The sequence below is a fragment of the Pseudoalteromonas sp. Z9A5 genome (assembly GCF_011378875.1).
Taxonomy (GTDB): domain Bacteria; phylum Pseudomonadota; class Gammaproteobacteria; order Enterobacterales; family Alteromonadaceae; genus Pseudoalteromonas.
In genome coordinates, this window is sequence record NZ_WTLC01000010.1 from 57,672 (window position 1) to 107,793 (window position 50,122).

Consider the following 50,122-nt stretch of genomic DNA (forward strand, 5'->3'; position numbering starts at 1 on the left):
GCATAAAGTAATGCGTTTAAATAACCAGGTCGGGCTTCGTAGTTGTTATCAGTCAGTAATAGCATTGTTTTATTAAGTGCCCATCGGCGATTTATCTCGCCTTCTTCTTTAACGCCTGCAAATTCACCATCAACGTATATTTCAAATACGCCATTTGTTGGTGCGGTATAAAATACAAAAGCAACACGGTGCCAACTATCAGGCTCTGTTGTACCAAAGTAACCACTGCTGCTGGTTGCTTCGCCATAGCCGCCGTCTGGGCTTGCAAAGATATCGGCATCATCTGTAGCGTAATTTTCTGTATCGGCTTGAATTATAGCGCGGTAGATATCTTGTGTACCTAATGGCCAGTTTATATCCATAACTATTGTGTAGTCAGAAACTAAGCCTTCATTTTTAAAATCACCATTTGCTGCGGTATTTAAATTAATTAATAAGCCTTCTGTTGGTGCATGACGAGAAAAAGCCATAACGCCAGAAGGACCATCATTTAAATCTGCAATATTGAGTGCTGTGGTTGTGTCGTATACTGTTTCTTCTGGTCCCCAGTTTTCATTTTCTGGGTCAAAGTAGCTTAATACAGATGGACCAAAGTCAGGAGTGAATGGGTTTTCTGGGTCGTCAAAATTCCAAATAGTGACATTCGCGTCATCTTGGCAGGCATTAAGTTGTGTATCTGTATCGATGTGAAGACACTGAGTTGTTCTAAAGCGTGCGTATTGATCAAGTAGCCACCATGCTTCGGCAATCGGTTTTATATTAGTAAAGGTAACACCGTTAAAAAATAATTCAGGATTAAGCGCCGCGCCTTTAAATAATGCTACATCGTAATTAGTTGTTGCTTGAACATTTTCTGGCTTTAGTAAAAACCAGTCTGGTTGGCTGGCAAACATACTATTTAAGTCTGTGCCACTTACGGTTACTTGATATAAAGAATTAAAACCTGGTGTGTTTGAAGGCTGCCTTTCAACATAAAATGCTTTATGAAAGTCTTCTTGAGTAAGTGTGCCTGGTGTCCAACGTTTTTGTACTAATTCAGGGTTAAGCAGTGCCGCAATAATTGTACTTGAGTGCTTTGCTGCTAGAGCTGTGATTTCAGCGAGCTCTTGAGCATTCGGATAGTTTTCTGAAATAGCTATTTCTGTTTGAGCATCAGGTGCGTAACGCCCCATAATTACATCGATAGCTTGTTTAGTATCTTCGTCAGGTTCAATAGATGTTTCTGTATCTACAGTTTGATAGTCGTAACGATTTAATGATTTATCGGTAGTATTAAAAACTAAGTTTAAATCAGTAACGCCACGAGCATAAAAATCAGGTTGAATAACGAGAGAGCCATTATCGAGTTCAACTAATTCTTCACCGCCATGAGTATGACCACCAAGCACTAAATCAATGCCTGTAACATTGGTTGCTATTTCAACATCGGTGCCTTTACCTAAATGGCTCAGCATTATCATGTAGTCAACATCATCTCTATATTGACTTACAATACTCTGTGCAACTTGTTGCCACTTCCAACTCATTTTAAATTGTTTTATAAAATCAGGGATTGGTTCGTCATCGAATGGCTTGTCGAGCTCATTCCATGGTACAGACGTCATACCAAGTACACCAAAAGTAATACAACCTACTTGTACTTTAGCAAAGTCTACACCGTCAAAATCTTGTGCCTGAGCACCTTCGTAACGAGTATTACTAGCAAGAACAATCGCGTTTTCGTCTTTTGAAAATTCAAGTAATTTTTCAGGTCCCCATGCATAGTCATGATTACCTAATACACGCAAATCAAAAGTCATCGCTTTTATTGCTTCATCAGTAGCGAGCCCTTGTGAGACTTGCTCTGCTACAGTTCCTTTTTCGTAATCATCGCCGCCATCAGTAAATAATGTATACGGCGACTCGCTAAGCGCTTTTTTATGATATGCCTTAATACGACTAAAAAGTTGTTCTTTGTAACCAAAGCGGGCATGCATATCTGCAACGTGAATAAACCTAACAGATTGCTCTGTGGCATTAATATCACATGTAGGACCAATATCAGCAAAGGCTTCCTTGCGCTGTAATTGTATTGCATATGTGCCTAATGTACTTACTTGTGCGCTAACAAAACCCTCAGACACGATTGAGTTATTAACAGTTTCCCAACTATTACCGTTTAAACGGGCAATAAATAGCTGACCACCTAATTCATAGTCTTCGGGTATTTTTATAGTAATCGTTATTGAATCAGAAAATGTAATAGTGCTAGGTGAAAGTAAATACGTACCAGAAACTATATTCTCACTTTGGTTCTCTTCAGCGGAAGATAACTTTTCGAAGGTGAGTTCTGCATTGGTTGTTACAGCATTGGCTGAAATGTTGAGTTCGAAATTTCCATCATCAAGTACAACAGATAAACCAGAGGTGTTAGAGATGCTCAATTGAGATGGTGTAGGCTCAACGGGATCATTTGGATTTAGAGTTACATCATCACCGCCACCGCAGGCAGTTAAACATAATGAGAAAAAGAAAAGTAAACTCTTTTGAGTAAAAGTTAATGATTGCATGGACTATTGCCCTGATATGTATTCAATGATCAATTAACACATAATACCAGTTAACAAAGGAAGCAACAAAGATGAATGAGTAAATTTCCCTTCATATATTTTTATATGAAGGGAGGAGGGCGTTTTTAATTTAAAAAACTATTCGTTTGATAAACCTTGTTTTTCCCATACTTTAGCTTTAAATGTCATTAGTACTAAAACAATACCAACACCAATGCTAAATAATGCAATTTGTAAGTATAAGTTAGGGATTTGTTCAACTTTATTCGGGTCGAAATTACCAGCAAGTAAGCCTGCAATGATATTACCGATAGAGTAAGTTAATACAAACACACCCATCATTTGACCTGTATAGCGTTTAGGCGATAACTTGCTTACGGCACTTAGCGCTACAGGGCTTAAACAAAGTTCACCCACAGTATGTAAAAAGTAAGTGGTAACAAGCCAGTAAGGCGCTACTTTTAGACCTTCAGCTGCATACTGAGCAGCCATAAACATAACTAAAAAGCCCGATGCCATGATAATTAAACCAAGAGCACATTTAACGCTATAACTAGGCGATACTAAGCTTTTAGATAAATTAATCCAAAGAGCTGCAAAAAATGGCGATAAAACAATAATAAACAAAGAATTTAATGATTGAAACCATGTTGTAGGGATTTCAAAAGTACCGATAAGGCGGTCAGTGTAATCGCGAGCAAATAAGTTTAAAGATGAACCGGCTTGTTCAAAGCCAGACCAAAAACATGCTGATGCGATACATACTAAAAATAGTGCCCACATTCTTTGTTTTTCAGCATCTGTTAATTTACCGTTAAAATAAATAAGACCAAAATAAACAAAAAAGATAATAGTGAATACAACAGCAACGTAACCTGCAACAGTTATTGGGTCAATTATGAGTGCACCAGTCATTGCGGCTGTAGTGATTGCAGCTGCAATAATTACGAATGCAGCAATACCAACCCATGCACGCGAAGTACCTTTTGGTCCTAATGGGTTAGCTGGTAGAGCACTATGCTCAGGTAAGTTGTTAAGTGAACGTTTATATTGCACTAAACCAATAGCCATACCAACAGCTGCTGCACCAAACGCCCAGTGCCAACCTACATTTTCCATAAAGTAACCACAAACGTAGTAACCAATTAAAGAGCCTAAGTTGATACCCATATAATAAATAGCGTAACCGCCATCGCGACGTTCATCAGAATCGCTGTATAGCTGACCAACCATGGCGCTTATATTTGGCTTAAGTAAACCAGTACCTGTTGCTACAAATATTAAACCAATGAAGAATGAATAATCATGAGGAATAGCCAAAATAATATGGCCAACCATAATAATTATACCACCGTACCAAACCGCTTTCTGACCACCAAATAAACGGTCAGCTAGCCAACCACCTGGTAAGCCTAAAAAGTATACTGCGCCTGTGTATAAACCATAAATTGCTGCAGCAGATGCTACAGTAAAAGCTAAGCCTTCTTCTTGTAAGCTTGCGGTCATGAATAATACGAGCATAGCTCGCATACCGTAATAACTCATTCGTTCCCACATTTCAGTGAAAAACAAGGTTGAAAGTCCTTTAGGGTGGCCAAACCAACCACTATCTGGAGCTGAACTCATATTTACTTCCTAATTCATATTATTGTTATGATGGGCTTATAATTTTTTGCTTTAGCAAAATTAGCCTAATTTTTTCAAAGGCTAAATTGCTCGACCATCAGTATATTTATTTGTATCTAAGATAATGATTTGCTGTATGGCTGTTATACCATCAGGTAAGAGTCACACCCTTATCCTAGCTACAATTGCGCATTAGTATACATAGACCTTTGTGCGAGGGGAAGTATTGCACGGTGGTTGTCATAAACACCGTGCAATAGTTTAAAAATCAGCGTAAGGAATTATTGGTGTGCCTGGGAACTCTAATGTTCCGTATACCGGATTAAAGTAATAACGTAAATAGAGTTGACCAAAATTCGGTTCATAAAAATCAGAACGATCTATTGCTAAGTAGCCACCAAAAGACCAGTGAGGTGTGGCTCTGTATTCAAAGCTACCTTCAAGATTATATGAAACACCTGAGCTGCTATCGCTTTCGAATGATGGATTTACACCTGTTTCAAGCTGCCTGATAAACGCTTCATTTTGTAAATCAGGATCGTTCGGGAAGAAGTCAATTGCTTGGGTGTCTGTTTGTGAATATGAAATACCGGTTTTTAAACGATACACAAAATCATTACCCCAGCGAGCGTCGTAACTTAACGGAATAGATAACCCTACATAATTTTGCGGGCTGTAATAACCACCGTGTCCGAATGTTTCTTCACTTAAGTTATACTTGTAAGCCCAGTGTAATAAACTCGCGCCGACAGTAAACTCTCGCTCTTCATTACTAATCACGCGATAGTAAGTACCGCCCATAACGCGATACCGTTGGTTGTCTTTAACATTCTGACCTTTGTAAAGCTGAAAGTCTGCACTTGACCAAAAGCCCCAATCGCCACCTAAATCATGTGAAATATTAGCCGTGATACCAGTGGAGCGTACACCGCCCCAAACTTCACCTGTTCTTACATCTTCTAACCCAGAATATGAAAGTACCGAACTGGTAACAGGGCGCTTCTCAAGCTCAAGGCTATATCCAAAGTCACCAAAGCTATCTGCATAATTAATACCCCACACTATGTCTTCAATTAAAAAGCCAAGCGGAGTAGTGCCTAAATCAAAGCGCCAGTTTTCGTTTTGCCAGCCAAATCCGATATCGACACCGGTTGCTTCAGGACTTACCTCATCTAAAGGACAAGTAAATATGCACAAAGCACCTTGACCATAGCGACTACCCGCAAATTGTTCGTCAAAACGCGTAGTTTGAGCACTAATAGTTGTTGGGTCTACCTTTACAAAACCCTGACCTTGCCAAAGTGGAAAATAAGCCTCTATAGGAACTAAGCCTGCGCCAAGTGTTGCATCGCTTTCAGTGCTAGTTTGACCACTAAAATTAACACCAATTGCAATATAGGCTTGGTTTTTATTTTGTTGTGTTATTAGTTCTCTTTTTGCCCCATTAACATACCAAGGGTCATCATCGTTTACGCGAGCAAGCGTGCTATAAAGTTCTTTGTCACTTAAAGTTTGATTAGGTGACAACGTTTGCTTATACCAGTTTTGTGCTTGCTCGTTTTCATTGAATTTATCTGCAACTTGCGCCGCTAAATAACGTAGCTCTTGATCGTTAGGCGACTTATTAACTAATTGCTCAGCTAAATAAAGAGCATCGCCAGAGAAATTAAACTCATTTAGCGATGACATAATTTGGCGTTGTAAATAGCTTTCTTGAGACGTCGTTTGAGTAATGGCTTGTTGCGTTACTTTTTTAGCTTGAAAGTCATCGCCAAGCTCTCTGTAAGCTTTAGCTATTGCCATTAATGCTTGTGGTTCAATAACGTGTTTATTTTGTACTTTTTGTTTGTATATAATAATAGCGGCTTCGCGTTGTTCAAGTGCTAAGTTTGCATTAATCAATGCAGTTGTTGTTGCTGGTGAATTTTTATATTTTTGATCAAGCTGATTAAGCTTAGCAATCAAATCACTTCCATTATAATACTGACCTATATAACTATTTTGTAGCTGTACATATTGTGCGATTTCACTCTCTGAAGCCGCTTCAGGTAATATATATTGGTTAAACCATTGTGTTGTTAAGTTTTCATCACCTTGCTCTAATACCCATTCCCCAAAGAGCATATGCCAATATGCTGAAATAGTTGGCTCAGCCACTAGTGCCTTTTCGAGTAGCTTAAGAGCATGTTTCTGTTCGTCTATTCTATGCCAGCTGCGTGATAACTCAGCTTGCATAATTGGTGTTAGAGGTTGAGCTTCTAGATTGCTCAGATGGTAAATGGCAGTCGCTTTGTTTTTTGTATTTAGATGACGCTCACTTTGTGCAAGTGACTCGCTAAGCTGTAACTGTTGCTCTAAGGCAATTATATCTTCGTTTCTGGCTTTAACAGGAATGAACTTTAAAGTATTAATAGCGCCTTGATAATCATCAATCGAGCGTAAAAATAACGCGTGGCTATAACGTAGTGATGAATCTAGAGGAAACTGCCACAATACATTATTAAACAAAGAACGAGCTTGTTTGGTAAGGCCTTTTTGCTGATAAATAAAAGCTAAGTCGTAGTATAACCATGGTTGTTCTGGCGCTAACTCAATGGCATGTTTTAATGTTTTTTCTGCTTTATCTAACTCACCAGCTTGTGAATATAAAGTCGCTTCTGCACGTAAACTGCTACTGATAGAAACTTGATATGATGGTTGTATTAAGCTTTTTTGTGAAGCAGAGAGACTGTTGTAAAATGATTTTAGAGATTGCTCTTTTTGTTCTAATTCTGCAATTTCTAATAACCCTAATAAAGCGCTTTTATTAAGAGGATCACTTTTTAATACAACTCTATAAATGTTAGCTGCTTGAGAGTATTGACCCTGATAAAACTTTAGTAATCCTTTATTATATAAAACAGTGCTTGGGTCTTGCTCCAAGGCATCAGCTAAATTAAGCTTTAACTGTGCTATTTTAAATTCACTGCTACTTATTGCATCTTTAGCTTGACGGATATAAAGCCAAAACTTTGCCGTTTTAGCTAAATCTTTTAATGTTTCACGCTCACCAAAATCAGCAGTGAATTTTTGTGCGAGTGTAAAGTATTGGTAAGACTTTTGATTATTTCCAGAGCGTAGATAAAGAGTGCCTAAACTGCGCATTATAGCGCCATCTTCAGGGCGACCCTTAAGCGCTTTTAATAATATGGGTTCAGCTGCATTGAGCTTATTTTTTTCAAGTAAAGCATCACCTTTAACCCAAAGCTGATAAGCCGGATCGGCAAGTAATTTTTGGCGATCCTTTAAAACCTTTTTGAAATCTTGATATTGTAATTCACCTTTACTACTAAAAGGGTAAAGTGTGAAATAACGCTGAAACTGCTGCTCGGTATTGCTGCTAATAGACATATTAGACAGGGCGCTTAACCAAATGTTTTCTACATCATTATTAAAATGAGAAGTTGAAGCGTATGTACTTAAAATATCAATGGCTTTCTTATCATTAGGTTTACGTCTTAATAAGTGACGTGCGTAGGCTATTTCAACTTTTCCGATATTAGCGTATTGCTTTAATAGCTCTTCATACCCTTTCTTTGCGCCTAACCACTGAGCACTATCTTGTGCATACCAACTTAAATGCTCAAGCTCGTAGTCAAGAGTTGGGTATATATCTTTAAAAAGAGAATTGTATATTTGGCGTGCTTGTACGTATTGCCCTGCACGAGCAAGTAATTTTGCTTGCTGAACTTGTGCTTTATCTTTACCTTCAACCCGAGATATAACTCTGAGTTTTTTAACACACGGATGCTGTTTAGAAAGTCCATTATCTACTTTACTAAGTAACTGGTTTGCTTTATTAACATCGTCGTTGGTAAAGTAATGGCGTGCTAACGCACATTGAGTTTCAATGCGGGCAGGGGCTATAGCAACTAGCTTTTGTAAGCTATCTTCAATAAGCTTTTTATTTTGCTGTGCTTCACCAATATTTATCTGGCTTAATAGCCATTCAACCGACTTGGTATCAATGTCGTTTACTGTTTTGGCACTTAACATTGGACTCAATGTTAGTGCACAAACTAAGGCAGCCCTTAACGGCATTCAGAGCTCCACTTTGGCTGCAGTGTTCCGTCTGCTGAAATTAAAAAGCGTTTATTTAAGGTACTTGTACCAAATAAATTAAGTACGCTATCGTAATAACGAGATTGACTAAACGAGCTATCAACCATTAACTTTTGCTGTATAGACATAACTAAAGCATTATCGTTTTGACTTGCTAATAAAGGAAGTAAAGCAGCATTAAAGCCAACTGGACCCTTATCCTCTGATTTCCCCGATTGCGAGTATGTATTTAATGGTACATAACCTCGATTTTTAATCGTTTCAACAAAAGGAGTAAATTGCTTAACTAGATCTTTTTTATATGGAGCATCATCAGCCATCATACTCGTCCAAAGATAAACACGTATTGCATTATAGCTGCCAACATCAGTTACTTTTTTATCAAAGTAAAAACCTTTATTTGTTCCATACATAATCCAATCAGGGCTGACGCCTTTTTTGCTTGTCTCTAGTATTAATTTAGCTGAACTATCGTGTAGTTGTTGCCACGGTGAATGAGGATATAGCTTGCTAAACTGTTGGAATATAAATAACGGTGAATAACTTGGGTTTAATTTATACTGTTCATTAGCAAATTCAAATCCAGATGGTGCAGGTAGTAGTGTTAAGCCAAGACCCTGAATATGAGCTGTTTCTTCACGCATAACGCGCTGTGCAAGTACTGAAGCTAAAATGCTGTAACGACGTTCGTCCCATAAAATAGCTGCTTGAGACAGGCTGTATGCAATCCAAAGATCAGAGTCAGATGCTGGATTTGAATCTAAAATAGTACCTACTCTATTATTATCTTCACCCCATTGCCATGCAGGTAAGCGCGTACTTAAATCACCCTCTGATAAGTGTTCTTGAGTCCAATCGAGTACTAAATCAAACATTGCTTTATCATTTGCGACTAAGGCAAAAAAGAGAGCGTAAGATTGACCTTCAGAAGTAGTTATATTTTGCTTACTTCCTAAATCAATTACACGACCATCTTCACTGATAAAGTTACTTTTAAAGGTGCTCCATCCTTGCCAAGGGGCACATTGTTCAACTTGTGCACTTGCGGCAAAGGAAGATAAGTTAAGTGCTAAAAATAATGCATAAATTACAGACTTCATTATTTATCTCCTTCAGCTAAACGTTTGTAAGTAAGAGCTTGCAATAATCGCCACAAAATAAATGAGATTAAAAGCAACACTAAAATTGAAAGTAGCGCCAATATAAATGGGTGATCAGATAGGTGAAACCAAATAAGTGTATGTACAGGTATATGACCAACAAAGTATTGTTTATCTGTTTTGATGGTTTTGATGCCCTGAGTGTTAATTATTGCAGCACTTCCTTTAATTAGCTCTAAGCTTTCAGAACTCATTAAGGCATTATCTAATAAAGTAAAAGCCTTATTTGTGGTTGCTGTTAATGAAACAATTGAACGCTCTGAATCAAATGGAGATTGAAAGCCCGTTATAACGGCCATATCACCACTACTTTTCACATTAATTTGTATTTTTTCTGCGTCATCATCGTCATAAGCACCATTATAAATAGCTTGTTTAATAGCACGCTGATTATTGTGCAGTAAAATATTAGTTTGTGAACCATCGTCCAAGTTATTTGTAGCCGTATTAGGCTTGGTAATAACAAGTACGTCTTTATCATCATAGTCAATATTGTCATTTAAATGCTGCACTGTTAAACGGTGACCAGGGTAGCCTGTAATAGCACCAAAGTGACCGGTTAGGTTAAGTAATACAGAGATTGCTTTAGGTGTTGGATTATTGTCTAAAACAACAAGTGTTTGCTGTAAGTCTGCATATTTAGTGAAAGGAAAACCACTATTAGCAAATACATTTAAGTCAGGTAGTGCAATGTAGTGATCAAAACCACTTGCATCAATACTCGAGTGACCATCAATTACACCGTACTCACCACCAGGAGGAGCAACTGCACATTCTCCTTTTTTTAATACTGCAAAACGAAAATCAAAGTTAAGTTCATTACGCTTAGCTAAATCTATACCATCAAGTGAAAAGTCTTCAGTGTTTTGAGTTGTATCACTATTAGCTATTAGAGGTAATAATGTTTTAGTTGTACTTAGTGCTGAATCATTTCTTTCTAATATGAACCCACTAATAAACTCTTGGTTTATTAGCATATTTAAACGTGAATCAAGCGTTTCGTCTTCAGGTGTATTACGGTATTGCAAAGTAATTGGAATACCTTTTTCACGCCATGTAAATAAATCAGGAGCTAAGCGAATATTTAATTTAATAGGACCGTTATTAAGTCCTTTTGCTTGTAGTTGTGTTGGGTAGTCAGTTAGTTCACTAAAATGTACCGGTCGGTCACCTCTAAGCCAGCGAGGAGCATCGTAAGCTTTGCGCATAGGTATTTGATTAACGCCTTCTATACTAGCACTTCGACCTGTCATTATTTTGTGACCAAATACTAAGCCGTTAACTGCTGTTTTTAAGTCTTTTTCATCACGACCTAAAATAAGTAGCATTTTTTTATAACGATTAATTGGGCTAGAAATGATGTCTATTGTTGGTTTTTCTACATCTGGATAGTCAGCTAAAAAATCTGGTTTAGACGTATTAGTAATAAACACAACACTGTGTTGTTCAGGTGTTTTGTTTATTAATACTGGAAAGTCAGCACCGCGCCAATCAGCTTGAGCACCAAACCAGCTAGAAAGAGTCGCAGCAGCTTCAATTGTTTCTTTGTTAGGTGTCGTTGCAAACACGAAAGGAAGCATTAGTTTGCTGTAATCTTTACTATCAAAAAATGGCTCTGGTAAATATTCTAAACGGCTATCGATAGCAAGCGATGTCTCATCAAGTGTAATGTTACTTGATTTGTTTATTTCGGTCCAAATTGAACGACTAAAATAGTCTTGGCACGTTAAATCGTAGTAACCAACTAATTCAAAACGTATTTGATTATAATCTTGGATATATTTTGAGTTTAGAGCAAGGTTATGATTAACCGTGTTTTTAACAACACTTGAGTGTTTATTGATAGGTAATACTGTTACTAAATTCTCGTTAAAATACACTTTCAAATGCGAAACATTAGCAATAAGTGAAGGTGAGTTTGTATATGAAAAATTAAGCATTAAATTTTTACTTAACTTATCTATACGGTTAGTGAAATCAACACGTGAATTATTGTTTATTCCATCCAACTTATAGTCAGTAAATCCGAGGGCTTCAAAATCAAGACGCAGGCTAGTAACTTGAGCGCTCTCAGGATAGCCATTGATGAACATAGATTTATCGTGCATAGGCTCTATAGCATTAGTTTGCCAAGCCATGCTAATAAGCAAAAATATAACGAGTGTATTAAGCAGCTTTTTGATCATAATTATTTTGCACTATAGGTTTTTTTGGAATAAATGAATTTATGTAAATCACTAAACGAGTAAAAAGTTTAATAATAGGCTGTAACGGTCTTGGAGCATGAAACAATAAATTGCTAAAGCCTCTTAAACTCGTTTTTTGTACTTCTTTAAAGCTGTATGACGGACGGTCATGTCTAAAGTTATTTTGCCAATCAAGCCAAGCATCCGCTCTTGAAAAAGTACATTGTATAAAGGCTCTTTGTTTTTCGAGCGATAAGTCTTTAATAGTAAGACCAATTTGTTTTTTTCGTGTGTTACATACATAAGTTGTAAACGAAAACTGTTTGTTGCCTCGGCTCATTAATAGCTCAACTTTATCGTTAACTCTACATAAATGAGCGTGTTCGGTTTCAATACCTACACCATTATCTGAGTAATCGGTAATTTTAACTTTTAATGTATGACCATTTGCTAATCGAATACCCGCTGGAAAGTTGGCTTTTATTCTATGTGAGTGCCTAACTTGTCGTGCTTCTGCTGCAACAGCAACCGCTGCGCCTAAAATTATAATATTATAAATAGCCCAACACATGCTTATAATTAACACACCAACTTGAGATGGATCGCCAAATATTAAGCGTAAAACACCATATATTATACCAATTAAGTTAACGCTAAGTAATACGAGATACGGTTTTGAGATACCCCAGTCGTAGTGCTCTTTATCATTTAGCCCACCTTTTTCAGTCACATTAAACTTACCCTTGTTAGGATTAAATAACGCGACTGTAGTTGGTTTTAATATATACCAAGCTAAAACAGTTTCATAAACTTCGCCCCAAAAAGAATACCGGTACTTACCCTGTATACGTGAGTTTGTTGCTTTAACTTGTATTAATGTTGGTACTACATAAATAAATATAGCTATAAATGGTGCGTAAATAATGTATGCATTAAAATATATTAATGCTAGAGGAGCGGTTAGGAATACAATACGCGGTACGCCCGATAAAAAGTGCAGCATTGCATTTATATAGCACATACGTTGAGGGATGCTAAGGCCTTTGCCAAGTAAAGGATTATCTAACCTAAATATTTGTGCCATACCTCGCGCCCAGCGAATTCGCTGACCGATATGTGCAGATAAGCTATCCGTAGCAAGGCCAGCGGCTTGTGGAATATTAATATATGCTGTTTTATAACCAGCACGCTGCATTCTAAGTGCTGTGTGGGCATCTTCAGTTACTGTTTCGAATGCAAAACCGCCTATATTATCAAGTGCTTCGCGTTTTAATACTGCACACGAACCACAGAAAAAGGTAGCGTCCCACATGTCATTACCATCTTGAATTAGCCCGTAAAAGAGCATGTTTTCGTTAGGTATTTGGCTGTGATTATTTAAGTTTCTTTCAAATGGGTCGGCTGAGAAAAAGTGATGTGGTGTTTGAACCAAACATACTTTACTGTCTTTCAAAAACTGACCCATGGTCATTTGTAAAAATGAGCGAGCAGGGACGTGGTCACAATCAAAAATAGCAATGTATTCACCATCAGTATAACGCATGGCACTATTCATATTACCGGCTTTAGCGTGATTGTTATCAGGACGAGTTAAATAACCCGCTCCGACTTCTTTGGCAAACTCACCAAACTCAGGTCGTTTACCATCATCTAAAATGTACACATTTAGCTTATCTGCTGGCCAATCAATGCTTAACGCTGCTAATGTTGTTGGTCTTACAACACTTAAAGGCTCATTATAGGTAGGTATGTATACATCAACAGTTGGCCAATCGTCAGTGTTTTTAGGAAGAGGAATTGGCTTACGCTCTAATGGATTAATTGTTTGAAAAAAGCCAAGTATTAGTACTAACCATGCGTAAGTTTCAGCTAATAGTAAGCCTGCACCTAAAGCAAGTGCGAGTGGATCATCCCAATTTAGAGTTTCTGTATATCGCCACCATAAATAGCGCGAAGATGTTGTAACCGATAAGGTGATCATGACTATCGTCGCCATTTGACCTTTTATTCGTTTAAGTGAATAAGCGACCAATAAAATAAAACTGATAAATATAGCTTGGGCTTCTAAGCTAAAAGGAATAGTTACAAAAATAGCCAATAAGAATAATGAAAAAGCAATAATTACATATTTAATTAATTTGTTTTGCCAAATACGTGCGTTGGCAAATGATTGAAATGCACTGTGTTTTGAGCGTTTTTTATTTTTTGAAAGTAAGCTCTTAAGTTTTCTACCTAGCTTTAAATCTATCCACTTTAATTGTCTAAAAATATAGCCAATTGCATCATAAAAATAATCACTTGCTGTTTCGCGAATTGAGCTTTTTTTATCACTATTTTTAAAAAATATTAAAAAAATACTTTGGAAAAAAAACCGTACTGCATTTGAATATAAGTGGTTCCGATATGGTAACTTTAAGTGGGGGTAATTAAAGTAAAACCATTCATAATTGCTTTCCTTGCGAACATTAAGTTTTACAATAATTGAGCTAAAAATGATTAAAAAAGGCATGAGTAATGCTTCAATAGCATTCATTTTATGACTATTAAAGTTACCATGAAATTTAAACATGATTAAGCGAACTAACTTTTCAGTAAAAAAGAGACTAAGCAGTAAGCGAAAGCTACTTTGAAAAGGGTGCTTATAAAAAGTGCTAAGTCGTGCTGTCATAATGCTGCTTTACTAACTAGCCAACCAGCTAGGGTTTCAAAATCATCATTAGCTATGCTGTAAGGAGCGCAGTTAAGCGCAACATTACGATACGCTGTTGATTCTTTTATTACTTCGTCGCTATTAATAAAAAAAGGAGCCATAAGAGGGAGCGTTGATTGCCAAAGTGAAAATAAATCAAACTCTAATACAGATGCCGAATTATACCGATTAACTAAAAAAAAGTGATGCCACGAATTCTCAGTGTTCTTCAATTTTTGTAATTGCTTGTAAATTAAACTGTGACATATTGCATCACAATTAACTAATTCAACTACAATATCATTTTCATCTAATGCGTAATGGCTAATATCTATATGACTAGGGCAGTCAAATAGCATCCACGTATTTTTAGGGGTATCAAGCTTTTTACAGCTATCAATAAGGCCGTTAATTTCTGTTGGTGTTGGTATTTTGTTACCATGAGGTAAGAAAATTACGCCGTCGTTGTCTTGATAAAAACACTTTAAAACATCGTCGAAATTTTCAGCGTTACTCCAGCCTTGTGTATTCTTCCAGGGTAAACCAAAGTGCAAACCCAAATCGCTTTTGGGATCCAAATCTACAGCAATGACATTGATATCTGATTTTTTTAACACGCAGGCTAGGTTAGCAGTGATTGCAGTACAGCCAGTGCCACCTTTGATACCTTTTAAAAAAATTCTTTGCACGTGAGAAAGTTACCTAATTGTTTTAAATGCCAGTAATAGCAGCAAGCTCGTCATCAATTTCTTTTAATAACGCATATTTATTTATAGTTTTATTATTTTTTTGCTTGTTAACTATTTCAATGTAATCGTCACTTTTCCCACCAAAGCGACGAGCCAAGTTTTCAATATCATTTGATGTTAATGTTTGAGAGTGTCTTGAAATCAAGTTTTGCATTACTACCTGTATCTGTATGTTTTATTATTATAATATGTGGACATTATTTGTCTATTATATATAGAATAGTTGTTAAAACTAGTAAAAAAGTATTTTTTTGAAAGGCGTTTTGTGTGCATAAGTTTAACATAACCGGATTAGACCCCGCAGCTAAAGAAATAAAACCGGCTTCCAGCTATGCTATTTTAGCCCCATTGGATAATTTAGCTATAGAATTCGCGTTACATTGCGTTAACCTCGAAGCAAAGAGTAATATTTTTGTTATTTCTTCTCAAATAGAGTCATTTTTTGAGTCGCCTTTCTCTAATGTGCTATTTGATACTTATAAACAATCGCGCGTTCACTCATTTTCTTTTACCAAAGAAATTGCCGATTGGGGAATTAAGCGTATTAGCCACGGTATTATTAAAGAGCTAAATGGTTATGAAGGTATAAGTAATTCATTAATACTGCTCCATTTTAGTACCGAGCAGTTGCAGGACTTTAATGATGCTCAAATTGAGCAACTTATTGTTCAATACAACCAGTTTTTAGCAAATGCAAATGCTAGTTTATTATTTCTAATTTCAGGCCCTGAAGTGGCTAACTTTCGATTTTTAGTCAGACGTCTTAATAAGTTATTTAGCGGGATTGTTTTTGTAGATAATGATTCATCAATGCGAGTACTTGAATACGATTATTGGAGTCATGGGACTGGCGTTTTATCGAATGTTCAATACTCGTTAATGGTTAAAAATAACCGATTTGTCGTTGAAGAAAATGTATTAGAGAAAAACGAACCTAACAATCTAAAACTTAACGATGAGGATGATGTGTGGCTAGTTCAAAACTCAGTGCCTGAGGGAACAAAATTACCTACATACTACCAAACAGTTAAAGAAAATAGCGACTTATTTGATAAAGGACCAAGGCTTACTGCGGCAACCTTAGTATTTTCAGTTACTCGTTACACCGACTTGGCTGATTTAGGTAAGCAATGTTTTGAGCTTAGAAAAAACTGTGGACGCTGGTTAAAATTAGTTATTCAGAATGTAGACGGTATTATCAGACATCAAGATGAATGTTTGTTTTTAACCCTAGGTGTAAACTTAATCTTATATAGTTTTTCAGAGCCTTCTCGTTTGCTCTCGCAGATTCAGTCTATTCAGGGGTTTCAGTTTTCAAGACCCCTACCACCTTCAGTTGAGCATGTACTACAGTATACGGAGAATACTTTTTCGAAAGGTTATTTACCGTTTATTGATTTTACAAGACAAGTTGAAGTGCACAGCGATTCTGCAGTTAATTTAGGAGTTAGTGGGGTGTTAGTTATTTTAGAGTTACTCCCAAGAATTGACCCAATTCATCCTCTGCATTTATTTCATATAAAACGTGAGGGTGATGTATTTAGTGTAGCGGAAAATAAAGTGTACTTATATTTGCACGCATGCAGAGAAAATGATGTTACAAACGCCATAAAGCATTTGTTTAAATTAGAAACGAGTGATTTTTTTGCTCAACAAAATGTGATTTCTGATCATTTTTATATTCAACAAGAATGTAAGCAATTACGTCGATATTATAGAGATAAAAATGTACCAGACCTTACCGAACAACTTAAAGAAAATGATAGTTACAAATATGTACCCGATTTAACACAAAGCCCTAAAGTCGATATTGGTACGCCGGAGTTTTTTACTCAAACTCGTCCAGATGCAAAGCCCTTTATAATGAATAGAAGGTAGTTATAAATGAGTATCAATCAGTTTTTAATTACGGTGTTTTTTGCCGTTTTACTCGGTGTTTTATTAGCATTAACGAGCCGCTACCTATCTGTAAAGTTTAAAAAGTTCTATTACAAAATGACGTTTAGACATGAAGTGTTAGAGCCCTATATACCTAAAAATAAAAGTAAGGAAAATAAGTGAAACTGTCTGGATTAGGGGTGTGGAACCTTTATTTTATTGTGAAATTTGCTCTGTTTTATTATGGTGCAATCGACTTTGATTTTTTAAGTAATGCGGCATTTGCAGCTCTTTTGGCTATTCAATTGAAAGATGTTCGCATTGAGAAAGTTAAGCATGTTATTGCTATCGTGATTGCGGTAATACTGCTTTATAAGGACTCTTGGCTTCCCCCAATAAACCGTTTGACTAAGCAAGCGGGTAATGTCCAAGATTTTAGCTTTGGGTACTTTATTGAGTTAATGGGGCGAGTTATAAATGTAGATATGCTGCTTGGGTTTTTTATCATCGTTATATTGTTTTGGTATAGCTCGCAATGGATTAGATTTACTACAGTGACCATTGCTGGTTTGATGTTTATTGGTTGGCAAGGGCAAAGTAGTCTAACAAATAATAATGTCAATCAAGTTGCAGGTAATAACTTTGCTGCAGAACCTCAAAATAGAGAGTCAATTGTAACAACGGAAACTCAATCTCCAGAACAAAAGCTGAAAGATTTTTACCAGCAACAAAGCTTGTTAACAAGCCATTTCCCACAAGAATATAATGGTGAAATGTTTGACGTTATTATTTTAAATATTTGTTCTATGGCTGTAGATGACTTAAATACGATTGGTGTTAGCGTAACTGACATGTATAAAGATTTTGATGTTGTTTTTTCTGACTTCAATTCAGCTACATCATACAGTGGTCCTGCAGCTATCAGATTGCTTCGAGCGAGTTGTGGTCAAACAAGTCAAACTGCATTATTTAAAGATGCGCCAGAGCAATGTTACTTATTTAAAAACTTAGAAAAACTTGGGTATCAAAATAATATAGTAATGAATCATGATGGGCATTTTGATGAGTTTAAAGGATTAATTAAGAAAAATGGCGGTTTAGATTCAAAGCCATTTAATATTGATTCTATGCCTGTTGCGCAATATGGTTTTGATAATAGCCCTATATATTCAGACGGAGCTGTTTTAAATGGTTGGCTCGATACTGATGCAAAAGATTGTGCGCCGTGTGCTATGTACTACAACACAATTAGCTTGCATGATGGCAATCAATTCGTTAATCATGCAAGAACAACGAATCAAGAAAGCTATCCAACCAGACATGAAAATTTGTTTTCTGATATTAATAAATTTATTAAAAACTTAGAGAAACGTGATCGAAATGTCATGTTAATGATTGTGCCTGAGCATGGTGCAGCGTTAAAAGGTGATAAAGTACAATTTGCTGGATTACGTGAAATACCAAGCCCAGCTATTGTTTCTGTGCCAGTGGCTATCAAGTTTATAGGTCCTGATGTTCAAAGTTACTCGCAAATAGTTATTGATGAGTCAACAAGCTACTTTGCACTCTCAGAGTTAATAAACAAAACACTGCAAACAAATTTATTTGGTGGTAATAGCAGTATTGCTAACCTACTAGAAAACTTACCGAAAGCGCCAAAAGTAGCTGAAAATGCCGATACTATTATGATGTATGTAAATAAACGACCTTACATACAACTAGATGGTGGTGATTGGTCTGCATACCCTCAAGGCAAGTAATAAATTAAAAAGCCTATAATGTAGGCTGACATTACAAATACGGGTGCTTATTTGATAAGTACCCGTATTTATCCTCACTTTGGCTTTGGTTTAACCCTTTAATCAATTTCGTCCAAAAATGTTTACAATAAACTACCTTCTCAAAGCTACTTAGCGTATTATTCTGCCAATATAGTTTTTCCTTCTTTGAGGATGTATGCGTCTAGATATTCACTGTGCTGATCGAATTGGTATCGCCCAAGAAATCCTTAATATTTTAGTTAACTACAGCGTTGATTTGAAAGGAATTGAGGTTGATTCGGTTAACTGTCGTATGTATGTAAGTTTCCCTGAAATTGAGTTTGAACAATTTCAAAAAATTATGCCCTCTATTCGTCTAATTGATGGTGTACATGATGTACGTACTACTGCATTTTTACCTTCTGAACGTGAGCATAATGAACTAAACACATTGCTGCGCGCATTACCTGATGGTGTTATTTCTATTGATGCTAAAGGCTGGGTACGTTTGTGTAACGATGCAGCCTGCAAAGATTTACAGCTAAATGAAAAAGACGTTATTGGTGAAAATATTAATAACTTGCTTAAAGGCTTTAATTTTACTCGATGGTTAGAAAGTAAAGAAGTGCTGGGGCAAACTACCCGAGTGGAAGTGGCAGGAGAAGACTTTATTGCAGATATTTTACCTATTGCAGTACCGCAAGGTGGTGAAGGTGACGTACTTGCTGGCGCTGTTATTAATATTAAATCGCAAAGTCGTTTAGGTCAGCAAGTAAGTGCTTTTAGGCGCTATGGGCAAGAAAGCTTTGCAACTATTCATAACTTCAGTACTGCTATGCGCCGTGTTGTACGTGAAGCCCGAAAAATGTCACAACTAGAAGCACCAATACTAATTACAGGCGAAACAGGCACTGGCAAGGAGTTGCTTGCTAGGGCGTGCCATTATGCCTCTAATCGTTCAGTTAAGCCTTTTATTGCTTTGTCGTGTGCATCACTTCCTGATGATGTAGCTGAGTCTGAATTGTTTGGTTACGCAGGTTATGAAGACAATACAGCACCTAAACGTGGTGTGCTTGAGCAAGCTGATGGTGGCACGGTATTTTTAGATGAAGTTGGCGAAATGTCGACTCAATTGCAAACTAAATTATTGCGATTTTTGCAAGATGGTACATTTAGAAAAGTAGGCGACGAAAACGAAGTTAAAGTAAATGTGCGCATTATTGCTGCAACACAAAAAGATTTACCAGCAATGGTGCAAGAAGGCGTTTTTAGAGAAGATTTATATTATCGTATAAATGTTTTAACGTTAGAAATTGCCCCGTTACGGGATAGAAAAGCCGACGTAGGACCACTTGCAGAACATTTTATTCAAAAGTACGCTCAGCAAAACGGGCATGATGTGCCTCTTTTATCACAAGAGTGTTTGAGCTTTTTGCAAGAATATCCGTGGCCGGGTAATGTTCGCCAACTAGAAAATGCAATTTACCGTGCAGTGTCGTTATTAGATGACAGTGAATTACGTGTTGAGCATTTACAGTTGCCTACATTTACACACGAATTAGGATACTTAGAGTCAGATTTTGAAGGCTCGCTTGACCAAGCAGTAAAACGCTTTGAAGCAACATTGTTGCGTAAGCTCTATCCTGCTTATCCTAGCTCTCGCCAATTAGCAAAACGCTTAGGTTTGAGCCATACGGCTGTTGCGAATAAACTACGTGACTACGGTATTAACCGTAAAACTGTAAAAGTGTAATTGACGTAAAAATATTAAAATATGAGGGCTAATTTTTAGTCCCCATATTTTTTGTAACCCCATCGATAGCAATTGTTTCTATGCCGTCATCATTAAAGTTCATAATAATACTGGCATTATTTCGAGTGAAAAAATAACTGCGATCATTAAGCTCTATAACGTAATCACCTTTAACTGAATTGCTAAATTCCTGCTTTTTAAGTACAACAGTGTGCTCACCAATTTGCCAATTAAAACCCTGTATAAAACCATTATTAAACTCTTGTACCCAGACCTGATTTTCATCTTTTGAAAGTGTAATTGCTACTGAATATGAATTAGGAATTTGATCCATATTGTAACTTTTAGAGCCAATAGTGAATTTCCCCGAATTTTGTTGCCAAGCAAAACCAAATTCAAATGGTTTTTCAATGCCTGTCGGGTAGGTAATTGTTCCGCTGCCAGGTAAGCTAAAGTCAGCAAGTGCATTATTACTCGCTGCTAAAAACATAGTAGCGATAAGTATATTTAATTTTAATTTCATAAAATAATTTTTTTTTGTATTTATAACTTTAGATTAAAACAGAATATTCGTCATCGCAAGTGCCTGTGCTACACTCAGGTAAATTAAACTGGTAAGACCTTTGCTGTGAACTTATATTTTAGACTTCTTTTACTGTTTTTTAAAATTAAACGTAATCAAGAATACCAAGACTTACTCGATACAGTAGATATTGATTACAAATCGCTGCCTACTGATTGTGATATAAATCTACATCTAACGAATTCTCGTTATTTAGCAATGATGGATCTATCTCGTACGTGGATGACCGAACGCGTAGGTTTGCTTAAACAAATTTTAAAACGTCGTTGGTTTCCTATTGTTAATGCAACCGCAATTACCTATATTCGCGATATTAAACCCATGCAGCGCTATACAATTAGTACAAGGTTAGTTGGGTGGGATCATAAGTATTTTTACATCGAGCAAAAGTTTCATTCAGTGCGTGGTTTACATGCTATTGCCTACGTAAGAGGGGTATTTAAAAGCAAAAAGGGTATTATAAGCATTGAAGAAATGCTTGAAGTTGCTGGTTTTGAGGGGAAAACACCTATATTACCTAGTGAAGTAATGCACTGGAAAGAAATGCTAGAGCAAAAAAAGATAAATAATTTACCCAAATAGCGTATTTAAGAATACGAAAATAAAAAAAAGGCCTTTCGACCTTTTACACACACATATATTAAAAGCACTTTTTAGAAGCTATATCTAACGCCAAACATTGCCACAATAGGGTCTAGCTTAACAGTTGAAGTTAGTGCTTTTGTTCCATTAGCGTATACAGTTGCATCGGTATCAATATCCATAAGCGATACCATTGCGTGTAGTCCCCATTTTTTATTGATTTTATAGTTAGCACCTACTTGCGCCACAAAACCAAAAGAATTATCTAGTTTTACTTCCACGTCGTCTGTTCCCAGCGTAGTTTTAAGTGCTTGTGATGGTTGCTCATCAAAAAAGATTGTGTAGTTTATACCTACACCTACAAATGGTCTAAGTGCATAGCTTGTGTCTAAAAAGTGATATTGCGCAATAAGCGAAGGTGGCAGTTGTTTTATATCAGCAATTTTATTACCGGCTAAACCACCAGTTCCATTTACATCATGAGAAAAAGGTGTTGATGCAATGAGTTCTAATACCCACTTATCGTTAAATGCATAATCCACTGTAATACCTAACTGAGTATCTGAATCGCCTTTAAGCCCTAAGGTAGGGGCTTCATTGATTGATGAACTACTGTTGTCAGGATTTATGTTTATAGCGCCAACATTTACGCTAAAGTTAGCGTGTGCAGCAGGAGATAGCGCCAATAAAGAGGTTAATAATGCAATGCTAATAGTGGTTTTCATGTTGTTCTCCAAGAACTACTTTTTGATTGACACTATTATTGCAGCGCTAAAAAAATATAAACCTGTTCTAGATCAAAGTTTCAAAAATGATTGAATATTGTGAAGTTATTTATTGATATAGATTAATTTTAGAGTCGATTTATAAAACAACAATTGACATTTATATACTCATTTAGCTCGTTGGATTTATTAATGCTGAACCACTAAACTAGGCTTTTTATTTTTCGAGGTTACATTTATTAAATTGAATTCGTTTTAATATTGAAAGCTCAATATGCTTAGCCTTATTTTAAATAACGCTTTGCTTTATTTTCTTTTACACTTTGAAGATCGACTAAAACCAAACCATCTATACAATTATTAAAATTTGGATCGATACTAAAGCTTAAAAATTTCACACCGTTTGATTTACACAATTCAGTGTATTGTTTAAATAAAGTAGGCACCTGAGCGTCCATATTAGCAAGTACATGCTTTAGTTCTACAAAGTCATCTTTTACGTCGTTACCACTAAATACAGTGTGGCATTGCATTAGTTGTTGCTCACTTAGTTTAAATTCATTGTTTGGCTTAGCGAGGTCCACATCGCTTTTATAATAATATTGATAATAATAGACCAACATAGCCTTTGCCTGCTCTGGTAGTGCATTAGACACCGTTACCGCGCCAAATAAATAACGATATTGCGGATAATTTTTTATAAAAGCTCCAATGCCATACCATAAATAATCAAGACTTTTGCGACCCCAATATTTAGGTTGTACAAAGCTACGACCAAGTTCTATTCCTTGCTGTAGGTAAGGAGTCATTGCATTGGTGTAAGTAAATAAGCTATCTGTATAAAGGCCTTCTCTTCCATGCTTTTTAATAATATCTGCTGCGCAGGCTAAACGATATGCACCGACTAATTCTAATTGTGCAGGGTCCCATAGCACAAGATGCTGATAATCCATATCATACTTGTCTATATCACGTCGTTTACCACTGCCTTCACCCACGGCTCTAAACGCTATTTCTCTCAAACGCCCTAATTCTCTAAATACGCAAGAGCTCCCCGTATATTGATAAAGATATATGTGCATTGCGTCTTGTGTTTTACCCAAAATTTGACATTGTTCAATCGCTTTTTTAAGTTCTTTTTTACACTCGGGTATAGCTATGGGCATTTGCGTTTTTAGTGGTAGTATTTTTTTAGTTGTTAATCTATATAGCTGTTTACGAATTAGATTTACTATTTCTTTGTCTTTTAGGTTTTCTATTAAATAAGATTCTGGCGGAATAGATGCGCCAATTTCAAATTCTAATGATTTTTGACGTTGTTTAAACATTTCTTTTACTAACAATAGACTCGCAAGAGGTTTGTAAATAATTGAAGTACCATAAAATAGTGGGCTGTTTTTAGCTTTAATAAATATCGGTAAAATAGGGCAATTTGCTTTTTTAGCTATACGTAAAAAGCCGCTATTCCATTTACAATCTTTTATACCTGTAGGGCTTAAGCGTGAAACTTCACCTGCTGGGAATATTAATAAAGTCCCTTCATTTTTTAAATGCTGATGAATATTATTTAGTTCTATTTTTTTACTCATTCCGGATAAATTGTCTACAGGTAATAATAGGTCGCGCATAGGCTCTACCGACATCAGCATGCGATTAGCCACTACTTTTAAGTCGGGCCTTACTGTTGAGAGTACTTTTATCAAAGCCAGTGCATCTAGTGAGCCAATGGGGTGGTTTGCGACAATAATTAACTTGCCTTCACTTGGTATATGTTCAATTTGCTTTGGTTTGTAGCGAGTATTAAAATCAAGTTCATCAAGTACTTGCTCTACAAACTCAAGTCCTTGTAAGTGAGGATAGGCATTGCCAAAGGCAACAAACTCTTGTTCATTTAATAAGTACTTTAAGCCTTTTTTTACAACACTAGTCACTTTTGGTGAGTTTTTTAATTGCGGTAAATTTACTGTTATTACGTCATCAATACTGATCATATTAACCTCTATTACACGTTGATATATTTTCCATTGGAATAGAGTAAAAAAGAGGTGTGACAGTTACTTTGCAGTTGTGTGATTTTTTAAAGTATTAATTAGGCAAAGCAACGTTTTACTCATAAATATAATTACTTTATATTTATGAGTAAAACTTTATAAGGAGTAGGTATGTCAGTATTAGTTGCTATTACAGGGCGAGATAACACAAAGTTAATGGCGCAATTACAAGCACGTTTACCCGCTATTCGTATTGAGGAGTGGCCAGATTGCCTCAACGTAGAGGATATAGACTTTGTACTTGCTTGGAATGCTCCTGAATCTATGTGGGCGCAGTTACCTAACTTAAAAGTGGTGTCATCATTTGGTGCGGGAGTTGATAGCATCGATTTAAAACAATTAGCTGAGCATATTGATGTTGTTCGCATTGTTGATGATCAACTAGCAGAAGATATGGCTGAATATGTGCTTACACATATTTTAGCTCAAAAACTGCGTTTAAATGAATATTTTATTAAACAGACTCAGCAGTGTTGGAAACCTAAACGCGCTCATAACCATAAAAATGTGGGCATATTAGGTTTCGGTGAATTAGGTAAAAAATGTGCTCAAAAACTGGTTGAAAATAGTTTTAATGTAAGTGGATGGGCACAAAGTTATAAAAGCTCTACAAGTGTTCATGTTTATTATGGTGAGCAGGGGTTAGATGAAATGCTCACACATATAGATTATTTAGTGTGTTTGTTGCCACTTACAAATGCTACAAGGGGGATTATTAATAAAACATTACTAGAGAAACTTTCACCTCATGCTGTTGTTATTAATGTAGCTCGTGGTCAGCATGTTGTTGAGCAAGATTTATTAACTGCACTAAATAATGAGAGTGTGCGAGCAGCTACCCTTGATGTTTTTGATCAAGAGCCATTAAAAAATGATCATCCATATTGGCAACATCCAAAAATAACGTTAACACCTCATTGTGCTGCATTGTCTGATTTAAATAGTGTTATAAACCAGATAGTAGAAAATATCGAATGTTTAAATGAGGGTAGCAAGCTAAATAATCTAGTAGATAGAACTAAAGGTTATTAAGTGACAAGTAAATAGTTTAAAAAACAGCTTGTTTACACATGTAATTTTTATTATTGTTAAAGAAGATTCTCACAAATAAAAATTATAAAGAGGGTGTCATGAAATCAAATCAAAGTGGCGTTAAGTTAAGTTTTATTATTATTTCAATTATCGTTTTGGGTGTTTCTGCTTGGTTTAATCAGGCGAATGCTGAAGATGCCCCTCATAAAAAACAAAACAATGCAGAATTAATAGAAACTATTGATAACGGTTAATAGCTTACCCTTTTTACAATGAGCACTTTTGATTATTACTTAAATACAATTTTAACGCGGTATTTAGGCATACTACTAAGTGCCTCAAAGTAAATTTACTTTATGGTTATTTACTCTTTTTAATTAAATGTATAGCTTCATCATCAGTATTTATTTCTAAAAATCAAAAACTAAATAATATTGAAAGACGATAGTATTTTTCAATGTTAAATTTTAGATAATAAAAAGCCCAGCATTAACTGGGCTATAAAATATTCTAAGGATAAGGATTAACTTTGGGCTACATTAAATTGCCCGAATGTATAAACCTTAAACAAATAAAATGTGTTGATCAACACTAAACTCATATTTGAAATAACACTCGACGACATAAGATCTAGGCTAAATGATAAAAATAACAGACCACAAGCACTAACTGCGGCAACGCGTAGCAGTGTTATATGGTTAATGAAGAATGCACCTAAACCTAGTGCAAGTAGTATTGTGTTTAAAAGCCAATCTAGCTCATTTAGCATGGTCGTTTCAATAGTTCAGTTGTTGAAAAAAGGAGCGCCATTATGTTGATCTTTTGCACACCTTTCAACCAAGTAATTTTAAATTTTCAGATTAGTTTTTTTAATGCTAAAAGTATTTATAAATAGCAGAAAATAACCCCTTATCGGCTATTACTTGATACCTTTGGCAACTCTGTGGGTTTTTTAAATCACTGCATAAATAAAGATATTTACGTTTAGAATCGAGTTGTGGGTGCAAGTTTGAGTCAATAATAGTGGCACCGTACCCAAATACACCAGACCAGTAGATGCTTTCACTCACCATTCCTAATTTTTTATAGGTAAGTAGCGTTGGCTTTGGAAAAGCTAAAATAATGACTGCTACGATACTTAAAGTTATGAATAACCCTTTTTTTGGTTTATTTATTTTTTTTGTATTATTAGAATTTGAGCTAGAAATTGTTTGATTAGGTTTTGCAGTTGCTGGTTGACGCTTACTTTTTTGTGTTGTTTTTTTTCTTGTTGGGGTTTTCCCAAGCAAGGATTGTTTATTTGGTACTTTTGACATAATGCAAATTTGGCCTTTTTTACATAGATCTCTATAATTAAACGAGTAAATTTATATACTAAGCTAATTAATATGATAACTTAAACTTAGCTAATAGCCTATTGAGGAATAAAGATGAATGCGCAGCTATCAATTTTAATTGTAGATGACGTTAGCACCGTGCGTAGCTTTTTGAGCCAAACGCTCATGCACTTAGGGATAGAAAACGTAAAAGAAGCATCCACTGCATCACAATGTATCAGTGAGTGCCAGGCTATAAATTATAATATAATCTTTTTAGATATTGAATTACCAGATGGTGATGGTAAAGAGTTAATCGCACAGATTAATGAACTAAGCCCTGAAACAAATGTAGTCATGGTATCGGCTCATTCTGGAATCGAAAATGTAAAAGACGCGATAGACAAAGGCGCTAAAGGGTTTGTAGTAAAACCATTTACACCTAAAAAAATAGCAGCAATGCTTAAGAAGTTTTATCCAGACTTAGAAAATGTGTAATTAAATATACCAATCTGCAATAACACTTAATCAATTTGAGGGATTAAATCTGACGCTAACTGGGTTAAAAATTTCTGATATACGACTGCATGGATGAAGGAGGTAGAGCAATGCAGGAGCAATTGCCGAGAACAATTAAATAACGAAATTTTTTCCTTGTCGTCGTTAAGGTTTTTTATCTCAAAATAGATTACTTACATTAGGCGAATTGGTATTAAAAAAGATAATTAAATTTAGAATAAAAAAAAACCGGCAAAAGCCGGTTTTTTATATTCTAACAAAAACAAATTATAGAGCTTTAATTTTAGCTGCTATGCGACTCTTATGACGAGCTGCTTTGTTTTTGTGGATTAGACCCTTAGTTGCGTAACGGTCTAGGATAGGTGTTGCAACAGTAAAAGCTTGCTGTGCAGCTTCTTTATCGCCCGCTTCAATAGCAACAAGTACTTTTTTGAAGTATGTGCGCATCATTGAACGACGGCTTGCGTTGTGCTGGCGGTTCTTTTCGCTTGTTATAGCGCGTTTTTTTGCAGACTTGATGTTAGCCAAGGTTTGCTCCTAACAATCTTAAAATAAAGCTTAAAATAAAGGCGGTGGAATATGCCTGTTTCTATCATGGATGTCAATTTAAATTTAACGACCCAAGAAAAACTGCACCATATAACGAGCATCAATTTGCCGCTTTAGCAGTTAATACCGACATTGTAACAAAGCACAGACCCCCAGCCTAGTGCTTTAAAGCGATTTATAAAAAAGACTGTGGCATAATTGCATCAATTACCTATTTTTGAGTGGATTTAAGGTGTCAAAAGGTTTATTTCGGTCGGGTATGATTGTTAGCTGTATGACCATGATATCGCGAGTTTTAGGGCTTGTGCGGGACGCTGTGGTTGCTAATTTGTTAGGTGCAAGTGCAGCAGCAGATGTTTTTTTGTTTGCGAACCGTATTCCTAACTTTTTACGCCGCTTATTTGCTGAAGGAGCCTTTGCTCAAGCATTTGTACCAGTGTTAAGTGAGATTAAAGAGCAACAGGGCGACGATAAGGTTAAACTTTTTGTTGCGCAGGCTGCTGGTACCTTAGGTACTATTTTACTTATCGTTACTATTATTGGTGTTGTTGCCTCTCCTGTTATTGCCGCATTATTTGGTACCGGTTGGTTTATTGATTGGTGGCAGGGTGGAGCGAATGCAGAAAAGTTTGAACTTGCCAGTTCATTACTTAAATTAACGTTTCCTTATTTATTTTTTGTGAGCTTAGTTGCACTTAGCGGCGCAGTAATGAATGTGTACAATCGTTTTGCTGTAGCTGCATTCACTCCAGTATTACTTAATGTTTCTATTATCGCATGCGCCATTTTTTTACATGATAAGTTTTCGGTAGGTGCTTACTCACTCGCCATAGGTGTATTTGTTGGTGGTGTTGTGCAGTTGCTATTTCAATTGCCATTTTTGTATCGTGCAAAAATGTTGGCTCGACCGCGTTGGGCTTGGCAAGACGAAAACGTAAAAAAGGTACGCAAACTTATGTTACCAGCATTGTTTGGTGTATCTATTAGCCAAATTAATCTTTTGCTTGATACGATGATTGCCTCGCTACTCATGACCGGTTCAATTGCGTGGCTATATTATTCTGATCGTTTAATTGAATTTCCACTCGGATTGTTTGGCATTGGCATTGCCACGGTAATTTTGCCTGCGCTATCTAAACTTCATAGTAGTAAAAAAAGCAGCGATTTTCAGCATACGTTAGATTGGGGGGTTCGGTTTGTTATATTCCTAGGCTTACCGGCAATGATCGGTTTAATGATAATTAGTCCATTAATTATCACTGTGTTGTTTGATCACGGCGCATTTAAAGAAGACAGTGTTGATCATGTGAAAGCAGTGAGCTTGGGCGTTATAGCTTATTCGGTAGGGTTAGTTAGTTTTATGCTTATAAAAATATTAGCCCCTGGATTTTATGCTCGTCAAGATACAAAAACACCTGTACGTATTGGTATAATTACTTTGGTACTAAATATGGTGTTTAATATTATGCTTGCTCCTTTTATTGGCTATTTAGGCTTGGCGCTAGCTACCTCAATGTCGGCGAGTTGTAATGCTTTTTTACTTTATAGGCAGCTTAAAAAAGAAGGGGTATATCAATTTTCCTCTATGAGCTTATATTTTACGCTCAAATGCATAGTGGCAAGTTTGGTTATGGGGGTTGTCGTTTGGTTTACTGCGCATCACTATAATTGGTCTAGTTGGGGCTTTACAGAGCAAGTTATGTTGCTTACAGCATTATTAGTTATTGCAGGCGTAAGCTATTTTACAATGCTGTTTTTGATGGGCGTTAGACTAAATACGATAAAAAGTGTAGCAATTACTGAATCAAATTAAAAAAAAGATTATAATCGGCAACTCTGCGGCTTTTATCACTTTTGGTCGCAATTAATAACTCGCTAAAAAGGCAATTAGGTAGCATGGAGTTAATTAGAGGTATACACAATATTCGTCCGCAACATTTTGGTTGCGTGCTTACTATTGGTAATTTTGATGGTATTCACTTAGGTCATGCTGAAGTACTAAAAGGTTTGCTCGCTGATGCTAAAGTGCACCGTTTACCTAGCACTGTGATGCTGTTTGAACCTCAGCCACAAGAGTTTTTTGCTAAAAACAATGCACCAGCACGATTAACGCGCTTACGAGATAAACTACGTTTATTAAGTGACTTAGGAATTGAACGTGTTATTTGCATCAGTTTTAATCAGCAATTTGCAAATATGCGTGCCGAGCAGTTTGTTAGTGATATTTTAATTAAAAAGTTAGGCGTTAAAGCATTAACGGTTGGCGATGATTTTAAGTTTGGTAAGCAACGCCAAGGTAATTTTGACTTACTCTACAGCATGGGTAAACAGGCGGAAATGGATGTTAAAAGCACCGCGAGTTTTCGTCAATTAAATGCTAGAGTAAGCAGTACTTTAATACGTGATGCCTTAGCCACTGGCGATTTAACCAGTGCGAAAGTAATGCTTGGTCATGACTATGCTATTTCAGGCCGTGTTATACACGGTTGGAAAAGAGGGCGAGAGCTAGGTTTTAGAACGGCAAATATTGCGCTTAAACGTCAAGTTTGCCCTGTAAATGGTGTGTTTGCTGTGCAAGCAACGATTGCAGGTAAATTGATTTATGGGGTGGCAAATATTGGTAATAAACCCACGTTTAATGGTACTCGTGCATTACTAGAAGTTCATCTTTTTGATTTTGCGCAGGACATTTACGGACAATTTATGCATGTGGAGTTGATAAAAAAACTTCGCGATGAGAAAAAATTCGAGACATTAACACAATTAACGGCACAAATAGCGACTGATGTTGCCGCCGCTAAGCAGTGTTTTGGTTTAAATTAGATAGCCGATAGATACGGAATGTAGGATTAATGAGCGATTATAAACATACTTTGAATTTACCGGAAACACCGTTTCCAATGCGTGGCAATTTGGCACAACGTGAACCAAAAATGCTTAAAGCATGGTATGAAGACGACCTGTATGGTCAAATTCGCAGCGCGAAAAAAGGTAAAAAGACCTTTATTTTGCATGACGGCCCTCCGTATGCAAATGGCGATATTCATTTAGGTCATTCAGTAAATAAAATATTAAAAGACATTATTGTTAAGTCAAAAACATTATCTGACTTTGACTCGCCGTTAGTTCCTGGTTGGGATTGTCATGGTTTGCCAATTGAGTTAATGGTTGAGAAAAAAGTAGGAAAGCCTGGCGTAAAAGTGACAGCTGCAGAATTTCGCGAAAAATGTCGTGCATATGCAAAAAAACAAGTTGAAGGTCAAAAAGTTGATTTTAAACGTTTAGGTGTATTTGCAGATTGGGATAAGCCTTACTTAACAATGAACTTTGACTTTGAAGCGAATGCAATTCGTGTACTTGGTCGTATTATTGAAAAAGGCCATTTGCATAAAGGCGCTAAGCCTGTGCATTGGTGTACAGACTGTGGTTCTGCATTAGCAGAAGCTGAAGTTGAATACCAAGATAAGCAATCTCCTGCTATTGATGTACGTTTTACTTTTATTGATCAAGATGCTGTTGTTAACGCGTTTGATTTGGCTGATGGTCATAAAGGTGAAGGCAGTGTTGGTACTGTTATTTGGACAACAACACCTTGGACGCTTCCTGCAAACCGCGCAGTAGCTGTGCATGCCGATTTAGAGTATGCATTGGTACAGGTTGAAGATGAAGGTGTACAACAACGTCTAATTTTAGGTTCTGAGCTTGTTAAAGATGCAATGGACCGCTTTGGTTTTAATCACTTTCACGTATTAGGTTATGTAAAAGGTGCTGTGCTTGAAAATTTACAAGTAGCTCATCCTTTTTATGATTTTAATGTACCAGTGATTGTAGCAGAGCATGTAACTACTGACTCAGGTACCGGTGTTGTACATACAGCTCCAGGGCATGGTCAAGAAGATTTCGTGGCTGGCTTAAATTACAATCTTGAAGTAGCTAACCCTGTTGGTGCAAATGGTGTTTATTTACCAGATACCGAACTTTTTGCAGGTCAGCATGTATTTAAAGCCAATGCGAGCGTAATTGAAGTATTAAAAGAGCACGATGCATTAATGCATCATCATGCTATTACACATAGTTACCCACATTGCTGGCGTCATAAAACACCAATTATTTTCCGTGCTACACCACAATGGTTTGTAAGTATGGATCAGGCTAACTTGCGCCAAGATTCTCTAGCTGAAATAAAAAATACTCAGTGGTTACCAGAGTGGGGCGAAAGCCGTATTTCTAATATGGTTGAAAGCCGCCCAGATTGGTGTATTTCTCGCCAACGTACATGGGGTGTTCCAATTGCATTGTTTGCAGATAAAGACACTGGTGCGCTTCATCCAAATACCCAAGAACTAATTGAGCAAGCTGCACAGCTTGTTGAAAAAGCAGGTATTCAAGCATGGTACGACCTAGACCCTGCTACATTGCTTGGTGAAGAAGATGCCAAGCAATACATGAAAGTGCAAGATACGTTAGATGTATGGTTTGACTCAGGTGTGTCGCATGCATGTGTTGTAGATGCGCGTGAAGATCTAGTTGGTCCAGCTGATTTATACCTAGAAGGTTCTGATCAACACCGTGGTTGGTTTATGTCATCAATGATGACATCAGTGGCTATTAATGGTCACGCACCATACCGCCAAGTATTGACTCATGGTTTTACCGTTGATGAAAACGGTCGCAAAATGTCTAAGTCACTGGGTAATGTTATTTCACCACAAAATGTGATGAATAAACTAGGTGCTGATATTCTACGTTTATGGGTTGCTTCTACCGATTACACTGCAGAAATGACTGTGTCGGATGAAATATTTAAACGTTCAGCAGATCGTTACCGCCGCATTCGCAACACAAGCCGTTACTTGCTTGCTAACCTAAATGGTTTTGATCCGAAAACAGATCAAGTAGCAGTTAACGATATGGTTGAGCTTGATAAGTGGATTGTTGGTCGTGCAACTCAATTACAAACAGAAATTTTAGCTGCATACGATAGCTACCAAATGTTATTAGTAACGCAAAAGCTAATGAACTTCTGTACAGGTGAGCTTGGCTCGTTTTACTTAGATGTAATTAAAGACCGTCAATACACTGCTAAGAGTGACAGTCACGCACGTCGTTCTTGTCAAACAGCGCTTTATCATATTGCTGAAGCAATGACGCGTTGGATGGCACCTATTATGAGCTTTACTGCACAAGAAATTTGGGAAGCTTTACCAGGCGAGCGCAGCGATTACGTATTTACATCAGTTTGGTATGATGGCTTACAAGCGCCAACTAATAACCAATTTAGTAATGATGACTGGTTAGAAATTCTAACGGTACGTGACGAAGTAAACCGTTTATTAGAAGCTGCACGTAAAGAAGAGATTATAGGTGCAACACTTCAAGCCACTGTTAATTTATTTACAGGTAAAGAGCTTGCAGCTAAATTAAATGCGCTTGGTGATGAGCTGCGCTTTGTATTATTAACATCAGCTGTGAATGTAACTGAAGTTGATAGTCAGCCTGCTGATACACAAACAACTGAAATTGAAGGTTTATTCATTAGTGTTGCTGCAACTGATGCTGCTAAATGCGAGCGTTGTTGGCATTACAGTGAAGATGTAGGTGTTGAACCTGCTCATCCTGAGATTTGTGGTCGTTGTGTTAGTAATGTTGATGGCGAAGGCGAAAAGCGTCAATTCGCTTAGGAGTTATTCTTAGTGAGCAAACTAGCCCAAAAAAGTGGTTTAGTGTGGCTTTGGTTGAGTCTATTACTTTTAGTAATAGACTTTGCCAGTAAAACACTTGTTGTAAGTACTATGGCTTATCAAGAGTCGATAAATTTACTCCCTGTTTTTAGTATTACTTATGTGCATAACTATGGTGCTGCTTATAGTTTTTTAAGTGAAGCGGGTGGTTGGCAGCGTTGGTTTTTAAGTTTTATAGCTATTGCCATTAGTGCTTTACTTGTTTGGTGGTTAAAGCGTCTACCAGCGACAAACAAAGTATTATGTAGTGCATATGCTCTTATACTTGCCGGCGCTATTGGTAATTTATACGATCGTATTGCATATGGTTATGTAATCGACTTTATTCACGTATTTTATAACGACTCGCATTTTCCTGTATTCAATATTGCTGATAGTGCTATTTGTATTGGCGCTGCATTATTGTTATTTGACGCCTTTACAGGTGAGAGTCCGAAGGAGCATAAAGCATGAGCCAAGCTGTAATTGGTGAAAACTCGCAAGTTATTTTTCATTTTTCTATTAAGTTAGAAGATGGCTCTGCTGCGGATTCTACTAAGGTACATAACAAGCCTGCTAAATTAACAATGGGTGATGGCAGCTTAACTGCAAACTTCGAAAAATGTTTATTAGGTTTAACAGCTGGCGAAAGCAAAACCTTTGAACTTGAACCTGAAGATGCTTTTGGTAAGCCAAATCCTGATAATATTTACTATGTTGATCGTAGTAAGTTTGGTCCAGAAACACCTGCAAAAGTAGGTGCCATTATAGCGTTTACGCAGCCTGATGGTACCGAACTTCCTGGTTTAGTACGCGAAGTACAAGGCGAGTCGGTAACAATTGATTTTAATCATCCTTTGGCTGGTCAGCGTTTAACGTTTGAAGTTGATATTATCGAGGTAGAAGGTTAATGGAAATATTACTAGCTAATCCACGAGGCTTTTGCGCTGGTGTTGACCGTGCTATTAGTATTGTTGAACGTGCTTTGGATATTTTTGAAAAGCCAATTTATGTTCGCCATGAAGTAGTGCATAACCGCTATGTGGTTGATGGACTAAAAAGCCGTGGTGCGGTTTTTGTTGAAGAGCTTGATCAAGTGCCAGATGACAGTATTGTTATTTTTAGTGCGCATGGCGTATCACAAGCTGTTCGTAGCGAAGCGAAGCGTCGTGATTTAAAAGTATTTGATGCAACGTGTCCACTTGTAACTAAAGTACATATGGAAGTAACACGTGCAAGTCGTAAGGGCATTGAGTGTATTTTAATTGGTCACCATGGTCATCCTGAAGTTGAGGGAACAATGGGGCAATATGATAATTCAGCAGGTGGAATTTACCTTGTTGAAACCGTTGATGATGTTGTTGCGCTAAATGTAAAAAATGCTGAAAACCTTTTTTACTGTAGTCAAACAACACTCTCTGTTGATGATACAGCGGATGTTATTGATGCATTACGCAAAAAATTTCCGTCAATTGACGGACCTCGTAAAGATGATATTTGTTATGCAACGCAGAATCGTCAAGATGCTGTGCGTGATTTAGCCGATAAAGTGGATGTTTTATTGGTTGTTGGTGCTAAAAATAGTTCTAATTCAAATCGCTTACGCGAACTTGCAGATAAAATGGGCACTACTTCGTATTTAATTGATGATGCAACGGACGTACAAGAGCAATGGTTTACAGAGTCTAAATCGGTTGGAGTAACTGCTGGGGCATCTGCACCAGAAGTACTTGTACAACAGGTTATTAGCCGATTAAAAGAGCTTGGTGGTAAGCAGGTTGTTGAGAACCCAGGCGAAATAGAAACTATTGTGTTCGCTGTTCCTATTGAACTGCGTTAATCTAAATATAGAGTATTAAGCTTAATAAAGGAGAGTCGTTATGAGCAAAGTGCCTCAATCAGATGCATTGCTTTTTTCGGCTCTTTTTAATGACCGAGGAGTATTAGCTTCTTTAGTTGTTACACAAGTTATAGCTATTGTTTTAGCGTTTGCACCCAATGTAGAAGGTGATGTTTGGTTACGCCTTGGTGTAATCAGTTTGTTTTTGCATTTAACTGTACTATTTAGCTCTTCTTCTTTGTATTTTTGCAGATTCTTTTTACAGAAAAAAAATCAACCCATTCAGATTACCTCTTTCTTCACTGTTTTTATATTAAGTACTATTGTATTTAGTTTTTTGTATTCTTATATTGCTTTTGATATTAGAGCGGATGAACAGCTACTTTATTTTATTCTTCGTAACTGTATTATTGTATTTTTATTGGCTGCATTATTTGTTCAATTTTTATTAATTTATTTTGAAAAAGAACAACAAACAAAAGCACTTTCTCGTGCTGAGCTCGACGCATTACAAGCAAGAATACGACCTCATTTTTTATATAACAGTTTAAATACAGCAGCTGAGCTCACTCATCAAGATGCGAATGCTGCAGAGCAAGCTATATTAGCTTTAGCTGCTTTATCGCAAGCGGCAATGCGTTCAGGGCAGAGTGTGCCACTTGAGGATGAAATAGCGTTAAGTAAACAATATGTCTCACTTGAATCTTGGCGTTTTGGTAGTCGTTTAAAAGTTGACTGGCAAATACCAAATGAGTTACCAACACTTGCAATACCATGCTTAACGCTTCAGCCTTTAATTGAAAATGCAGTTTGTCATGGAGTTGAAACTAGCGAAGTTGGTGCGATAATTAAAGTTGAATTACATGTTACAACAGGCTATTTAACAATCATTGTCTCTAATCCTGTAACAGCCAGCGATGCAAAAACAAGGCCTAATAACGGGATGGCACTTGAAAACATTCGGCAACGTTTAAACATTTACTATGATAATAAAGCGCAATTAACGATTACTAACAAAAATGACGTATTTAGAGTAAAAGTTGTGATCCCAAAATATATTGAGAATACTTTTTGAATATACTTATTGTTGACGATGAGCCCCTTGCAAGGGCGCGCTTAAAAAGATTAATTGCTACAAATAAAAACATGACGGTTATCGCAGAGGCAAGCAATGGGAATGAAGCTTTAACACAGGTTAAAAAAGTAGTGCCAGACTTAGTGCTTTTAGATGTTGATATGCCAGGTATTAACGGTTTAGAGGTGGCTAAAGAACTTAATAAATTAATTATCCCACCGGCTATTATTTTTGTTACTGCTCATCCTGAGCATGCTTTAAATGCTATTCAGTTAAGTGCCGCTGGTTATTTAGTTAAGCCTATATCAGAGCAAGCATTGCAAACAGTACTTGAACAAGTGGGTCGTATAAATAAAGCACATTTACAAAAGCAGCAAGTTGCTAAAATAAGTTACCAACTTGCAGGTACACTAAAAAGTGTTGAAATGGACTCTATTTATTATTTCAACGCTGAAGAAAAGTACACAAAAATGGTATTTAAAGGCGCTGAAGCGCTTATTGAACAAAGCTTAAAACAGCTTGAAATACTATATCCTTCACTTGTTTTGCGTATCCATCGCAATACGTTGGTAAATAAGAATAAAATTATAGCGGTGCATTCTCAAGGCAACGGTAATCATGTTATTCAATTACAAGGTTGTGATGAATTACTGCCAGTTAGTCGTCGAGAGCTCAAAACTGTTAAAAATGCGCTTTAAATAATATTTACTGAGCCTAACATTTAACTTTATGTAAGTACGACTAAGTGAAATTATTTTATTAACCGTTTATCAACAAATATAACCGTCTATCCTAATCTCACTTGAATCTACATTTTAATTGCTTAAACTTACAATCAGGTAATTTTTATTTGGTTTTTATATGCAATCTCATCATTTTAAAGTGCAAAAGGGCTTCACATTAATTGAAGTTCTTATCGCATTTATTATTCTCAGCTTTGGTCTATTAGGTGCTGTTGCGTTACAAGCAAAAGCAAAACAAGCTAGTTTTGACTCTATGCAGCGCGCCGCCGCAGTCGCTCTGGGAAATGACATTATCCAACGTATTCGTGCTAACGACACATCTCAGTTAGTTGCACATTATAAGAAAGACTTTACGAGTAAAACACCAGCAAGTTCGTCAACAACATGCTTTGGTAGTTCATGCAGTGCTGAGCAAATTGCTTTACTTGACCTTGAACAGTGGAAGCGTGCAATACAGGCCAGAAAAAACACTGGCTCATTAGATGATGCAAATGTGTGTATTAATCCGGTTGCAGTGGCAAATTCTGGTGGTAAAGCTTTTAATATTGAAGTTATTGTGTCTTGGCAAGGTCGCCAAGAGTTTACTGCAAACGCAGACACTGGCGCAATAAGCTGTGGAACAGCTGATAACAAGCGTCGTTTAGTTGTTTTAACTAGTTATATTTATTTAAGGAGTTAGCATGAAGCAAAAAGGTTTTACGCTTGTAGAGGTAATGATTTCGCTATTTATTGGCGGATTAGTGCTTGGCGGCGTCATGTTTACTTATATTGGTATGAAAGTAACAACCAAAGACACGATGACCATAGGTGAACTTCAAGAGTCGGGTCGTTTAGCTATAAATATTATGCAGCGTGATATTGAGCAAGTTGGCTTTTGGGGTACCTACTACGATGATTCATTTACTGCTATGAATACCACAACATTAGCTACGCCAACAAATGATTGCTTTGAAGGGCTTAATAACGGCAGTTTTCCAGATTTAGCAAGTACCAGTAACTTTAGAACTTTATACGCAAAAACAGCCAATGGCGCGGATGAGCTTAGTTGTATTAATAACTCATTAATAGGTACTGATATTTTACAAGTAAAGTTTTTGCAAGGTGATCAGTTAACTGTTCAGGCTGGCAATAATGAAACACAAGATAGCCAAAATTACTTTGTTGCAGAGCAAGAGCAAGCTCGTTTTGTTCGAGGGGTTGTTGATCCTGCATCGTTAAGCGTTAACGCAACAGTTTGGCCTTACAGCCACCATACGTATTATATTTCAGAGCAAACTTATCAAGTGAATAATAAAAGTTTAACCGTTCCTGCATTGATGCGTAATCGGCTAGTTAATGACGAAGTTAGGGCTGAGACGATCATGGAGGGGGTTGAAAATATGCGCTTTGTTTTTGGTCTAGATACTACAAATGATAGTCGAGTAGATACGTATAGAAGTATTAATGATATGACTCCCAGCAACTGGGAAAATCGTAAAGGTATTTTAACTGTACAGGTGTTTTTATTAATTAGAGCATTGCAACCAGATGCTGGTCTAAGTATTAAAAATCAAAAATATATACTTGGAGAAGATGCAAATAATCGTGAATTAACGTTTACAGATAACTTTAGACGTACCGTATTTACTACAACTATTCGCTTTAATAATATAGGGTCAAATCTATGGAGCATTTAAATAAACAAGCAAAAAATCAACAAGGTGTTGTGCTTATCACTGCACTTATAATGGTCATAGCTGTAACAGGAATCGCTGTCACATTAATGAGTAGTAGCAGTATTGACGTAAAGATAACTAATGCAGCACAAGAACGTGAAGTAGCTGAAAACGAGCTTATAGGTGAAGTACAGCGAATGATCTCTGATGAGGCAACTAAAGGTGCTGCTAATCAGTTTTTTTTATCACCTGAAGAGGTAACTGAAATAGCAGCGGATAATAGCGGTATGCTCATTGCTGAACATAATGATATGAAAAGCAAAATGATAAATTTAAATAAGGGAATACTTGATTTAGAGTGCCCGCGTCGTTTTGCCAGTACTGCGGGTCTTGCATGTAATATGGTACAGGTATCAACTACTAAAAAATACGGTTCTAAAAGTAAGCATGAACTTACTATTGTTACCGGTGTAGCCCAAGAAATGGTGAGCGTAAACAAGGGGATTTAAGATGAAATTTAAATTTAAAAAAGTGTTTGCCTCATTATTGGGATTAACACTGAGTATGTCAGCAGCCGCTGAAGATATAGAGCTTTATGTAAATCATGATGTAGAAACAGATGAAAACCCAAGAGTATTAATGATATTTGATACTTCAGGGAGTATGGCTTGGGATGTAACTGATGGTGGGCAGTGTTATCAGATAGGTCGAAATAATAATGGCAGTCTTTTTGCCTATGAAAGTAATTGTTTTGAGAGTAAAAACACCTACCTATTAGAAGAGCAATGCTACAGAAAAACTGGTTCTTCTTCATACGCACCTAATTGTCAAGATAGCCGACTTTTAGTCGCTAAAAATGCGATCAAACAACTAGTAAATGACAACGATGATATTGATTTTGGTTTAATGCGTTTTAACGGAAACTCTGGAGGTTATGTACTTGCAAGATCTGGCGCTAGTAAATCAAATATATTAAGTGAGATTGATGACTTGCCAGCAAGTGGTTCAACGCCAATAACAGAGACTCTCTGGGAAGCATACCGTTATATAACAGGTGCAAGTCTCGATTTTGCAAATGGTATAAACAATCGAGATAAAAGCGCAGATGCAAACGGGAGCTATAAGTCACCTTTTAAAAAAAATTCAGGCGACCCTTTGAGGTGTGATAACTCAATAAATTTGATATTAATGACAGATGGCGACCCAACTAATGATAGTGGTCGCGATAATCAAATAAAGAATGTGCACAATGATATATTTGACGACTCGATTCCTTTTGTGAGTGGTGATTATTCTAATAGCTATTTAGTTGCTTTATCTAAAATTATTCATGGCACCAACAACACAAAGGTAGATTTATATACAGATACCAGCGATGTTTTAGATACTGGTAGAGTATATACCATTGGTTTTGGTACAGGTATGAGTGAAGACGGCATTAAGTTATTAGAGGGTGCTGCTTCTGTTGGTGGTGGTCAGTACTTGGAAGCTCGAACATCTGAAGCTTTATCTGAAGCATTAAAAAATACTATTTCAAGAATTAGAGAAGTAAATGATAGTTTTTCATCGCCTTCAGTGGCGAGTAATAACGTAGATCAAACGCGAAGTCGTGATGCTGTTTATTTTGCTATGTTTTACCCTGAAACGGGAGCTCGTTGGCGTGGTAATTTAAAAAAATTAAAAGTATCCGGTGAGCAAATTGTAGATTCCACAGACACTCCCGCAATTAATAGTGTTGGATTAATTGATGAAAATGCAAAAACATTTTGGTTACCAAGTGATGAGCCAGCAGATGGTAATTTAGTTGCGCAAGGTGGTGTGAATTTAAATTTAACCAATGCAGCATCAAGAAACCTATACACAGAAAGAGAAGGCTCAATAGTTACTTTTAATACATCTATTATTGCAGGTGTTCTCGGTCTAATAGCTAACAACCCATTTGGTCTGTCTAATGATGATATTAAGTGGGCGATGGGTATTGATGTTGATGATGAAGATGGAGATGGAAAATCTGATGATAAGCGAAGTGATATCTTTGGTGATCCACTACATTCTAAACCATTAGCTATAGATTATGGCAATGATGATGTTCGTATACTTATAGGTACTAATGCTGGCTTTTTACATATGTTTAAAGATAGTGGTAATACTGTTAGCGAAAGCTGGGCATTTATTCCTTCTGCGCTCTACGACATAATTGAACCTCTTCGTGAAAATCAAGCTGACAAAAAAGTATACGGTATGGATGGTCCTATTAGTGTGTACTTCAGTGATAAAAGCTTAAATAATGATGGCTTAAACGATGGTGTAATTGATGCAAGCAGTGGTGATGACGTTTGGGCCTTTGCTGGAATGCGCAGAGGCGGCAAAAACTATTACGCATTAAATATTACTAACCCTAATGTACCCGTTAAACTGTGGGATAAACCAATTGAAGGTGGCAAAGGTGATTTTGTAGAGCTTGCACAAACGTGGTCTAAGCCACAAATAGCTTATATTAAAGCGTTTGGTGATAAGCCATTATTAGTGTTTGGCGCAGGTTACGATACGAATAAAGATGAAGCAATACGCAGTGAGGATAATACTGGTCGAGGTGTTTATATTGTTGAAGCTGAAACAGGTAAATTAGTTTGGGCGTTAACACCTAACAGTAATGGCTTTGAAGGTCGACATAGTATTGCAGCAGACGTTACTACACTTGATTCTGATTATGATGGTTACATTGATCGTATTTATGCTGCCGATACAGGCGGAGATATTTGGCGAATTGATATGCCCGGGGAGTCATCTAGTGGGTTTAGTCATTTTAAGCTTGCTGAATTAGGGAGCAGTTCTGCGACAGAAGATAGGCGCTTTTTTTACAAACCACTTGTTGCTCGTACTACATTTAGTAAAGTTACCGAAACAGACATAAACGGCGAGAAGGTAACTACTCGTTTAGATACTCCTTATGATGCAATTGTTATTGGTAGTGGTAACCGCTCTAAACCAACAAGTACGAGCGAACAAAATCAATTATTTATGATTCGTGATGAAAATACAGTAACAAAATCATTTAAAGATAATAAGCCTGAACCGATTAAACCTGTCGATTTAATGCCTATGAACTCAGACCCCTTTGGTAATTCTTTAGATGACATTGATCAGTTTGTTGAGCTTGAAGCTGATTTGGCTGAATTCCAAGGTTGGCGATATGAGCTAAGTACTGGAGAAAAATCATTAGCTGCGGCAACCGTTGTTGGTGGTGTTGCTTACTTTACTTCTTTTACGCCTGCATCAGATACATCAACTGAAAATCAATGTTCACTTAGTGGTGGCGGTGGTTCGCTTTACGCTTTCCATTTACATTACGGAACGAAAGTATACGATTCACTAAGATTTACAACAAGTTATGATGTACCCGACACTCCTCAGTTATATTTTGGCTCTACTTGTGCAGATTCAAACAGCGATGGAAAGTGTGATGACGATGATTCAAAAGTACCTGAAAGTAAATTTTATTTTCCTGGTCCGCTAGTCGCAGGAGAACAAGAACTGATGGTGCCTATCAAAGTTAATGGCCCTGGTTTAAAGGTTGTTGATGGAAAAATAAAGTTAGTAGATGATAATTCTGTTGGTTTTGGCTTTAGCACACAACAAACATACATTTATAAACGCGAAGAAAATGATGAAGTTCAAAATGATTAAAGAAGGGGCTGTTAAATGAGTAAACTACAACGAGGCTTTACATTAATTGAGCTGATGATAGCAGTCGCTATTGTCGGCATTTTAGCTGCAATAGCACTTCCTAATTATACTGAATATGTAAAACGAGCTGCGCGAGCAGAAGCTGCAGCGACTTTGTTAGATGCAGCTAATAAGCAAGAGCAATTTTTTGTTGATAACAGAGAATATACAGACGTACTTGCTAACTTGGGAATTACAGACACAACTGAAAATGGATATTTCAAACTCTCGGTAGTGTTAAACGCAGACAAAAACACATTCGTTTTTACCGCAACTGCAGACTCAGGTCCTGTTGCAGGTGACGGTGACTGCACAACTTTAACAATTACAGATATTGGCTTAAAGGGCTCAACAGGCTCTAAAGACAAAGCCTACTGTTGGAGTAGATGATTTTATTCCTGGCATTTATCTGTTGATTTAATGCGTATTCTGCCAGTTTGACTTACAGACAAAGCCAACCCTTCGAGGTTGGTTTTTTCGTTTGGGCAATATATAAAAGTGCCATTTTGAAAACCATTTAATGACCCATCTGGGCGAAATGTAATTGCATTTCTAGGGTATTCTAAACTGTCAGCATCGTGTACTTTTTCGAATGTACTTATAAGCAGTTCATCGTCATCCAATGTGGTTGATTTATTTTTATCTATGAAGAGTGACATTTGAGCACCCCATTCATCGTTTGTACATTGGCTATTTTTTAATGCGCAGAGTGTAACGTAGGTGCCATTTTCAATTGCGTATAATCGACCATAGGTGATATTTCGGTGAAGGAGGTTTACATGATTATCTAATCTGTTTTTAGCTAAAAAATCAGAGTAAAACCACATCGATATTTGGCTAATAATACTGACAATGGCAAGAGAAACCATTAATTCAATAAGGGTAACACCTTTGCTTTTTAATATTGATAACCTCATCCTTGAAGACCTGAGTTAATAAATGATTAACTCAGTCTAGTAAATGATACAAATATGACAAGATGAAGTTGTGTGTTTTTTAACCGCATGTTTCGTCGGTATCACCAAGATAAAAAGCGGTTCCTGATACAGATACGCTAAGTGCTTTGTTATTTTCATTATCACTATTGGGGCAATATACAAAGCCCGTAAAGTTACCTGAGCCAGCTAAACTTGTTGTAATACGACCACTCGTATTAAATCGAAGGCTATTATTACCAGAGAATTTTATTTTGTCACTAGACGGAGTTTCTGACATTACGCGTAATAGACTATCGTTTGGGTTATTATAAATACCATCATTATTTGTATCTATAAATAAAATAACGGTATTAGTTGAGTCCCATTCGCTTTGACATTCGAGGCTTGTGCTATCACTTGTAACTGTATTGGGCGCTGGGCAAATTACAACTATTTCATCAGTACTTGCAGCTTGTGCACGGGCGTAACTAATATTTCTTTTTAATTCTAATAAAAAGTTTTCAGCACGGTTTTCTTCTAACATGTCGCTGCTATTCCAAATAGCGATAGAAGCGACGATACCAACGATAGCAACAGTTACCATAAGTTCTAAAATAGTAAATCCATTGTGTTTATTTTTCATATTTATTCTCATTTGCTGCAGTAATTTAAGTATAGTTATTTTTATGGTGATAATTATACCATGACTGATTGTTTTATCACCGCAATTCAATTGCTTTGTTTGCTATGAGCCTTATGATTGTCTAAAATCGAGACAACTGAAGCTTTAGAAAGTAATTAATATGAAAAAAATAGAAGCCATCATCAAACCTTTTAAATTAGACGATGTTCGTGAAGCATTATCTGAAGTCGGCATTAACGGCATGACTGTAAGCGAAGTTAAAGGTTTTGGACGTCAAAAAGGTCATACAGAGCTATATCGTGGTGCTGAGTACATGGTCGATTTTTTACCAAAGGTAAAATTAGATATTGTACTAAGTGATGAAGATGTTGAGCGTGCAATTGAAGTGATTGTAAAAACAGCACAAACAGGAAAAATTGGCGATGGTAAAATATTCGTCACTGATGTAGAGCGCGTAATACGTATTCGTACAGCAGAAGAAGACGAAGAGGCTATTTAAATTGTGAGTTATTTACTCACACATTCTAGATAGTAAAAAGGCGCTTGTTTAACAAGCGCCTTTTTAGTTTATTATTTTCTATTATTTAGTCTTCGTGTTTGTTTTGCGTGTTCGCTTAGCTCGGTTAAGCCTAATTTATCGTAGCTTTTTACCATCATATCTAATGCTGGGTCTAAGTAACTACTTTGCGAATAATGCTCAACAACAAACTTACCACGGTTAGCTGCAGCTAAATAAGCTTCACGTTCATAATAATAGGTTGCTACTTTTAGCTCATAACGTGCCATTCGATTTAAAAGCCAAACTAAACGACGTTTTGCCTCAGGTGCGTAATCGCTTTTAGGAAAACGCTTAACAAGAGTTGATAAATCAGTAAATGCAACACGTGTACGGTTTGCATCTCTATCAGCTCTATCTACACCAAAGTATTCTTGGAATGCATTTTTATCAGCTTTAATATTTACTAAGCCACGCATGTAATACATGTAATCCAAATCTTTATGATTTGGATTTAGACGTATAAAACGGTCTACTGTCGCTAATGCTTGCTCAGTATTTCCTGATTGGTAATGTGCATACACTAAATCCATTTGTACTTGCTTAGAGAACGGTCCAAATGGGTAACGAGAGTCTATTGCACTTAAAAGTTCAATTGCGCGTGCGTATAAACCAGAATCTAACGTTTCTTTTGCGTCTTCATACAAAGCTTGTGCAGAGCGATTTGGTACGCGTTGAATATCTTCTTGGTCAGGTGCCGATGAACAAGCACCTAAACTAAGTACAGAAACTGAAAAAACAATGGCAAATGCACGTTTCCCTATTTTATTTATCATTTTATTTGTTACCTTCGATGTCTTCGGCTAGGCCAAGTCGGTAAAACCGAGTAAACTATGCGTATTATATTATGCTTTTATTAAAAGCGATTCTAACCCAGTCGAGCAAAGCTTGCACTGGTAAATTGGGTAAAGTTACTAATGTCAGAGAAAATTTCTCTTCAAGCCGAAGTCTCAACCGACTTAGGTGGTAAACGTCTAGACCAAGTATTAGCACAATTGTTCCCTGATTATTCACGTTCACGTATAAAAACGTGGATTTTGGATGATAAAGTAACCGTTGATGGTGAAATGTTAAACACTCCACGTGCCAAGTTACTTGGTGGTGAGCTTCTTAATATTGAGACAACAATTGAAGCCCCACGTGAATATGAAGCACAAGATATCAAATTAAACATCGTTTATGAAGACGATGATATTTTAGTTATTAATAAGCCAATGGGTTTAGTTGTTCACCCTGGTGCAGGTAATCCAAATGGAACAGTGCTAAATGCACTTTTACATTATTACCCAGAAATTATTAATGTACCGCGTGCAGGTATTGTTCACAGACTTGATAAAGATACGACTGGATTAATGGTTGTAGCTAAAACAATTCCGGCGCAAACACATTTAGTGACTGCGTTACAAAAACGCGAAAACTTTACGCGTGAATATGAAGCACTTTGCAATGGAACAATGACTGCCGGTGGTATGGTTGAAAAACCAATTGGTCGTCATCCTACTCAACGTACTCATATGGCAGTGCATGAAATGGGTAAGCCTGCGATTACGCACTATCGAGTAGCTGAAAAGTTTCGTGCTCACACGCGTTTGCGCTTACGTTTAGAGACTGGTCGTACACACCAAATTCGAGTGCATATGGCTCATTTGAATCACCCGCTAATTGGTGACCAATCGTATGGAGGTCGTCCGCGCCCACCAAAAGGTGCAACACCTGAGTTGTTTGAGTTACTTCGCAGCTTTAGACGCCAAGCATTACATGCAGTAAAATTAAGTATTGCTCACCCAATTACAGGTGAAATGATGACATGGCAAGCACCTATACCAGATGATATGGTAGCGATGACACTTGCACTTCGTGAAGATACGAAAGCCAATCCTAATATCGATTATTAATGCAGTTGTTGTCAGCAACATGGCAAAATCTTCACAATGTGGGTACGTTAAGTACCACATGTGAAGGTGGCGTTTCAGAGGGACCGTTTAAAAGTTTAAACTTAGGGCTCCACGTTGGTGATAATCCACAAAATGTTTTAAAAAATCGCTCTTTATTAAATACCTTTATTCCAAAACAAGCTGTGTGGATAGACCAAGTTCACAGTGCAGATGTATTAATTGTCGATGAGTCGTTTGATTACACTGCAACTCATACAGGCGATGCACTTTACACAAAACTCTCTAACCAACCTTTAGCAATTATGACCGCTGATTGTTTACCTATTTTACTTGCCAGTAATGATGGTAAAGAAGTAGCTGCTATTCATGGTGGATGGCGAGGTTTGGAGCGGGAAATAATTGAAAATACATTTAATTGTTTTAGTGCTAAATGTGAGCATATTAATGCATGGTTAGGCCCAGCCATTGGTCCTAGCCAATTTGAAGTGGGGGCAGATGTTTTTGAACTATTTAAGGCAAAAAGCCCTTTATTCGAAGCTGCTTTTAAACCACAAGCTAATCAGAAGTTTCTAGCTGATATTTATGCTATAGCACGCATTTTATTAAACCAATTAGGAATTAGAAATATTACTGGAGGAGAGTATTGCACTGTTTCTCAGCATCAGTTGTTTTTTTCCTACAGGAGAAACGGACAAACCGGACGTATGGGAACTTTGATCTGGCGCAAGTAATTTTTCGTTATACTGATTATATTTTCTCCAGCACCTTGAACAAACACCTAAACATACCCATTAATTAAGTAATTCGTTATTTATTAAATAGGTAAACCCCAATGCGTTTAGATCGATTTACAAGTAAATTTCAATCTGCGCTTTCTGATGCGCAATCTTTGGCTCTTGGCCGCGATCATCAATTTATAGAACCAGTTCATTTAATGTACTCACTACTTCAGCAAAGTGGCTCAAGTGTGCGCGCGTTGTTTGCCCAAACAGGTGTTAGTGCTGATGAACTCAATACTAAATTATCACAAGAAATAGAAAAGCTTTTTAAGGTAGAGGGAGTCGGCGGCGATGTGCAGTTGTCGAATAATATGGCTTCACTTATCAATTTATGTGATAAATACGCTCAAAAACGCAAAGACAAATATATATCAAGTGAACTGTTTGTTCTTGCTGCGTGCGATGATAAAGGTCCGCTTGGTAATATATTCAGATCATTAAATATTACCTCCACTAAAATTGAGAACGCGATTAAAGCGATTCGTGGTGGTCAAAAGGTAGATGACCCAAATGCAGAAGAAACACGTCAAGCACTTGAAAAATTTACTATAGATTTGACTGAGCGCGCAGAGCAGGGGAAGTTAGACCCTGTTATTGGACGTGATGATGAAATTCGCCGAACAATTCAAGTTTTACAGCGTCGAACTAAAAATAATCCGGTATTAATAGGTGAACCAGGTGTTGGTAAAACAGCGATTGCAGAAGGGTTAGCACAACGTATTATTAATGGGGAAGTACCTGAAGGTCTAAAAAACAAACGGGTACTATCACTCGATTTAGGTGCATTAGTTGCCGGTGCAAAATACCGTGGAGAGTTTGAAGAACGTTTAAAATCAGTATTAAATGAACTGGCGAAAGAAGAAGGCCAAGTGATTTTATTTATTGATGAAATTCATACGATTGTTGGCGCAGGTAAAAGCGAAGGGGCAATGGATGCCGGCAATATGTTAAAGCCAGCTCTAGCACGCGGTGAGTTACATTGCGTAGGTGCAACAACTCTTGATGAATACCGTAAATATATAGAGAAGGACGCAGCACTAGAGCGACGTTTTCAAAAGGTATTAATTGAAGAACCTTCAGTTGAAGATACCATTGCAATTTTGCGAGGGCTAAAAGAGCGTTACGAGCTACACCATTCAGTAGAAATTACCGATCCTGCTATTGTGGCTGCCGCTCAATTGTCTCACCGTTACATTAGTGACCGTCAGTTACCTGACAAAGCGATTGATTTAATTGACGAGGCTGGTTCATCTATTCGCTTACAAATAGACTCTAAACCAGAGTCTTTAGATAAGCTCGAGCGCCGTATCATTCAATTAAAACTTGAAGATAACGCACTCGCTAAAGAAAAAGACGAAGCGAGTCAAAAACGTCGTAGCGAAATGCAAGAGTTAATTGCCGACCTTGAAATGGAATACCGTGAGCTTGACGAAGTATGGAATGCAGAGAAGGCTTCACTGCAAGGCACTCAAGTTATTAAAGCTGAACTTGAGCAAGCAAGGTTAGATTTAGATGTAGCACGCAGAGCAAGCGATTTACAACGTATGTCAGAGCTACAATATGGTCGAATTCCTGAACTGGAACGTAAGCTCGATTTGGCTTCACAAGCCGAAATGCAAGAAATGACCTTACTTAAAAACCAAGTGGGTGAAGACGAAATAGCTGAAATACTATCGCGTTGGACTGGTATTCCTGTTGCACGTATGCTGCAAGGTGAGCGCGAAAAACTATTGCAAATGGAAGATCAGCTGCACAGTAAAGTTATTGGTCAAGATGAAGCTGTTGTTGCCGTTTCTAACGCAATACGACGCTCACGTGCCGGGCTTGCTGATCCTAATCGTCCTATTGGTTCATTTTTGTTTTTAGGTCCAACAGGGGTGGGTAAAACAGAGCTGACTAAAGCTTTAGCTGGTTTTATGTTTGATACTGAAGATGCGATGGTACGCATCGATATGTCTGAATTTATGGAAAAACATTCGGTTGCACGTTTAGTTGGTGCGCCTCCAGGTTACGTTGGTTACGAAGAAGGCGGTTATTTAACCGAGGCAGTTCGTCGCAAACCTTATTCAGTCATTTTGCTTGATGAAATAGAAAAAGCACATCCTGATGTTTTTAATATTTTACTGCAAGTATTAGACGATGGTCGTTTAACTGATGGGCAAGGTAGGACTGTCGACTTTAAAAATACAGTTATTATTATGACTTCAAATTTAGGCTCAGACATCATTCAAGAACAAGCGGGTAATAATGATTATGCAACGCTTAAAACAAAAGTGATGGAAGTATTAATAAATGAATTTAGACCTGAATTTATTAACCGTATTGACGAAACCGTGGTTTTCCATCCATTAGCAAACAATCACATAAAAGAGATTGCTGATATTCAACTGATGAAGTTACGTGAGCGGTTAACTGAGATGGGGTACTTACTCGATATTAGTGATGCGGCACTTGAGCGAATTGCAGCGAGTGGTTTTGATCCCGTTTATGGTGCTCGTCCACTTAAGCGTGCTATTCAGCAAACGATTGAAAACCCGTTAGCACAAAAGCTACTCAATGGTGATTATTTACCTGGTAGTGTTATTGCTATTGACGCAGATGATAATGGATTACTATTTGCCAGCCGATAGCTATTAACCAAGTCGTTTAAACGAAAAGCCGCTAAAAATAGCTAACACCGATCAGTTAAGGTATTTTTGATCGGTTGACCGATCTTTTGGTTGCTTCACAATACCCTTATCATCTTTTGATTATGAGGGTATTTT

Annotated in this window: 41 protein-coding genes (1 of these 41 running past the window's edge); 24 read left to right on the forward strand and 17 right to left on the reverse strand. The window is 37.0% G+C overall.

Features of this window, described 5'->3' with window-relative positions; translation table 11 throughout:
• The 8 genes from GQR56_RS07235 to bcsR all read right to left on the reverse strand — a co-directional run.
• On the reverse strand, positions 1 to 2,549 hold the 5' portion of the coding sequence (locus GQR56_RS07235) for a metallophosphoesterase (RefSeq protein ID WP_166109887.1). Its footprint begins 196 nt before the window's first position; 2,549 of the gene's 2,745 nt are visible here — the first part of the coding sequence; the start codon lies at positions 2,547 to 2,549; its stop codon lies off the left edge, out of view.
• A 138-nt stretch (positions 2,550 to 2,687) separates the two neighbouring features.
• Positions 2,688 to 4,175: a peptide MFS transporter gene (locus GQR56_RS07240; protein WP_024612275.1), complete on the reverse strand. Its 1,488-nt coding sequence runs from the start codon at positions 4,173 to 4,175 to the stop codon at positions 2,688 to 2,690.
• A 261-nt stretch (positions 4,176 to 4,436) separates the two neighbouring features.
• Positions 4,437 to 8,255, reverse strand: coding sequence for a cellulose synthase subunit BcsC-related outer membrane protein (locus GQR56_RS07245; RefSeq protein WP_166109890.1), 3,819 nt, complete (start codon positions 8,253 to 8,255; stop codon positions 4,437 to 4,439).
• The gene (gene bcsZ, locus GQR56_RS07250; RefSeq protein WP_166109893.1) at positions 8,246 to 9,376 is read right to left on the reverse strand and encodes a cellulose synthase complex periplasmic endoglucanase BcsZ; all 1,131 of its coding nucleotides are present in this window, start codon (positions 9,374 to 9,376) and stop codon (positions 8,246 to 8,248) included. Before bcsZ ends, GQR56_RS07245 begins: the two co-directional genes overlap by 10 nt.
• On the reverse strand, positions 9,376 to 11,622 hold the full coding sequence (gene bcsB, locus GQR56_RS07255; protein WP_166109896.1) for a cellulose biosynthesis cyclic di-GMP-binding regulatory protein BcsB: 2,247 nt from the start codon (positions 11,620 to 11,622) through the stop codon (positions 9,376 to 9,378). Before bcsB ends, bcsZ begins: the two co-directional genes overlap by 1 nt.
• Positions 11,603 to 14,290, reverse strand: a complete 2,688-nt coding sequence (gene bcsA / locus GQR56_RS07260) for a UDP-forming cellulose synthase catalytic subunit (RefSeq protein ID WP_166109899.1) — start codon at positions 14,288 to 14,290, stop codon at positions 11,603 to 11,605. Before bcsA ends, bcsB begins: the two co-directional genes overlap by 20 nt.
• Entirely contained in the window at positions 14,287 to 15,000 is a 714-nt protein-coding gene (gene bcsQ, locus GQR56_RS07265) for a cellulose biosynthesis protein BcsQ (protein ID WP_024610237.1), read from the reverse strand. The genes bcsA and bcsQ overlap by 4 nt, the downstream gene beginning before the upstream one ends.
• A 22-nt stretch (positions 15,001 to 15,022) precedes the next feature.
• The gene (gene bcsR / locus GQR56_RS07270) at positions 15,023 to 15,214 is read right to left on the reverse strand and encodes a BcsR/BcsP family cellulose biosynthesis protein (RefSeq protein ID WP_166109902.1); all 192 of its coding nucleotides are present in this window, start codon (positions 15,212 to 15,214) and stop codon (positions 15,023 to 15,025) included.
• 113 nt (positions 15,215 to 15,327) lie between these two features.
• Between bcsR and bcsE the strand changes: the two genes are divergently transcribed.
• The 3 genes from bcsE (at position 15,328) to tyrR (ending at position 20,451) form a co-directional block, all read left to right on the forward strand.
• The gene (gene bcsE, locus GQR56_RS07275) at positions 15,328 to 16,938 is read left to right on the forward strand and encodes a cellulose biosynthesis protein BcsE (RefSeq protein WP_166109905.1); all 1,611 of its coding nucleotides are present in this window, start codon (positions 15,328 to 15,330) and stop codon (positions 16,936 to 16,938) included.
• A 179-nt stretch (positions 16,939 to 17,117) separates the two neighbouring features.
• A complete protein-coding gene (bcsG, locus tag GQR56_RS07280) occupies positions 17,118 to 18,698 on the forward strand; it encodes a cellulose biosynthesis protein BcsG (RefSeq protein WP_166109908.1) in 1,581 nt (526 codons plus the stop codon).
• A gap of 196 nt (positions 18,699 to 18,894) precedes the next feature.
• Positions 18,895 to 20,451, forward strand: coding sequence for a transcriptional regulator TyrR (tyrR, locus tag GQR56_RS07285; protein WP_024610234.1), 1,557 nt, complete (start codon positions 18,895 to 18,897; stop codon positions 20,449 to 20,451).
• 28 nt (positions 20,452 to 20,479) lie between these two features.
• On the opposite strand, the gene GQR56_RS07290 is transcribed toward tyrR, so the two are convergent.
• A complete protein-coding gene (locus GQR56_RS07290) occupies positions 20,480 to 20,974 on the reverse strand; it encodes a hypothetical protein (protein WP_166109911.1) in 495 nt (164 codons plus the stop codon).
• 105 nt (positions 20,975 to 21,079) lie between these two features.
• Here GQR56_RS07290 and GQR56_RS07295 point away from each other — a divergent pair, with 105 nt between their 5' ends.
• Positions 21,080 to 21,616 (forward strand): thioesterase family protein, encoded by a 537-nt coding sequence (locus GQR56_RS07295; RefSeq protein WP_166109915.1) that lies wholly within the window; start codon positions 21,080 to 21,082, stop codon positions 21,614 to 21,616.
• 71 nt (positions 21,617 to 21,687) lie between these two features.
• Here the strand turns inward: GQR56_RS07295 and GQR56_RS07300 are convergent, their stop codons facing one another.
• Both GQR56_RS07300 and GQR56_RS07305 read right to left on the reverse strand, forming a co-directional pair.
• Positions 21,688 to 22,341 (reverse strand): OmpW family outer membrane protein, encoded by a 654-nt coding sequence (locus GQR56_RS07300; protein ID WP_166109918.1) that lies wholly within the window; start codon positions 22,339 to 22,341, stop codon positions 21,688 to 21,690.
• A gap of 284 nt (positions 22,342 to 22,625) precedes the next feature.
• Positions 22,626 to 24,332, reverse strand: coding sequence for a lysophospholipid acyltransferase family protein (locus GQR56_RS07305; protein WP_166109921.1), 1,707 nt, complete (start codon positions 24,330 to 24,332; stop codon positions 22,626 to 22,628).
• A 171-nt stretch (positions 24,333 to 24,503) separates the two neighbouring features.
• Here GQR56_RS07305 and GQR56_RS07310 point away from each other — a divergent pair, with 171 nt between their 5' ends.
• Together GQR56_RS07310 and GQR56_RS07315 are read left to right on the forward strand one after the other, a co-directional pair.
• Positions 24,504 to 25,424, forward strand: a complete 921-nt coding sequence (locus tag GQR56_RS07310; RefSeq protein ID WP_166109924.1) for a glyoxylate/hydroxypyruvate reductase A — start codon at positions 24,504 to 24,506, stop codon at positions 25,422 to 25,424.
• A gap of 98 nt (positions 25,425 to 25,522) precedes the next feature.
• On the forward strand, positions 25,523 to 25,678 hold the full coding sequence (locus GQR56_RS07315) for a hypothetical protein (protein WP_024610228.1): 156 nt from the start codon (positions 25,523 to 25,525) through the stop codon (positions 25,676 to 25,678).
• Between the two features lie 269 nt (positions 25,679 to 25,947).
• Here the strand turns inward: GQR56_RS07315 and GQR56_RS21470 are convergent, their stop codons facing one another.
• Positions 25,948 to 26,193, reverse strand: a complete 246-nt coding sequence (locus GQR56_RS21470; RefSeq protein ID WP_024610227.1) for a hypothetical protein — start codon at positions 26,191 to 26,193, stop codon at positions 25,948 to 25,950.
• A gap of 106 nt (positions 26,194 to 26,299) precedes the next feature.
• Entirely contained in the window at positions 26,300 to 26,740 is a 441-nt protein-coding gene (locus GQR56_RS07325) for a hypothetical protein (protein ID WP_166109927.1), read from the reverse strand.
• A 114-nt stretch (positions 26,741 to 26,854) separates the two neighbouring features.
• Here GQR56_RS07325 and GQR56_RS07330 point away from each other — a divergent pair, with 114 nt between their 5' ends.
• Positions 26,855 to 27,238 (forward strand): response regulator, encoded by a 384-nt coding sequence (locus GQR56_RS07330; protein WP_024610225.1) that lies wholly within the window; start codon positions 26,855 to 26,857, stop codon positions 27,236 to 27,238.
• Positions 27,239 to 27,526: 288 nt separating this feature from the next.
• Here the strand turns inward: GQR56_RS07330 and rpsT are convergent, their stop codons facing one another.
• On the reverse strand, positions 27,527 to 27,787 hold the full coding sequence (gene rpsT / locus GQR56_RS07335) for a 30S ribosomal protein S20 (RefSeq protein ID WP_024610224.1): 261 nt from the start codon (positions 27,785 to 27,787) through the stop codon (positions 27,527 to 27,529).
• A gap of 253 nt (positions 27,788 to 28,040) precedes the next feature.
• Here rpsT and murJ point away from each other — a divergent pair, with 253 nt between their 5' ends.
• From murJ to GQR56_RS07400, 13 genes are all read left to right on the forward strand, one after another.
• Entirely contained in the window at positions 28,041 to 29,621 is a 1,581-nt protein-coding gene (murJ, locus tag GQR56_RS07340; protein ID WP_346775752.1) for a murein biosynthesis integral membrane protein MurJ, read from the forward strand.
• Positions 29,622 to 29,704: 83 nt separating this feature from the next.
• Positions 29,705 to 30,631: a bifunctional riboflavin kinase/FAD synthetase gene (gene ribF / locus GQR56_RS07345; RefSeq protein WP_024610222.1), complete on the forward strand. Its 927-nt coding sequence runs from the start codon at positions 29,705 to 29,707 to the stop codon at positions 30,629 to 30,631.
• Between the two features lie 29 nt (positions 30,632 to 30,660).
• Positions 30,661 to 33,489 carry an isoleucine--tRNA ligase gene (gene ileS, locus GQR56_RS07350; protein ID WP_166109930.1) on the forward strand — a complete coding sequence of 943 codons (2,829 nt, stop codon included), beginning with the start codon at positions 30,661 to 30,663 and terminating at the stop codon, positions 33,487 to 33,489.
• A gap of 12 nt (positions 33,490 to 33,501) precedes the next feature.
• Positions 33,502 to 34,002: a signal peptidase II gene (gene lspA / locus GQR56_RS07355; protein WP_024610220.1), complete on the forward strand. Its 501-nt coding sequence runs from the start codon at positions 33,502 to 33,504 to the stop codon at positions 34,000 to 34,002.
• A complete protein-coding gene (gene fkpB, locus GQR56_RS07360; protein ID WP_008166565.1) occupies positions 33,999 to 34,439 on the forward strand; it encodes an FKBP-type peptidyl-prolyl cis-trans isomerase in 441 nt (146 codons plus the stop codon). The genes lspA and fkpB overlap by 4 nt, the downstream gene beginning before the upstream one ends.
• Entirely contained in the window at positions 34,439 to 35,368 is a 930-nt protein-coding gene (ispH, locus tag GQR56_RS07365; protein WP_166109933.1) for a 4-hydroxy-3-methylbut-2-enyl diphosphate reductase, read from the forward strand. The genes fkpB and ispH overlap by 1 nt, the downstream gene beginning before the upstream one ends.
• A 40-nt stretch (positions 35,369 to 35,408) precedes the next feature.
• A complete protein-coding gene (locus GQR56_RS07370) occupies positions 35,409 to 36,443 on the forward strand; it encodes a histidine kinase (protein ID WP_024610218.1) in 1,035 nt (344 codons plus the stop codon).
• Positions 36,440 to 37,141: a LytTR family DNA-binding domain-containing protein gene (locus tag GQR56_RS07375; RefSeq protein ID WP_166109936.1), complete on the forward strand. Its 702-nt coding sequence runs from the start codon at positions 36,440 to 36,442 to the stop codon at positions 37,139 to 37,141. The genes GQR56_RS07370 and GQR56_RS07375 overlap by 4 nt, the downstream gene beginning before the upstream one ends.
• Before the next feature lie 163 nt (positions 37,142 to 37,304).
• Entirely contained in the window at positions 37,305 to 37,865 is a 561-nt protein-coding gene (gene pilV / locus GQR56_RS07380; RefSeq protein WP_166109939.1) for a type IV pilus modification protein PilV, read from the forward strand.
• 1 nt (position 37,866) lies between these two features.
• The gene (locus tag GQR56_RS07385; protein WP_166109942.1) at positions 37,867 to 38,862 is read left to right on the forward strand and encodes a PilW family protein; all 996 of its coding nucleotides are present in this window, start codon (positions 37,867 to 37,869) and stop codon (positions 38,860 to 38,862) included.
• Positions 38,850 to 39,350: a pilus assembly protein PilX gene (locus tag GQR56_RS07390; RefSeq protein ID WP_166109945.1), complete on the forward strand. Its 501-nt coding sequence runs from the start codon at positions 38,850 to 38,852 to the stop codon at positions 39,348 to 39,350. Before GQR56_RS07385 ends, GQR56_RS07390 begins: the two co-directional genes overlap by 13 nt.
• 1 nt (position 39,351) lies before the next feature.
• Positions 39,352 to 42,528, forward strand: coding sequence for a PilC/PilY family type IV pilus protein (locus tag GQR56_RS07395; protein WP_166109948.1), 3,177 nt, complete (start codon positions 39,352 to 39,354; stop codon positions 42,526 to 42,528).
• 15 nt (positions 42,529 to 42,543) lie between these two features.
• Positions 42,544 to 42,957: a type IV pilin protein gene (locus GQR56_RS07400; protein WP_024610212.1), complete on the forward strand. Its 414-nt coding sequence runs from the start codon at positions 42,544 to 42,546 to the stop codon at positions 42,955 to 42,957.
• 2 nt (positions 42,958 to 42,959) lie between these two features.
• On the opposite strand, the gene GQR56_RS07405 is transcribed toward GQR56_RS07400, so the two are convergent.
• Together GQR56_RS07405 and GQR56_RS07410 are read right to left on the reverse strand one after the other, a co-directional pair.
• Entirely contained in the window at positions 42,960 to 43,484 is a 525-nt protein-coding gene (locus GQR56_RS07405) for a GspH/FimT family pseudopilin (RefSeq protein WP_024610211.1), read from the reverse strand.
• Positions 43,485 to 43,563: 79 nt separating this feature from the next.
• Positions 43,564 to 44,127 carry a GspH/FimT family pseudopilin gene (locus GQR56_RS07410; RefSeq protein ID WP_166109951.1) on the reverse strand — a complete coding sequence of 188 codons (564 nt, stop codon included), beginning with the start codon at positions 44,125 to 44,127 and terminating at the stop codon, positions 43,564 to 43,566.
• A 160-nt stretch (positions 44,128 to 44,287) separates the two neighbouring features.
• Between GQR56_RS07410 and glnB the strand changes: the two genes are divergently transcribed.
• Complete coding sequence (gene glnB / locus GQR56_RS07415; protein WP_024610209.1) at positions 44,288 to 44,626, forward strand: nitrogen regulatory protein P-II; 339 nt, start codon at positions 44,288 to 44,290, stop codon at positions 44,624 to 44,626.
• Between the two features lie 71 nt (positions 44,627 to 44,697).
• Here the strand turns inward: glnB and GQR56_RS07420 are convergent, their stop codons facing one another.
• Positions 44,698 to 45,459, reverse strand: a complete 762-nt coding sequence (locus tag GQR56_RS07420) for an outer membrane protein assembly factor BamD (RefSeq protein WP_024610208.1) — start codon at positions 45,457 to 45,459, stop codon at positions 44,698 to 44,700.
• 141 nt (positions 45,460 to 45,600) lie between these two features.
• Between GQR56_RS07420 and rluD the strand changes: the two genes are divergently transcribed.
• From rluD to clpB, 3 genes are all read left to right on the forward strand, one after another.
• Positions 45,601 to 46,578 carry a 23S rRNA pseudouridine(1911/1915/1917) synthase RluD gene (gene rluD, locus GQR56_RS07425; RefSeq protein WP_024610207.1) on the forward strand — a complete coding sequence of 326 codons (978 nt, stop codon included), beginning with the start codon at positions 45,601 to 45,603 and terminating at the stop codon, positions 46,576 to 46,578.
• Positions 46,578 to 47,309 carry a peptidoglycan editing factor PgeF gene (gene pgeF / locus GQR56_RS07430; protein WP_166109954.1) on the forward strand — a complete coding sequence of 244 codons (732 nt, stop codon included), beginning with the start codon at positions 46,578 to 46,580 and terminating at the stop codon, positions 47,307 to 47,309. The genes rluD and pgeF overlap by 1 nt, the downstream gene beginning before the upstream one ends.
• Positions 47,310 to 47,410: 101 nt before the next feature.
• Positions 47,411 to 49,987, forward strand: coding sequence for an ATP-dependent chaperone ClpB (gene clpB / locus GQR56_RS07435; protein WP_166109958.1), 2,577 nt, complete (start codon positions 47,411 to 47,413; stop codon positions 49,985 to 49,987).
• Positions 49,988 to 50,122: the final 135 nt, after the last annotated feature.

Coding starts and splice junctions, on each gene's coding strand:
- GQR56_RS07240 (WP_024612275.1), bottom strand. CDS start 4,175: ATGAGTTCAGCTCCAGATAGTGGTTGGTTTGGCCACCCTAAAGGACTT.
- GQR56_RS07245 (WP_166109890.1), bottom strand. CDS start 8,255: ATGCCGTTAAGGGCTGCCTTAGTTTGTGCACTAACATTGAGTCCAATG.
- bcsZ (WP_166109893.1), bottom strand. CDS start 9,376: ATGAAGTCTGTAATTTATGCATTATTTTTAGCACTTAACTTATCTTCC.
- bcsB (WP_166109896.1), bottom strand. CDS start 11,622: ATGATCAAAAAGCTGCTTAATACACTCGTTATATTTTTGCTTATTAGC.
- bcsA (WP_166109899.1), bottom strand. CDS start 14,290: ATGACAGCACGACTTAGCACTTTTTATAAGCACCCTTTTCAAAGTAGC.
- bcsR (WP_166109902.1), bottom strand. CDS start 15,214: ATGCAAAACTTGATTTCAAGACACTCTCAAACATTAACATCAAATGAT.
- tyrR (WP_024610234.1), top strand. CDS start 18,895: ATGCGTCTAGATATTCACTGTGCTGATCGAATTGGTATCGCCCAAGAA.
- GQR56_RS07290 (WP_166109911.1), bottom strand. CDS start 20,974: ATGAAATTAAAATTAAATATACTTATCGCTACTATGTTTTTAGCAGCG.
- GQR56_RS07300 (WP_166109918.1), bottom strand. CDS start 22,341: ATGAAAACCACTATTAGCATTGCATTATTAACCTCTTTATTGGCGCTA.
- GQR56_RS07305 (WP_166109921.1), bottom strand. CDS start 24,332: ATGATCAGTATTGATGACGTAATAACAGTAAATTTACCGCAATTAAAA.
- GQR56_RS07310 (WP_166109924.1), top strand. CDS start 24,504: ATGTCAGTATTAGTTGCTATTACAGGGCGAGATAACACAAAGTTAATG.
- GQR56_RS07315 (WP_024610228.1), top strand. CDS start 25,523: ATGAAATCAAATCAAAGTGGCGTTAAGTTAAGTTTTATTATTATTTCA.
- GQR56_RS21470 (WP_024610227.1), bottom strand. CDS start 26,193: ATGCTAAATGAGCTAGATTGGCTTTTAAACACAATACTACTTGCACTA.
- GQR56_RS07325 (WP_166109927.1), bottom strand. CDS start 26,740: ATGTCAAAAGTACCAAATAAACAATCCTTGCTTGGGAAAACCCCAACA.
- GQR56_RS07330 (WP_024610225.1), top strand. CDS start 26,855: ATGAATGCGCAGCTATCAATTTTAATTGTAGATGACGTTAGCACCGTG.
- ribF (WP_024610222.1), top strand. CDS start 29,705: ATGGAGTTAATTAGAGGTATACACAATATTCGTCCGCAACATTTTGGT.
- ileS (WP_166109930.1), top strand. CDS start 30,661: ATGAGCGATTATAAACATACTTTGAATTTACCGGAAACACCGTTTCCA.
- fkpB (WP_008166565.1), top strand. CDS start 33,999: ATGAGCCAAGCTGTAATTGGTGAAAACTCGCAAGTTATTTTTCATTTT.
- ispH (WP_166109933.1), top strand. CDS start 34,439: ATGGAAATATTACTAGCTAATCCACGAGGCTTTTGCGCTGGTGTTGAC.
- GQR56_RS07370 (WP_024610218.1), top strand. CDS start 35,409: ATGAGCAAAGTGCCTCAATCAGATGCATTGCTTTTTTCGGCTCTTTTT.
- pilV (WP_166109939.1), top strand. CDS start 37,305: ATGCAATCTCATCATTTTAAAGTGCAAAAGGGCTTCACATTAATTGAA.
- GQR56_RS07385 (WP_166109942.1), top strand. CDS start 37,867: ATGAAGCAAAAAGGTTTTACGCTTGTAGAGGTAATGATTTCGCTATTT.
- GQR56_RS07390 (WP_166109945.1), top strand. CDS start 38,850: ATGGAGCATTTAAATAAACAAGCAAAAAATCAACAAGGTGTTGTGCTT.
- GQR56_RS07395 (WP_166109948.1), top strand. CDS start 39,352: ATGAAATTTAAATTTAAAAAAGTGTTTGCCTCATTATTGGGATTAACA.
- GQR56_RS07400 (WP_024610212.1), top strand. CDS start 42,544: ATGAGTAAACTACAACGAGGCTTTACATTAATTGAGCTGATGATAGCA.
- GQR56_RS07405 (WP_024610211.1), bottom strand. CDS start 43,484: ATGAGGTTATCAATATTAAAAAGCAAAGGTGTTACCCTTATTGAATTA.
- GQR56_RS07410 (WP_166109951.1), bottom strand. CDS start 44,127: ATGAAAAATAAACACAATGGATTTACTATTTTAGAACTTATGGTAACT.
- glnB (WP_024610209.1), top strand. CDS start 44,288: ATGAAAAAAATAGAAGCCATCATCAAACCTTTTAAATTAGACGATGTT.
- GQR56_RS07420 (WP_024610208.1), bottom strand. CDS start 45,459: ATGATAAATAAAATAGGGAAACGTGCATTTGCCATTGTTTTTTCAGTT.
- rluD (WP_024610207.1), top strand. CDS start 45,601: ATGTCAGAGAAAATTTCTCTTCAAGCCGAAGTCTCAACCGACTTAGGT.
- pgeF (WP_166109954.1), top strand. CDS start 46,578: ATGCAGTTGTTGTCAGCAACATGGCAAAATCTTCACAATGTGGGTACG.
- clpB (WP_166109958.1), top strand. CDS start 47,411: ATGCGTTTAGATCGATTTACAAGTAAATTTCAATCTGCGCTTTCTGAT.